The 57671-nt window shown below is 57.1% G+C and carries 46 protein-coding genes and 1 tRNA gene (2 of these 47 only partly in view); 13 read left to right on the top strand and 34 right to left on the bottom strand.

Features of this window, described 5'->3' with window-relative positions:
* From Poly21_RS11490 to Poly21_RS11440, 11 genes are all read right to left on the bottom strand, one after another.
* Positions 1–745: the 5' portion of a lipid-binding SYLF domain-containing protein gene (locus Poly21_RS11490; RefSeq protein WP_146407188.1), read on the bottom strand. The gene continues 365 nt to the left of window position 1, outside the view; 745 of the gene's 1110 nt are visible here — the first part of the coding sequence; it begins with the start codon at positions 743–745; its stop codon lies beyond the left edge, outside the window.
* A 93-nt stretch (positions 746–838) separates the two neighbouring features.
* Positions 839–1486, bottom strand: coding sequence for a PH domain-containing protein (locus tag Poly21_RS11485; protein ID WP_146407187.1), 648 nt, complete (start codon positions 1484–1486; stop codon positions 839–841).
* Between the two features lie 46 nt (positions 1487–1532).
* Entirely contained in the window at positions 1533–2057 is a 525-nt protein-coding gene (locus Poly21_RS11480) for a hypothetical protein (RefSeq protein ID WP_146407186.1), read from the bottom strand.
* 241 nt (positions 2058–2298) lie between these two features.
* Complete coding sequence (locus Poly21_RS11475; protein ID WP_302118701.1) at positions 2299–3021, bottom strand: hypothetical protein; 723 nt, start codon at positions 3019–3021, stop codon at positions 2299–2301.
* Positions 3022–3148: 127 nt separating this feature from the next.
* On the bottom strand, positions 3149–5203 hold the full coding sequence (locus tag Poly21_RS11470) for a hypothetical protein (protein WP_146407185.1): 2055 nt from the start codon (positions 5201–5203) through the stop codon (positions 3149–3151).
* A 139-nt stretch (positions 5204–5342) separates the two neighbouring features.
* Entirely contained in the window at positions 5343–6941 is a 1599-nt protein-coding gene (locus Poly21_RS11465; protein WP_146407184.1) for a BamA/OMP85 family outer membrane protein, read from the bottom strand.
* On the bottom strand, positions 6938–8449 hold the full coding sequence (locus Poly21_RS11460) for a BamA/OMP85 family outer membrane protein (protein ID WP_146407183.1): 1512 nt from the start codon (positions 8447–8449) through the stop codon (positions 6938–6940). Before Poly21_RS11460 ends, Poly21_RS11465 begins: the two co-directional genes overlap by 4 nt.
* Before the next feature lie 281 nt (positions 8450–8730).
* On the bottom strand, positions 8731–10068 hold the full coding sequence (locus tag Poly21_RS11455) for a Gfo/Idh/MocA family protein (RefSeq protein WP_302118698.1): 1338 nt from the start codon (positions 10066–10068) through the stop codon (positions 8731–8733).
* A 188-nt stretch (positions 10069–10256) separates the two neighbouring features.
* Positions 10257–11384, bottom strand: coding sequence for an extracellular solute-binding protein (locus Poly21_RS11450; RefSeq protein ID WP_146407182.1), 1128 nt, complete (start codon positions 11382–11384; stop codon positions 10257–10259).
* Positions 11381–12163 (bottom strand): enoyl-CoA hydratase/isomerase family protein, encoded by a 783-nt coding sequence (locus Poly21_RS11445; protein WP_146407181.1) that lies wholly within the window; start codon positions 12161–12163, stop codon positions 11381–11383. The genes Poly21_RS11450 and Poly21_RS11445 overlap by 4 nt, the downstream gene beginning before the upstream one ends.
* Positions 12164–12198: 35 nt before the next feature.
* Entirely contained in the window at positions 12199–13977 is a 1779-nt protein-coding gene (locus Poly21_RS11440) for an alkaline phosphatase (protein WP_146407180.1), read from the bottom strand.
* Positions 13978–14456: 479 nt separating this feature from the next.
* Here Poly21_RS11440 and Poly21_RS11435 point away from each other — a divergent pair, with 479 nt between their 5' ends.
* The 4 genes from Poly21_RS11435 to Poly21_RS11420 all read left to right on the top strand — a co-directional run bounded on the left by Poly21_RS11435 (position 14457) and on the right by Poly21_RS11420 (position 17542).
* Positions 14457–15062: a hypothetical protein gene (locus Poly21_RS11435; RefSeq protein WP_146407179.1), complete on the top strand. Its 606-nt coding sequence runs from the start codon at positions 14457–14459 to the stop codon at positions 15060–15062.
* A gap of 36 nt (positions 15063–15098) precedes the next feature.
* A complete protein-coding gene (locus Poly21_RS11430) occupies positions 15099–15590 on the top strand; it encodes a response regulator (protein WP_146408616.1) in 492 nt (163 codons plus the stop codon).
* Positions 15591–15669: 79 nt separating this feature from the next.
* Positions 15670–16341, top strand: a complete 672-nt coding sequence (locus Poly21_RS11425) for a methionine-R-sulfoxide reductase (protein WP_302118695.1) — start codon at positions 15670–15672, stop codon at positions 16339–16341.
* A 208-nt stretch (positions 16342–16549) separates the two neighbouring features.
* Positions 16550–17542, top strand: coding sequence for a DUF3500 domain-containing protein (locus Poly21_RS11420; RefSeq protein WP_146407178.1), 993 nt, complete (start codon positions 16550–16552; stop codon positions 17540–17542).
* A 179-nt stretch (positions 17543–17721) separates the two neighbouring features.
* Here Poly21_RS11420 and Poly21_RS11415 read toward each other — a convergent pair whose 3' ends face one another.
* The 8 genes from Poly21_RS11415 to Poly21_RS11385 all read right to left on the bottom strand — a co-directional run bounded on the left by Poly21_RS11415 (position 17722) and on the right by Poly21_RS11385 (position 25928).
* Positions 17722–18249, bottom strand: coding sequence for a hypothetical protein (locus tag Poly21_RS11415; RefSeq protein ID WP_146407177.1), 528 nt, complete (start codon positions 18247–18249; stop codon positions 17722–17724).
* Between the two features lie 23 nt (positions 18250–18272).
* Positions 18273–19304, bottom strand: coding sequence for an FAD:protein FMN transferase (locus Poly21_RS11410; RefSeq protein WP_302118693.1), 1032 nt, complete (start codon positions 19302–19304; stop codon positions 18273–18275).
* 390 nt (positions 19305–19694) lie between these two features.
* A complete protein-coding gene (locus tag Poly21_RS11405; protein WP_146408614.1) occupies positions 19695–21131 on the bottom strand; it encodes a TIGR03000 domain-containing protein in 1437 nt (478 codons plus the stop codon).
* 119 nt (positions 21132–21250) lie between these two features.
* Positions 21251–22624, bottom strand: coding sequence for a protein-L-isoaspartate(D-aspartate) O-methyltransferase (locus tag Poly21_RS11400; RefSeq protein WP_146407175.1), 1374 nt, complete (start codon positions 22622–22624; stop codon positions 21251–21253).
* Positions 22621–24243: a Ppx/GppA phosphatase family protein gene (locus Poly21_RS11395; RefSeq protein WP_146407174.1), complete on the bottom strand. Its 1623-nt coding sequence runs from the start codon at positions 24241–24243 to the stop codon at positions 22621–22623. Before Poly21_RS11395 ends, Poly21_RS11400 begins: the two co-directional genes overlap by 4 nt.
* Positions 24244–24317: 74 nt before the next feature.
* Positions 24318–24389, bottom strand: a tRNA-Asp gene (locus Poly21_RS27445).
* 144 nt (positions 24390–24533) lie between these two features.
* Positions 24534–25187, bottom strand: coding sequence for an ATP-dependent Clp endopeptidase proteolytic subunit ClpP (gene clpP / locus Poly21_RS11390; protein WP_302119750.1), 654 nt, complete (start codon positions 25185–25187; stop codon positions 24534–24536).
* 72 nt (positions 25188–25259) lie between these two features.
* On the bottom strand, positions 25260–25928 hold the full coding sequence (locus tag Poly21_RS11385) for a ClpP family protease (protein WP_146407172.1): 669 nt from the start codon (positions 25926–25928) through the stop codon (positions 25260–25262).
* Between the two features lie 127 nt (positions 25929–26055).
* Between Poly21_RS11385 and rlmN the strand changes: the two genes are divergently transcribed.
* A complete protein-coding gene (gene rlmN / locus Poly21_RS11380) occupies positions 26056–27135 on the top strand; it encodes a 23S rRNA (adenine(2503)-C(2))-methyltransferase RlmN (RefSeq protein WP_146407171.1) in 1080 nt (359 codons plus the stop codon).
* A 27-nt stretch (positions 27136–27162) separates the two neighbouring features.
* Positions 27163–28140 carry a PP2C family protein-serine/threonine phosphatase gene (locus Poly21_RS11375; RefSeq protein ID WP_146407170.1) on the top strand — a complete coding sequence of 326 codons (978 nt, stop codon included), beginning with the start codon at positions 27163–27165 and terminating at the stop codon, positions 28138–28140.
* Between the two features lie 13 nt (positions 28141–28153).
* Here Poly21_RS11375 and Poly21_RS11370 read toward each other — a convergent pair whose 3' ends face one another.
* The 6 genes from Poly21_RS11370 to Poly21_RS11345 form a co-directional block, all read right to left on the bottom strand.
* Positions 28154–28477, bottom strand: coding sequence for a 2Fe-2S iron-sulfur cluster-binding protein (locus tag Poly21_RS11370; RefSeq protein ID WP_302118690.1), 324 nt, complete (start codon positions 28475–28477; stop codon positions 28154–28156).
* A gap of 429 nt (positions 28478–28906) precedes the next feature.
* A complete protein-coding gene (locus tag Poly21_RS11365) occupies positions 28907–29209 on the bottom strand; it encodes a hypothetical protein (protein ID WP_302118687.1) in 303 nt (100 codons plus the stop codon).
* Positions 29209–30294 (bottom strand): DUF1559 domain-containing protein, encoded by a 1086-nt coding sequence (locus Poly21_RS11360; RefSeq protein WP_146407168.1) that lies wholly within the window; start codon positions 30292–30294, stop codon positions 29209–29211. Before Poly21_RS11360 ends, Poly21_RS11365 begins: the two co-directional genes overlap by 1 nt.
* Before the next feature lie 410 nt (positions 30295–30704).
* Positions 30705–31715 carry a glycosyltransferase family 4 protein gene (locus tag Poly21_RS11355; RefSeq protein WP_146407167.1) on the bottom strand — a complete coding sequence of 337 codons (1011 nt, stop codon included), beginning with the start codon at positions 31713–31715 and terminating at the stop codon, positions 30705–30707.
* 1 nt (position 31716) lies between these two features.
* Positions 31717–33390 (bottom strand): alpha-amylase family glycosyl hydrolase, encoded by a 1674-nt coding sequence (locus tag Poly21_RS11350; protein WP_146407166.1) that lies wholly within the window; start codon positions 33388–33390, stop codon positions 31717–31719.
* A gap of 260 nt (positions 33391–33650) precedes the next feature.
* Positions 33651–33854: a hypothetical protein gene (locus tag Poly21_RS11345; protein WP_146407165.1), complete on the bottom strand. Its 204-nt coding sequence runs from the start codon at positions 33852–33854 to the stop codon at positions 33651–33653.
* Between the two features lie 366 nt (positions 33855–34220).
* On the opposite strand from Poly21_RS11345, the gene fliN reads away from it, so the two are divergent.
* Entirely contained in the window at positions 34221–34640 is a 420-nt protein-coding gene (gene fliN / locus Poly21_RS11340; protein ID WP_146407164.1) for a flagellar motor switch protein FliN, read from the top strand.
* Positions 34637–35422, top strand: a complete 786-nt coding sequence (locus Poly21_RS11335; protein WP_302118685.1) for a FliO/MopB family protein — start codon at positions 34637–34639, stop codon at positions 35420–35422. The genes fliN and Poly21_RS11335 overlap by 4 nt, the downstream gene beginning before the upstream one ends.
* A 104-nt stretch (positions 35423–35526) precedes the next feature.
* Here Poly21_RS11335 and Poly21_RS11330 read toward each other — a convergent pair whose 3' ends face one another.
* Positions 35527–36132: a lysophospholipid acyltransferase family protein gene (locus Poly21_RS11330; RefSeq protein WP_146390241.1), complete on the bottom strand. Its 606-nt coding sequence runs from the start codon at positions 36130–36132 to the stop codon at positions 35527–35529.
* 306 nt (positions 36133–36438) lie between these two features.
* Between Poly21_RS11330 and Poly21_RS11325 the strand changes: the two genes are divergently transcribed.
* A complete protein-coding gene (locus tag Poly21_RS11325) occupies positions 36439–40035 on the top strand; it encodes an efflux RND transporter permease subunit (protein WP_146407163.1) in 3597 nt (1198 codons plus the stop codon).
* Positions 40036–40143: 108 nt separating this feature from the next.
* Here Poly21_RS11325 and Poly21_RS11320 read toward each other — a convergent pair whose 3' ends face one another.
* From Poly21_RS11320 to Poly21_RS11310, 3 genes are all read right to left on the bottom strand, one after another.
* Positions 40144–41655, bottom strand: coding sequence for a DUF1501 domain-containing protein (locus tag Poly21_RS11320; protein ID WP_146407162.1), 1512 nt, complete (start codon positions 41653–41655; stop codon positions 40144–40146).
* 1 nt (position 41656) lies between these two features.
* Positions 41657–44581, bottom strand: coding sequence for a DUF1553 domain-containing protein (locus tag Poly21_RS11315; RefSeq protein WP_146408611.1), 2925 nt, complete (start codon positions 44579–44581; stop codon positions 41657–41659).
* Between the two features lie 179 nt (positions 44582–44760).
* Complete coding sequence (locus Poly21_RS11310) at positions 44761–45720, bottom strand: PEP-CTERM sorting domain-containing protein (protein WP_302118682.1); 960 nt, start codon at positions 45718–45720, stop codon at positions 44761–44763.
* A gap of 221 nt (positions 45721–45941) precedes the next feature.
* Between Poly21_RS11310 and Poly21_RS11305 the strand changes: the two genes are divergently transcribed.
* From Poly21_RS11305 to Poly21_RS11295, 3 genes are all read left to right on the top strand, one after another.
* A complete protein-coding gene (locus tag Poly21_RS11305) occupies positions 45942–47249 on the top strand; it encodes a glycosyltransferase (protein ID WP_302118681.1) in 1308 nt (435 codons plus the stop codon).
* The gene (locus Poly21_RS11300; protein WP_146407159.1) at positions 47246–48283 is read left to right on the top strand and encodes a glycosyltransferase family 2 protein; all 1038 of its coding nucleotides are present in this window, start codon (positions 47246–47248) and stop codon (positions 48281–48283) included. The genes Poly21_RS11305 and Poly21_RS11300 overlap by 4 nt, the downstream gene beginning before the upstream one ends.
* A 243-nt stretch (positions 48284–48526) precedes the next feature.
* Positions 48527–52525: an efflux RND transporter permease subunit gene (locus Poly21_RS11295; RefSeq protein WP_146407158.1), complete on the top strand. Its 3999-nt coding sequence runs from the start codon at positions 48527–48529 to the stop codon at positions 52523–52525.
* A 231-nt stretch (positions 52526–52756) separates the two neighbouring features.
* Here Poly21_RS11295 and Poly21_RS11290 read toward each other — a convergent pair whose 3' ends face one another.
* The 5 genes from Poly21_RS11290 to Poly21_RS27440 form a co-directional block, all read right to left on the bottom strand.
* On the bottom strand, positions 52757–53731 hold the full coding sequence (locus Poly21_RS11290) for a leucine-rich repeat domain-containing protein (protein WP_146407157.1): 975 nt from the start codon (positions 53729–53731) through the stop codon (positions 52757–52759).
* A gap of 9 nt (positions 53732–53740) precedes the next feature.
* Complete coding sequence (locus Poly21_RS11285; RefSeq protein ID WP_146407156.1) at positions 53741–54229, bottom strand: ATP-dependent zinc protease family protein; 489 nt, start codon at positions 54227–54229, stop codon at positions 53741–53743.
* A gap of 45 nt (positions 54230–54274) precedes the next feature.
* Positions 54275–55696 (bottom strand): dihydrolipoyl dehydrogenase, encoded by a 1422-nt coding sequence (gene lpdA, locus Poly21_RS11280; RefSeq protein ID WP_146407155.1) that lies wholly within the window; start codon positions 55694–55696, stop codon positions 54275–54277.
* Between the two features lie 239 nt (positions 55697–55935).
* Positions 55936–56592 (bottom strand): hypothetical protein, encoded by a 657-nt coding sequence (locus tag Poly21_RS11275; protein ID WP_302118679.1) that lies wholly within the window; start codon positions 56590–56592, stop codon positions 55936–55938.
* Positions 56593–56695: 103 nt separating this feature from the next.
* Positions 56696–56869, bottom strand: a complete 174-nt coding sequence (locus Poly21_RS27440; RefSeq protein WP_302118677.1) for a hypothetical protein — start codon at positions 56867–56869, stop codon at positions 56696–56698.
* On the opposite strand from Poly21_RS27440, the gene Poly21_RS11270 reads away from it, so the two are divergent.
* Positions 56863–57671 carry the start of a sulfatase family protein gene (locus tag Poly21_RS11270; protein WP_146407154.1) on the top strand. The gene runs 856 nt beyond the window's last position, so the window shows 809 of its 1665 coding nt (coding positions 1–809); the start codon lies at positions 56863–56865; its stop codon lies beyond the right edge, outside the window. The genes Poly21_RS27440 and Poly21_RS11270 overlap by 7 nt on opposite strands.

Genomic DNA, 57671 nt, shown 5'->3' with positions numbered 1-57671 from the left:
GCGATTCAATCGCCTCGGGCGAGGGCGTGTTTGAGAGCCTCGTCAGTTCGTTGACCAAAGCGATTGCCGATGGTGGCACGACGCCAGGATTTGTCGGCGTGATCTGATAATATTGCTGTGTCGAAGGTATATCCAACTGCAGACTGCTACCGCCCAGAGATACGCCCGCAAATAGACCTCTGGCACGCGAGTAGGTCAGGATTTCCGCTTGCAGTGACCCATCAGTCGCGGCTCCAGCGGTACGCCCGACGGGCCCAGCGGCGGCAGAGGCATCGACGCCGAGCGTGATTTTGCCTCGCTGAATGTTTTGCAAACTGCGGGCAGAGCGAAATACCAATACGAGATCGGTCGCTTGCACGCCTGCCTGCCAGCCAAAACTTCCGCCAAACATGTTGATGAATTCGGGGGCTCGCCACTGGCGATTTGCATCACGCTGCACCAATACGCCGTGGCCGCCGCTAAAGCCTACGACAAACGCCCCTCGAATGAAGTGAGGCACGATCGCGATCGCCTCGGCAGAGGCCAATAAATGTTTGGGGATTCCCGTTGCGGTCGTGTCGGCGGTCAGCTCCTGCAGAACGACAGCTGCTTCATTGACGACGCCGGCCTCGGTAGACGTCGGGCCGCTCATGAGAGCCTGTTGAGGAATCAACGACGGCGGTGGCTGCTGTGCCGATAGCGTGGCCGTGCAGAAAAATCTCGTCGCCGCAAAGACAACGATAGCAAATGAAATTGGGCGAAACATGGCAATACCGAGTCCTTGGTAAGGTGGGCAAATAGGTCTATGGCGGAGATTCTGTGAACTATAGCGAATCTCGACGACCAAAGCATCGCAGATTTAGTCCTGATTTTCGCGGATCAGATCGACAATTCCCGCTGGGTCGGGCATGGCCACTGCGACGATTTCCAGATCGTCCTGCCCGGAACTCGATATTCCAACGTCGCCGACCCCGACTAATCGCTGCGCAAAATTCTGCTCGACCTGGATATTTCGGACGTCGTCATGTTGGACTTCGGAGGTATCGCGGCTGATGATCCCCTGCCTGAAAATGGTTCGGCTATCGGTGATCGTCAGGGTTGTCGCCACACTGAGGACGTACCAATAGGCAATCACGAATAGAGAGCAGACGATCATCGCGAGCGACACCCACCCCATGGCGCCCGCCTGCTCGCCGCCGCGAGACTGCATGAAAAGGTATCCCGCGGCCACCCACAGAGCGACGATCGCCAATGTCCCCAGTGGTCGACGCCTAAATATGACCGGGTGAGCTTTCAGCAGCGTCTGCTCTCCCTGCTCCGATGCGAAATCACGCGAGATTGTCTCGCGATCGCCATCGACTTCTCGAACTGAGGTGACGCTGACGCGGGGGACCTCCATCTCGAACGGCTTGTGACACGACGGACAGACAATTCGCTCTTCAAGGTGGTCGACGGTGGTTTCGACGGAATGTCCGCAGTAGGGACATTTGGACGCTAGTACCTGCACGTTCAGGACCTCTCTGAGGGGGAATGAAATACTCGATTCACAGCTTTTACTTCGCAACCTCGGTGGCCACTTCCTTCACCTTCACGGCGAACAACTGGTCTTTCTTCTCTTGAACGGTCAGCCGCACGGTATCGCCGACTTTGAAATCGCTGAGGTCGTTGATCTCATCGTCATCAAACTCAGTCGCATCGGTAAATCGCACTTCGTAGTCTGTGCCTTCGCTGGTCAGCACGATCTGGGCCGAGGCTGCGTCGACTCGCTGGATAATGCCATCGTAGGTTTCTAAACCCGTGGCTGTTTTCGCGGTCTCGGTCAGATTGCTCGCGGCATTCATCGTTTCGCCGATATCGTCGCCAACCTCCTGCGCATCAAATACTAGGCCCACTCGATAAGTCCCATCGGTCATGCGGTCGCCACTGATTCCAAACCATCCAGCGAGCAGCCCAAACAGCAGCAACAGCACCGCAAGAACGTTGATAATGAAGACCGCGTAGACGAATTTGGTGAAACCGGCGCTGCCGACCTCCGAGTCACCGCGTTCACGATTTGCGTTAGATCGTGTTGATTTCATGAGTCAATCCGCACTTTGGGGTGGCGTTGGGGGAGCGAACAAGTGGTTGAGGGAGCGAACAAGTGAGCGATCAGCGTGAGCGTATTGGTCGATCAAGTTCAGTTTCGCATAGTGCAGTGCAGATGGCGTGCCAGGGCTACGGTTTCCTGTCCGACTGCATCATAGGCACCGTTCACGGCAGTGCGAGGGAGGGTGGCTCGACTGTCTACCCACGGGATGCAGGCGGGAACCATTTTGACCGCTAATGTTCCTTGGACAGAATCGCGATTGAGAAACCGTAGTACCATGCGTCGTTCGCCCGCCCGTCAGTGGTAATCAAGTATCGCCCGAAACCTGTCAGTCGGGTGCGCGGCGTCCACCAGAAATGAATACCCACCTCAGGATAGATTGCCGATAACGCGCCGTCGAAAGTCTCTCGCTCCTCATGGCGCTCGTCGATTCGGCCGTCGTCGTCATTGTCGATACCATCGTCGGTAGCGGGTTCACTGCCGCTGGATATCCCCGTGAATAATCCAGTCCCGACAAAGGGTGCCAGCCGACTAGGAGTTTGAAACCGCATCCCGATCTCTCCACCAAGAAAGTAGTCTTCGTCGTTAGCTGCGGCGATCAGGCCCGCGCGGCTAGTCATGAAGGAGGCACCATAGCCCGTGTACCCCGCTTCAATACTGCCGAGTGGATTATTCGACTTGCCAATCGCCGTTAAACCAGCGGATAGATAGTAGCCGGAATGGTGATCGACAAAGCGGGCATCGTTGGCTTGTTTTAACTTACCCGCAATATCCGTCTTCGCTGCCCCGTGGGCATATTTCTCCGCATACTCGGGATCGTCCATTGCCCATCGCGACTTCGTCAATCCGCTGGGCAGTTGAGCCTGTGCGGCGGAGGGAACCCAAAACAACACAATCAAGCATCCCCATCCCATGAGGACGGATGCGGTTGTTTGGAACAGAATGGATGTTGTCAAGAAATTGGTCATTCAACAGCTGGCCTTTGAAATCGTCATACGAAATCGAAGACCAGCCATGCAAGCATAGTTTCTGCATTCCCACAGGTTTCAGACGCCCGTGTTGGCAAAAACAGGAGGAAACCTCTTACTTCTTAATTTCGCTGAGCAGATCGAGTGTGAGCGAAGCATCCGCACCGCTCCCGTTGATCCGCCCCAGTCCAACTTGGAAGCCCTCGGGGGCTGCTGCGATCGATGGGGGCAGTTTGACGGGGAGTTCTTGCTTGTTCAGGAGAGTGAACGTCGCATTGGCAGCGTCGCCAGACATTTTCCCGACGACGACCGCACCGTCTCCTCCACGATCGCTCTCGGAACGACTGACCCAGCCTGGGGTGGCTTTGGCAAATGCGATAACCAGAGTGGTGTTGGCGGAAATTTTATTGAGGAGTGGGTTCAGCTTCGCCACCGAATTGCTGTCTACCTCGCCCGCGAGTATCGATAGAGACTCGTAGAGTTTCTCAACACGTTCACCGCGTTGGGGAGCGTCGGCAGCCATGTTTTGAATTTCATCCAACGTACGCGTTAGGGCGGCGATCTCGGCGTCGACGTTCAACGTTGGTGGCTGATCGGCAGCGGTTTCAGGGGCAGCGGGTGTTGGAAAGGAAATTTCGGAGGTGCCACCAAATAAGTCATCGGTGGCGTCGCTGATAGTCAACTCGGGCGAGACCGCAGACGCGTCCAAGCTGTCGCTGCTCGCTTCGGTTGCATCGCGGGGATCGGTGAAGTCGGGTGGGGTGTTTCCGTCAATGTCGTCTGGCAAAATCAAACCAGGATCAAAGGCATCCAGCACATCGCCCTCGGGGTCAGCGCCGCCAAGCATGTCGTCACCAGAGACATCATCCCCAGCTACGTTGTCGCTGGGCGAATCCTCGCTGGGCAGATCGTCACTGGGCAGATCGTCACTGGGCAGATTGTCGCTGGGCAGATTGTCACTGGGCAGATTGTCACCGAGTGTATTCTCGGTGGGCGCACCATCGCCGAAAATATCGTCATCGGGCAAAGTGTTATCGAACAAATTGTCTGGCATAGCGGGGTCTGGAATCGGATCCGCTGAAGCCGCAGTGTCTGGTGGCAGGACGCCTGTTCGTGGGTCGCTCTCAACTTGCCCCTCGTTGGGTGCGATTGCGTTGGGCATGGCGTCGTCCGCAGAAATGTCTTCTTGGAAAATTAATTCCGACCCGGGTGGTGCCGTCGAGTTGTCGGTCAGAGTAGCGGTGTTATTGATCGTGTCGGAGCTCAGTTGGTCGCTGCCGTCTGTGTTCGCTCCGGTGTTCGCGTTGGTTGTCTCATCCGCGATTGCTTGGAGTGCCGCGTCGGCGGGGTCGCGGGGCTCGCCGAACAAGTCAGGATCGGGGAGATCGTCACCGATGGATTTTCCCTCGAGAGGAGTCGGGCTGGAGTCCTCAGCGAGCTGGGGTTGGGAGTAGTCGATGGGCATCGGTGCGCTGGCACGGTTCTGGGTGCGGGCACTCCCACCGCCAGGCAGAATGTCGCTGATGTAGGGCACGTACTGCCCAGTCGCAAAATGCAGAATTATGCCGACAATCGGTAACGCCAGCAGCCCGCCAAGGGCGACACCCAGCATGGTTTTTAGGGGCGAGCTTTTTCTGCTGCGGCGTCGGCTGTGAGAGGAATCAATATCCATCATTGCCGCCGACTTGTCCGTTCCGGATTTGCCTGGCACGCTGATTTTGATAACCCGCTGTGGTGGGTTCACCGGCGACGCGGCGGCCGTTTCTGTGTGATGAACATTCGACTGCTGAAATTCGACCGCCGGATCTTGTTCGACGTGACTGTGGTCTACCGCCAAGGAATCGAGTCCGGAAGCATTGCTTTGGTGAGAAGGATTCTCCGGAGCGTGATCCACCAGTGCGCTTTGGGATCCTTGAAAGCGGCTTGCAGAACTACTAGCGAGGGTACCGCTTCCCAGATTCACATCCGCCAGATTTTGACTACCCGATGCCCACTGCTCGTCGGGGCTCGCGCTCGAACTGAGTACGGATTGCTCGCCCACCAAAATCAGTGGAGGGGGCAGGACTGCTCGTAGTTCGCTGCCGTCGAGTGTTTCCAAGCACCATGGGCACTGGGCCAGTGCGACTGCATCGTGAGAATGGTTACTACCGGTTAGAAGCGTATCGGGCACGCATACAGATTCATGACAACGCGGGCACTGAGAAACCAACATGAGCGTATCCGAACCAGTCGAGAAGAATGAAATTCACCAAGGAATTTGCATTGTAGCCACGCTGTCGAAAGAATTCAGCCCCTTTTTAGGAAGGTTCTTAACGTGCCGCGCTCATGTAGAAGCTAAACACCTGTTCGTCGTCGTATTCTGCGCTCATGACTGGGAATGCAAAATCGAATGCCAAAGGTGCTGGTCCCAACATGGGGATCGCGACTCGGAGTCCCACGCCAGGTGCCACACGGAAGTTATCTTCATGGATGGCAATGTCGGTTTCCACCGTACCAAAGTCTACAAACGTCACCGCCCGAAAGGCATCGTCAGCAGTCAGTGGGAACATATACTCAAGGGAGTTAAGCCATTGGAATCGCCCCCCCACTTGCACCAGACCATTGGCGCTCGGGACGGCGGGCGAGGCTCCACGGAATCGGAAACCGCGAAGGGTGGCGTAACCACCCGCAAAAAAGTTATCGAAGATCGGCGTGTCGCTGCCACTGAAACCAACCTGCGTGATGAATTTCACAATTTGCTGGCCTGACCCGTCAGCTCGTTCCCGCACCTTCCAATACTTGCGATATTCTCCTTCGAATTTACCGTAGTCAAAGTCCCCGAAGGCTTGCTCATAGCTCGCGCTGATGTAGTGTCCCTCGCTAGGTAGCAATGGGCTATTGCGAGTATCGTGAATGAGCGAGAACAAACCGCTGTACATGGCATTGTCACCGAGGACCTCGGCCAATTGTGGCAAGGTAGGGTCACTGGCGTTTGAAATATTAACGTTCTGACCGGAGAGGCCCGCCGAGATCGAGAGGTCAGGCGTGACGCGGTAGCCAAAGGATAGTTTGCCGCCTAAACGCCCTTCGTCCCAATCATCAAATCGTCGGTCGTAGTAGAATCCGCTCACCGACATACTGATAGGGAGATACCCGAGCAGATTGGGATCGGCGAATTGAACGGTGTATCGCTGGTACTGACTGCCGGGGACCGCTTCGAGTCGGAACGTCTGCCCCGCTCCTCGGAAAGCCGTGCCACTGAATAGATCTTGAAAGGAAGTTGGCCACCGCGAGATGTCAAAGTTGCGTTCGTCCACGGTGATTTGCCCAGTGACGCCCGCACTACTGTTGACGGCACCTCCAAACATCACGCGACCGGTGCGCGCCGGGTACCCTTGAATAATCAGATCTGCTTCGCGAACCTCGGGACCCGTCACGAGCGGAGGATAAGGAGCGACCGGCCCGAAAGATGACGGCGGCGATGTGAACTCGGGAGGCAATGCCGGCGGTGGCGTGTACGTATTGCTGCCATAGGCATTGGTATTCATAGGAGGCTGCGTTGTCGGTGCTCCTGAATAGGTTTGGGGTGCGTATCCTGGTCCACTAAGGCTGGGAGGTGTCGACGTGCTGGGGTTGCTATAGCCATTCCCGCCATAGGTTTGATTTGGGTAGGGCTGAGCGTTGGTGGGTTGCCCATTATATGGTTGAGCGCCGTATTGTTGGCCGCTATAGGGTTGTCCACCGTAGGTCGCCGTTGCGGGTGGCGTCGACGAGGGTACGGAATACGCAGAGGGAGGCGAGTACGGCTGTTGAGCAAGGATCGTAGCGGGCGAGAGGAGTTCGCTCGCTAACCCGAGTCCCACGGCAAAGCAGATGGCAGTGCGTTTCACGATGTTTGTCTTAGTGAAGGAGGTCATGTCGTGGATCATCGCAGCAAATCCTCTCGCGGCACAACTTTAATATCTGGTGCTTCTGCGACCGCTGGGTTCGTTTCAAGCAATTGGCTTCGTTCGATCCGGCGACGGCTCATCTCCAACATCCGCCGGTCGATAAAATCACCCTCACGCATATCGACCAGGTTCAGCATGGTGGTTTCACGCATCAGGTGGGGCTCCCCATCAATGTTGACAAGAATACGCCCGATCTTCCAGCGATCACCCTCTGTGATTTCATACACAATATCTGCGACACCGTTCTCGTCGCGCATGATGGTCTTCGGTTTGACTTCTGCGTAAATGAACCCAAGTTCCCCGTAACCGTAGACGAGCTCACCAACATCGCGGCGTAATACCGTGCCGTCAAACATGTCTCCCGCGTGCAACGCCAGACGAGACCGCAAGGACTCTTCGGTGATGTATTGATTGCCAACGATTTGAATGTCACCAATCGTGAAGCGTGGCCCTTCATTGACGACGAATACCAGCGTCATCCACTTTCCAGTTTCGTCGTAGTCAAACCGGCGGCCGACCGTCGCGGTCAAGTATCCAAGTGTGTGGTAGTAGGACGAGAGTTGATCCACGTCGCCGTCAATCTTTTTTAAATCCGCTTGGTTACCGATGTAGGTTAAAAAGCCCAGCATGGGGCCGCGACTCTGAATGATTTTTTTAAGTCTCGCCTCACTGACAATCGTGCTGCCTTCGATCTGGATGTCAGCAATACGTTCGAGTGGACCTTCATTGATGCGGAAGACCACGGTGCCTGGGGGCAGACCATCCATATTGAGGGAGCCGGGGCTGTTGCCTTGTACTTGGGCAATTCCAGCCTCGATCGACGCTTGATTGAATCCCTCTTCCAGGTAGTAATCGATCAGCCGCCGGCGGCCCGATTCGACCGAGAATTCGCTCAGGGGATCTCCAACTGAAACACCCACTCGGCCGTTGAGTGCGCGGTCGTCCAAGCCGTGATTGCCATGAAAGATGACCTTGGTCACCATCGGTCGCTCGTGCACGCGAAACGTCACGATCACGCTCGGCGTTTGGGGAGCCCCCGGGGCTTGCAGTGGCTCTTCGGATTCATCGAGCGGCGTGTCCGGGCCGACGGGTTTGACATCGTATGAAACGTGATCAAAGGATCCCATGTCATTGAGATGCCGAACGTCTGTAAGCACGGTTTCACTGTCGAAGAAGCGCCCTTTGCGAGTCTGCAATTGTTTATAGATGGTCTCGGTGGCAACGTTGCGATTACCGATGATGCGAACGGCTCCGACGATGGAATCGCCGGTTTCGCGACGGAATGTCATCCCGGCTTGAGCATGGATATGCTCGGCCCATTTTGCTTTGGTGGGACCGGCCGGTGCGGGTGCACCGCCGCCTCCACCCATGCCTCCGCCCATTCCGCCGCCCATCTGCCCAACCGCAGTCGAGCTGACGAGACAGAACATGGCTGTCATAAACCATGTACGGTGCAGTGCTGAAGCTGTGGCAACAAGATCGGACATCGCCGAGCGGTTCCTTGTAAGCGGAAAGTAACTTCGCCCAGCCATCCGTTCCCTCCGAAATACAGGGGCGGAATGGCAAAGCCGTTCGTACCTACCAATGCCTGGGCAGCCACCACAAGGGAGAAAGTCAGCTCGGTGGAATTAACATCACCCCACGCTCGGGGAGGAAAGTCGTCAAACTACCCTCCTGAGCGAGAGATCCAACGTTAAATTCGCCGGATCGAGCTGCTGTAAAGGTCAAGCTACGATGGAACCGCGTGCCTTTGGAGTCGCGATCAAGCTCACCCGACGGATTCGAGCGCACGGACTTCCCAGCCCGCACGATACTCTTTGCTGAGCAACGCGGTCGCCTGTTCGTTGCCCGTCACACGCAGGTTTTTCGCATCCCACTGGATCGGTCGACCTGAACGGAACGCGACGTTTCCAAGCAGTACCGCTTCAGTCAATGGCCCTGCGTAGTCAAAATTGCAGGTCGTAGGCTCACCCGATTTACAGGCGCGGATCCATTCAGCATGATGACCAATCGAAGTTGGAATCGATTTGGGGGGCGGGGTGAAGGACGCGTATTTCTCTTCAGGGTAAAGTTTGTACCCTCCGTAGTCGGCGAACATCTTGCCTTCGCTACCGACAAACATCACCCCAGAGCCGGGGACTTTGATATCGCTGACGGTTCGCGGTGTTAAATTTCCGTCGTACCATGTCAACTTCACCGGACCGCGACCGTCGACTGCGGGGAAATCATAGTTCACCTTGAGCCCCAGCGGGCAGGCTTCGGCATCGACCGGTGGGCCTGCCGCTGCGACGCGGGTCGGAGATGTCAGCCCCAATGCCCAAAAGGGCAGATCCATGTAATGGCACGCCATGTCGCCCAATGTCCCCTGTCCAAACGCCCACCAGCGGCGCCACTGGGCGGGGTGATACTGGCCGTCTAGGAACGGTCGCTGCGGAGCGGGGCCGAGCCATAGATCCCAATCCAAGTATTCGGGGGGCGTGTCGCTGCCAGCCGGTAAGCCTTCAGCGCCCCAGCCCTTGCCGACCCAAACATGAACCTCGTTGACATCACCGATGGCGCCGCTGCGGATCACCTCGACGACCCGGCGATAGTTGTCCGTGGCGTGGATCTGCGTTCCCATTTGGGTCGCCACTCCAGCAGCCCGTGCAGCCTCGGTAACAATCCGGGCTTCCTCCACGGTGTGTGTCAGCGGTTTTTCGCAGTACACGTGCATTTGATTTTCGATCGCACGGATCGTCGCGGGAGCGTGATGATGATCGGTCAGGCCGATCACCACCGCATCGACATACCCTTTGTTGCTCTCGAGCATCTCGCGATAGTCCACGTAGGTTTTGGCATCTGGGAACCGCTTGGACTGCACGCCGAGGTAGCGGCTATCGACATCACACAGAGCGACGATGGACTCGCTCGTCACGCCATCGATATCCGCCAGGGCGCGGTTGGCGGTACCGATGCAGGCAATATTCAGCTTTTCGTTCGCGGAATTTGATGCAGCGATCGAGCGACTGCTCCACACTCCTGCTGAGAGAGCAGCAGCGGTTGCAGCGCCAGAAGATTGGAGAAAGTTACGACGTGAAAGACTGTTACGTTGTTGGATAGGCATCATGAGGCGGGTGTTGAAGGTGGGAAAAAAGGTAGGCAACACGAGCACTCATTGTACTCTCACGCTGCGCAGGCTGGGGACAGACCGCTAATTTCCATGGCAGCCTAGGTCGACGAAATCGCCCGCATCTACGGCCAACGCGGATTCGCTTACCGTTCGAAATTAAGTCGCGAAAAGCGGCTCAAATCTACTCAGTTCACTGGCGAGAAAATCGCGTTCACGTCCGCTACCCACTCATCCCAACCTTCGGCGGCTTCCTCGAAATTCACTCGCATCCAACGCACGGCGTGATCGGGCAGCACCGCGGGAGGAAACTTGCTCTGCTTGCTGATCGGCATTTGACTGGTCGGTCCCATTGCCAAGCGATCTTCCATTTCGGGCGTCATCAAGTAGTTCACAAACTGGCTCGCGGCGACAGGATCGGGCGTTCCCTTGAGGATGGCGAGCGTGTTGGGGATGCGGAGTGTGCCTAGCTGCGAGGGCTGCTGGTCAGGGAACACGACGGCTACGGGATATCCCAGTTCCTGTTCGATCATTACGTGGCTGGAGTCGGTCAGCCCCCAGGCAACTTGGCCCGCCGAGACGGCTCGCGCGACCTGCTGGTTGCTCGGTAAAATCAAAGCGTTGCGGGCGATGGTCTCGAGTTGATCGAGCGTGGACGCACTTCCGAGATGTTGGCGTAGCACAGCCCAATGTGTCGCGTTGGAACCCGACAACGGGGACGACATCGCTGCTCGATCTTTCCACTTCGACTCACCCAGTTCCAACACGCTCTGAGGATACTCCGTGGGATCGTTGAGCAGATCCGTGTTCACCAACAATACCCGAGCGTTGGCAGCAAACCCACACCAAGTACCATCGGCAGCGATCAAGTCAGTCGGCCAATCGGCGGGAACCGACCAGTCGTGTGGCTGTAGCAGACCAAGCTTCTGCAGCCTGATTGTCTGCAATATTTCATTATCCCAGAAGACATCGCATTGCGGCGATTTGCGCTCTGCCAAAATCAGTTGGAATAACCCGTCCCTGGGACCGCTGTTTGTATCCGCCGACACTACTGAGTTTTGATCTGCAGAGTTTTGCGATGGGGATCGGGTCGGAGCATAATCGAAGTCGGCCACCACACTGGTTTCATAGTCGACCGAACGCTCGAAGGCATCCAAGATCGGATAGGCATATTCTTCGTCGAGACGGCAGTACACGGCGACTTCGCCTTCGCTCGTTGGTTTGCAGCCACTCAGCGAAGCTACGCCGCATAGGGTTACGCCCCAGACTCCCGCGATCACGGCACACCGCCGCCAGGATTTTCCGATTTGGATCATTCGTTTCTAGATTTTTTCAGGAATGCATCAATGCCTTCACCCGCGGCTTCGGTGGTGCATGCTGTCGCAGAATCGGCAGCGGCGGCAGCGAGTTGAGAGAGCATGGTCTCACCGATGCTCTCATTAATCAACCGCTTGGTCGCCTGAACGGCTTGCGGAAAACCGCGAGCAGTCTGATTGGCCCAGTGGATGGCAACTTCGTCGATTTCGTCGGCCGACACCGGCTGCTGACACAACAGTCCAGCCTGCTCGGCTTGGATCGCTGTCAATGGGCGTCCGGTTAAACTCATGCGTGCTGCCAGTGCCGTGCCGAGCCGAAATGAGAGCAGTGCTGCGGTGATCCCGCCGACCAGGCCGCGTTGGACTGCCCCAGCGGAAAAACTCGCCCGCTCCGAGGCCACGATCAAATCGCAAGCGAGTGTGAGGGCGAATCCTGCTCCAATGGCCGGACCATCGACTGCCGCAATGATTGGCTTGGGAAATCGCAGCAGCATCTCGCAGACCTCCGCGAGCTGCCGCCAGTATTCGAACCACTGCTGTAGCTGTTCCTGCTCCGGCAACTCACGAATTGCTTGCAGCACAGAAAGATCGACCCCACTGCAGAAACTCGAGCCCTCGGAGCAGAGCACGACCGCGCGGATGCGTCGATCCTGATGGACCTCATCGAGTCCATCGCTAATATCCAACATCAATCGTGGGTTCAAGGCAGCGTGCTTGTCGGCGCGTCCCATCACCAACCATGCGATCGTTCCGTCTGTTTTCAATTCAAGATGTTGCATGGCTTATCAAGCAAAAGGCCTACAAATCAAAGGAATCACTCACTGCGAGCGGCATCCGCGATTGCCTGGAGATCTTCGAGCACGAGAAAATGCCCGTGATCGCTGGTGACTAAGACGACGGTATCATCCCAGGCATCGTGTTCCTCGGCCCACTGTGTGATTTTGCTGAAGGCAGCAGCACCACTGAGCACCGCTCCAATGCTGTTGTCGAGGTTATTGGCGTGGTTCGCCCAATCGACGTCTCCCGCTTCAACGAGCAACCAAAACGGCGGAATCGTCTGTTCGTCATCGTTCGGGGGCACGGGTGCTGAGAGTACCTTCAGTGCCACTTCCGTCATGTCGGCGAGCGTGGGGTTTTCAGCTAGATCTTCTCCGGTGTAACGCTCGGTACCTTTGACGTCGAAGGTCGGATTGAAATTGCCGTCGGCCGTTTGAAACGGCAGATGTCCTCCGCGCGTTCCAAAATACCCCAGCAAGCGGTCGCCACTGGCAATGGCGCGTTCCGCTGCTGCCGCGAGTACCCGATGACCATCCTGGCCAGGCGTTCGCTCGGCAACGACGTATTTACGACGGTGAGGATCCGTCTCACCTGGTTTCAACGCAACCGCACGAAGGTCGGACTCATGCAAATATTTATTGCCTTCAAGGAAATCCTCACCCTGGGTGCCGTCCTTGCCGACCCCTTCGCCCCAGCCGCCACCGATGAGCACATCGACGCCCGGCAACGGTTCCTGACGATGTGAAATTGACGGTCGGCCGACGAGATCACGCCCGATGTCTTGGTAGTCCCCGCGATGCACGTTGTTGGCGTAGGCCGAGGCGGGGGTCGCATGACTAACGGGAACGCTCGTCACCACGCCGACGCGAAATCCCTGTTGCTGCAGTTGACGCCCGATTGGCACGCACTGTGAGCCATCGACGGCGACATTGATCGCTGCGTTATAAGTTTTGATGCCTGCCATCAGGCTGGTTGCCGACGCTGCCGAATCCGTCACGGTGTGGGGCTGCTGACGATCTTTGCCGATCGGGTATCCGCTCAGAGATCGTTCTTGCCAGGGCATGGGGCCTGCGAACGTGGGATCGAAACCGCCCGAGACCGGATTCTCACCGCCGTCGACGGTTTGGGCGTTCACGTCGATTTTGCCGCCCTCCAAGCGTGGCGTTGTGCCGACAAACGCGAAGTCGGTCTCCACACCGCGATAGTCCTGAAATGACAATCCACGGCCCCGACCGCTGTCATAGTGGTCGGCGCGGTTGTGGTACGTCGCCGCAGCGCGGGTCGTCGGCCAATCGGTACCGTCGAAGACCATCAAGATGATGTGCTTTTTACCCTCTTCGAACGCCATCTGCTGCAACTCGTAGACATCAATTTGATCGTGATAGGTAGCATTTGGGTTGAGCGTTCCGGCGGGGACAGCACCGAAGTGCTGTTCCATCCGGTCTGCATTTGAATAAAAACTGCCTCGTTCGCGCAACGGCGAGAGTGTCATTCCGAAGGTGTAGAGCGGCACCAAACGGTTGCTGTGATTGGTCCAACTGCTGAACTTGTTCGGCCGATTCCCCCAGCGTCCCCAAGTGGCGGTTTGCTCTTTGATTGCCTGGGACTGCATCTGCCGCATTCTGTCGACGATTTCTAATGACGGGGACTCGTCAGCGGCGGGTTCAATCGTGTCTTTGATCACATCGAGCACGCGATCCACCGTGCTCGGTTGATCCTCTGCAACTGCAGTGGCGGGTAGAGTCATCAGCAGCGCCGCTCCGCAGAGGGCGCGAGCGTGAGTCGAGAAAGCAGAATATCGCGAAGGGATTGGCATAGCAGTCAGGAGGGAAGTAAGGCGGGAGAGCCAACCATGCTGGGTAGCCACTCTGCGACCAGAGCGACAGGGCTCTGACCGCGACAGGGCTCCCAGAGTGGCAGAGAACCGCGAGTGGCAGAAACCAAGGTCAGCGAAAAAGTGTGATTGTTTGCCCGAGCCAAATGCTAGCCGATGAGCTATTTCAGTGCATTGGCTCGGATTGCCGAGCGACACGTATTCTGTTCGCCTATCGCCCCAGTGGGAAGGGCGACGGGGTGAGAATCGGGTTAAAACCCGGTGAGGGTATCGAGTGCACTTGCATAGTATTTTTTATTTGCAGAAGCTGCAGTATTCATCCGGGCCCAGTCCCCCCCGATCAGGCACTTTCTGCAGATTTCCATTGCCACTCCAGGAATTTGCTTGACGACCGTCTCGCTCCGCTTTAGTTTCAAGGTCTCTTCTTTCTCTCGGATGATTGGCAAAGGAGGTCCGCCGCCATGGCTACCGTCTTCACCGGTTCCTCGCCGACTCAAGCGGCTGGGGGTCACGATTCGCAAATTGACCACAACCAAACGATCCATTGGTTCGTCAACGCAGCGTTTTTGCAGGAGATTAAGGACAGTAATCCCCATCTGTGGCACGAGGTCCACCGCTTGCGCACGCTGTGTGAGCCTGAATCCCTTGATTTGGATAAACCGCAAACATCGCTTCGCGAGTTTATTGACTGCCTGGATGGGCTGCGCGACCTAATCGCCCTGCAGTTTGCGTTGGAGGAATCTTATGGATTGATTTCCGCTAATTCAGCCACCGCTCTTAGCACAGCAGCGCAGCAGTCGATCGCCGAGCAAAATGAGGCCGAGCAGGAGCGGCAGCAGATGGTGCGTAATGTGACGGATCAGCATCGCAAGCTGTACTTACAACTGATCGACTTGGTCGAATTAGCCGAAGAACTACAATATCGAGGTTGCGAAGCCCATGGTTTGCGGACGCTCGTTCAATCCGCTGAACGATTTTCCGCCGACCTGACGGCGCACGAAAGATTGGAAGCCGAACTGATTCGGTTGCACGACTCACGTGCCCGTACCGGCAGCACACATGACTGATTGAATGCACGTAAAAACCTGAAGGAGGTTTTTAACATGTTGGGTGATTCACGTACCAAACCAATGGAAATCCTGTTGGTCGAAGATGGCTTGGTTGACGCGCGCATCACCATTCATGCGTTGCGACGCAGTGGAGTCCACCACCGTCTGACGCTGGTTCGAACAGTGCACGAAGCGATATTGTTCATGAAACGCACGGGCATTTTTGCTCGAGCCCCTCGTCTGGATCTGCTGCTTTTGGACATGATTCTGCCCGATGGCACGGGACTCGACGTGCTGGAAGAAATGCTGGAGATCCACCCTGATTCAGCGAGGATCGCCACCGTGGTGCTGACGGCTCTCGAAGATGACACCTACCGGCAGCGCTGTGATGAATTGGGGGTTTGCGATTACATTCAAAAACCGGTCAGCGAAGACGAGTTCTTGCGAGTTGTTCGCGATCACAAAAAATTGATGATCCATCTTCAACAGGTCGCCGTGGCCGCTGCCGGCCAGCAGAACCAGCCCTCCAGTGCCCCCACGTCGTAGTAGGAGAGAGATTCGCGTGAACGAATTTCGCTGCCGTACGTAGAACCGAAAAAGATGTACCCTTCTTGGAGTTTTTTCGATGCCGTTGCGTGAGTCTACGTTTGTGAAGCATCTGCCCGCGACCGCGTGCAGCGTTCTTGGCCTGATTGCCGCTACCTTGATCGGCAACTCCCTGATGGCTCCCGTCATGGCCGATGACGACTCGACCGCCGCCAGTGATGCCCCGGCCGCTGCGAAGGTCGACAGTAAAGCAGCGGAGCCTGGTGCTGACTCCGCGTCCAGCAAGACCGCTACGGTCGAGAAGGCGGGAGACGACGCCCAGCAGACCATTCGCTATGGGAAGTACAATCCGCTGAATCAATTTGAAAGTTGGGTGATTCTCAATAAGGGTACCGAGCCCGCCGGGCCGGGTGGCTTCACCAACACGAAAAAAGATGGGACCTATATCTGCCGACGCTGCAACGCTCAGCTCTATAAGAGCGGCGACAAGTTTGAAAGCCATTGTGGCTGGCCGAGTTTTGATGACGAGATCGAAGGGGCGGTTCACCGACAACCTGATGCCGACGGCGTGCGCATTGAAATCGTCTGCAGTAACTGCGCCGCCCACCTCGGCCATGTCTTCCTGGGTGAACGGATGACCGAGAAGAACACCCGGCACTGCGTCAATTCGATTTCCATGAAGTTCATTCCTAAGGGCAGAGAGCTGCCAGCGAAGATCAAGCCACTCTCCCAGCGCGGTAAGGATAAGTAGCCGAGTCTGGATAAGTAGCCGAGTGTGGCCGTGACGCGCATGTGATTTTTGTCTCAAGTCCAGCGAGAGTTTCTCTCCGAGACTCGGGCGTGGATCTTGAAGGCGAGCCCTGGAGAGGCTCGCATTCGCAGTGAAAATTGGTTGACAATCGGCCTCCGCAAGATGTTAGACTGTGGTTTCCCACCTCAACATCCCCGGAAGGTTAATCATGCCCCCAATCAACCGTCGCGAACTTCTGCAGACTGGATCGCTTCTCGGAGCAGCCTCCCTCGCTCCCGCTCTTTTGGCCGGGACAAATGGACCCAGCACTACGTCGGCCGAGTCGCTCACGCAGCATCTCTACGAATCGCTGAGCCCCCAGCAGCGAAAGGAGATCTGCTTCGATTGGAATCACCAAGACCCTCAGCGTGGATTGCTGCGAACTCACGTTGCCAATAATTGGAATATCACGCGGCCGAGTATTAACGACGATTTCTATACAGCCGACCAGCAGCAGGTCATGCGTGAAATCTTCGAAGCCATCATTAACCCCGAATGGCACGAACGTTACGACCAGCAGCTCGAAGATGACATGGGCGGGTTCGGCTACGAGCAATCGATCGCGATTTTTGGCACGCCAAACGATGGTAAATTTGAGTTAGTTCTGACAGGTCGTCACATGACACTGCGATGCGATGGCAACTCGACCGATCACGTCGCATTCGGTGGTCCGATTTTCTACGGCCATGCACCGGATGACCAGGAAGACGCAGCACACACAGGCAATGTGTTCTGGTCGCAAGCCGTTGCCGCCAACGGCATGTACAAAATGCTCGATGGGCGTCAGCAAGCAGCTGCCCAGGTCCAAAAGACTCCTCGCGAGCAGTTGGTTGGCTTCCGCGACCAAGCCGATCTGCCAGGGCTTCCTGTCAGTGATATGTCGTCTGACCAACGCGAGCATCTGCAAGGCGTCTTGAAAACACTGATCGAACCCTATCGGCATAGCGACCAGGATGAGGTCGTGGCATGTTTGAAAGCTCAAGGCGGACTCGATGCTTGCCGCTTGATGTACTTTACTGACCATGACATCGGTAAGGATGGCGTCTGGGATAATTGGCGACTGGAAGGCCCTAGCTTTGTGTGGCACTACCGGGGTGCGCCCCACGTCCATGTGTGGGTCAATGTTGCCGATGATCCGAAAGTGAAATTGAACGCTTCTTGATCAACGGCACTGGTTTCCTGCGGTGTCAGTTTGGTGAGCTTGACAGACCGGGGGGTTGCGAATGAGATCTTTCGCCCCGCGCGCCCTCGCACAGCGATTTTCGTGAGTAGTGTGTGCGGGGGCGCAAGTAGCCAGAAACCCTGCTGACGCGGCGAGACCGAAGCACTGATCCGCAGGCGTTAGTAGTGGAATTCCGTGACGCCGCGAGCGCCCGAGGGCAGTTTCCCCATGACGGTAACTTCGTCGATCCGGAAATTTCCCGGCACCCAACGCTGGCTGGTCCGGTTTACAAATTCACTCTGCGGGAGAACTCGTTTCTCGCCGACTGCGAGTGGTTGATCGGGGTACATGAAGAACTGTCCATTGAGGTCAACATACAGCTTGGGAATGACAAAGTCAGCATCGTTCTGAATGATGATTACGTCTTGGAGCGCTGGGGGTTGGCCTGGGGATGTCGGCACGGCCAGGCGATCAATCGTAACGCTAACCGGCAGTTTACGCTCGGTCGCTTTGCCAAATAGGACTGCGTAGGTGCTTAAAATCGTCAGCGGAATCAAGCACACCAGGGCGAGGGCGATGAAGAAACCTCGCGTCGAAAGCTGCGGTGCGGGACCAATTGAACGTACCGGATCAAAGGCCGTCGTATCGGTCGTTGTGGGGGACGATGTCGTGTGGTCGTCGCTCGATGGCAGGGGAGTTTCACTCATACTGCCATGATACTCAGGCGACGCTACTGTTGAGTACCCTGGGGTGGATCAACCCAGTCGAAGTGACCGACGGTCTGCACGTCAACGGAATCCTGTCGCGTGCCGGCAACGACCATGACCAAGGGAATGGGGCCATTCGCTTCGCCGAAGGCTCGCGCCGCGTCGCATCCGTTGACAAACAGTCCCGTGGCAAGCGCATCGGCATCGACCGCTTGGGGCGTGATGACGCTCAGTGAGAGCATGTCGCCAGCGGGTTCTCCCGTGCGAGGGTCAATGACATGCCCGTACCGTTTGCCCCGATGGTGGAAAAACTGCTTGCCACTGCCGCTCGTTGCCAGGGCTGCGTCATGGAGCCAGATGCCTGCGATCCGCCGGTTGGGTTTCGTGGGGTGCGCGATACCCACTTTCCACCCCCGCGGCGGCTCCTGCTGTTGGGCGTCATTGTGGGGTGCGGAATTCTCGCTCAACTCGATCTCTGCCCGATCAAACTGATCCCCGCAGGCTAAAACGCTGCTCTGGCCCGCGTGGATGAGAAAGTCCTGGATGCCTGCGGATTTCAATTGGTCCGCCAAGCAATCGATCGCATCGCCCTTGCCAATCGCGCCTAAGTTGATCCGCATGGATGGCTCGAGCAACTCAACCGCTCGCTGTTCAGAATTAAGCCGCAAGCGGTCCATGCCGACGAGGGCTCGAGCCGAAGCGATCTCTTCCAGTGTTGGTTTACGGCCCTGCCGGAGAGTAAAACCCCAGGCGTCGATCAGTGGACCAGCCGTGATATCAAAGGCGCCGCTGGTCAACTGGCTCAAACGCACTGCATGCTGTAGGACGGCAAAGGTCTCTATCGAGACGGAGACGGGCCCCTTGCCCGCCGCCCGATTGATCTGCGAAACTTCGCTCTGCGGATCGTAAACGGTCAGTCGTTGCTCCATGGCATCGACCGATTCGAGCGCATCAAGGACCACATCGGCGACCGCTCGGTGTCCGATCCGCTGGTCGGCATCGCGGACCAGCACTACGAAGTCGCACGCCATCGCACGATGAGAAAATTCAAGCAAACCAGCATCCTCCAGTAAGACGCTAGATTAAACCTATCGCCTCACCCGAACAATCTGGGCGAATCTTGAAAGCATATTGAGGCCTGGCTCACCGCCTGTTCTCGAATGCCAAACGCTATGTGGGCCTGCCTGCCTTCGATCAGTTCGCTTCGCCACGCAAGCCACTGATCGAGACCGATCGGGGAAGTGCGTGACCGCGTTAGTTGCCTGCCGTTACTCGACTACCGAGTGGCTTGGCGATTGAGGAAGAATCCAGTTTGCTAGAGAATGAAACTCCCGCATTTCATTTATCTCCAGACTGCGATGGCGCCCCAGCGTTGTTGCAAATAAAAAACCGTACTCAAGTTCGACCTGAGCACGGTTTTCGATAGAGATCGATTTGAACGGATCTTAACGCATCGCGAGTTGACCGGCGGCCACATCGAATTCGAGTTCGACAGTGCTACCAGCGGCGACATTGATGGTTCGCTCTTGGCGAATGGTACGTCCGTTCACAGTTGCACTGACCGCAACGGTGTAATCGGTCCAGCTTTGGCCAGCGGCGAGTTGGGTGGTGCGGAAAGTTCGCACACGACCGAAGCCCTCGGTTTCGTTACCGGCCAGAGTCACCACCGCATTGGCAGGCACATGGAGTTGCACAACCGTTTCTGTCGTGTCGGCTGGCTCGGACGAATTAACTTCGGCTTCATTGAGTTCCGTCTCAAGCATCTCGCCAGCCGGCGAAACTTCTTCGGCAGTCGCTGCGGCGTCCTGTTGGAACACCAATCGCTCGGCATCACCGGGATGCAGTTTGATCGTCTTTGATTCCGTTTGTTCCTGACCATTGACGTCATACTTGACCACGACTTCGTAGGCATAGACGTAGCCTGGTTTGAGCCCCCGCGACATGAACTGACGCACGGTACCACTGCTGGTTGTTTCGCGGCCATTGACGGTGACTTGAGCCGAGCTGACTGGTACGGCAACCGTCAAGAGTGCTGTATCGTCGTCCAAGCTTGGTTTCCGGGCGTCGTAGCGAGCGCTGCTGTCGATGACAGAGTCACCGCTGGCACCGGCATCGTTTTTGGAGCCCGAGTTAGTCTTGGATTTCGAATCGCCAGCTGGGGCCGACCCGCTATCCGTGGGTTCGCTGAGCATGGAGTCGCTCTCGACCGGGTAGTCATACCCTTCGGCAGGTACAAAGTTATCCGATGGATAGGACTCCACTGGATAACCGTCCATGGGGTAACCATCGATGGGATAGTTCGACTGAATCATCGGAGCGGAGTAAACTGCGGAGGCGGAGTAACCACCACTGCTGCCATACGACACTCCCGAAGAGTAGTAACCGCCGCTGCTGCCACCACTACTGGCTCCACCGCTGGAATAGGCTGTTGCATATCCGCCCGAGGAGTAACCGCCCGACGAGTAGTTGCTGGCATAGTATCCGCTGCGGGCAGCGCGTCTGGCGGCGTGTCGTTCCCGCTTGGCTTCGATATGGGCCCGCAAGCGGCTGAACAAACCACCGCCGGTGTATCCACCGGACGATCCGCCTGATGAGGCGTAACTGGCTACGTAAGTGCCACCGGACGATCCACCACTGCTGCCGCCCGACGATGCGCCGTAGCTGCCGCCCGACGATCCACTTGGTTTAGCAGCCATGTGAGCATGCATCCGCGAGAGCAAGCCACCGCCGTAGCTGCCATAACTGCCTCCACTGCTGCCATAGGAGGCACCGCCAGAACTGCCGCCATAACTACCGTAGCTCCCGTAGGAGCCGCCCGCCTCCGCCGTCACACTGAGTGCCAGTGCTAAGGCGAGGCAACTCAATAGGTGAAAACACCTCATGTCCTTCATCCTCGATATTCTAATTGTGAACTCTTCGGCAGCGCAGACTGGTATTGCCGACTTTGCTAGTTAAACAGAATAGCCAGAATAGGTAGAGGTTCAAGCAGACTGGGTAAAATTTAACGGCCTATTTTCTCAACAACGACGTCATCGAAGTCAACTCGCCCGGTGGCTCCGAACAGCCCAATGCGTACGATGGCTTCCTTGGCAGTCGGTGGAACGCGTAGCACGCGACCGTCGGTATGCCAATCTTGAGTTCCTCGGTAGGGACCGAGGGTGGTCATTCCCAGATCACGGCGGCTGGCATCGTAGAAGCTGATCGCGAGCATGGGCCAGGCGTCTGTGTCGGGACCTTTGACAATCCCGTGCGTGCGAATTCGTGCGGACAAGCGGATGGTCGATACGAGGCTGCCGTCGATTGCGATCCCTTGCAGGAGGTGTGATCCCAACCCGGGCGTTTCGTTTTCAAATCGAGCCATGGCGTTGCCATGCTCCACGACGCGACGGACTTGGCGGCCGTAATACCAACCGGCCACGAATTCAGACTCGACAGCCAGATCAGCTTGGTCGGTCTGGGATGGTGCACCGGAGGACTCGACGCTGGTTGCTGTTGCCGTTTCAAAATTGCCGTTAACGAGGGTGGGATGTTCTGGATCAGGCAGTGTATGGCGTCCTTCTTCCGCTGTTCCCGTCATGGGGACGAAGAGCGTCGGCCGCAAGGGTTGGCGGACCAGTTCCCCATCTTTCTTGATCATCCGGTAGAGCGTCTGTTGGTAGCGTTCGCCAACAGGAATGATCATCGAACCGCCCTCGCGGAGTTGTTCAACCAGTGGCACAGGTACCGATTCAGGGCTGCAAGTGACGATGATTTTATCGAACGGGGCTTTCTCAGGCCAACCTTTGAACCCGTCGCCGATCTTCGTGAATACGTTGTCGTAGCCGAGGCGATCGAGCACCGCGCGAGCGGTCAAGCCAAGCGGTTCGACAATCTCGATCGAGTACACCTCATCAACCAGTGGACTGAGCACGGCGGCTTGGTACCCACTGCCGGTACCGATTTCGAGCACCCGGTCGGTATCCTGCGGGTCGAGAGTCTCGGTCATCGACGCGACAATAAAGGGGCTGCTGATTGTTTGGGCCGACCCAATCGGCAGCGCCATGTCGAAATAGGCTTGGTTGCGAACCACCGCAGGAACGAACTCATGACGTGGGGTTTGCTCGATGGCGTCGAGGACGCGTTGGTTGGTCACCCCTGCGGAGCGGATGCGGGTGTCGACCAAACGCTGGCGCGCCTCCGCATAAGGATCAAATGGGTCGCCCACGCGGGGGCCACGAGGGCTGGTTTGGGCGAGGATGATACGCGAGGGTTCGGGCACGATTGTCGGCCATCGGGAGGACGGAAGGTGGGCGGGGATCTGCTGCGCCGTGGCGAAAGTGCAATCCAACGCGGCGAACAAGACCAGAAAGATACCTACGAGCTTCATCGAATTCATTCACCTGCTCTCAGCAACACGGGGACGCCAAAAATGTCTCGAAACAGCGAACTGTTCGTTCGCATGGCTAACTGTTCGAGGGAGACGTCGTCGACCCCAGGGGCAACGATGACCATCTGTTTTTCCTCGATCACGCAGCGAATCTCGCGAATGCGTCCGCTGCGAGTGTCATCGAGCGCAATCGCCAGTCGCAACAATGCCGCCATCTTGGTCACCGCCACACGATCTTTCCGGTCCAGCGAGTCGTAACCTTCGTGGGCTGCCTGCGGTGAGGCCCGGCGATGATAGCGTGCCACCATTGCGACCAAGTGCAATTCGTGCTGGCTGAGCCCGAATAGCTCACTGCTTCGAATCAGGTAGTATGCATGCTTATGATTGCTATGTAAATTTACATATAAACCGACTTCATGCAGCAGTGCGGCGACGTACAACAGGACTTCGTGCCGCGTGTCGAGACGGTGTTCCGTTGCCAGTTGATCGAACAGTCCACGGGCCAGATCAGCGACCGCTCGGGCGTGAGCGGCGTCCACGGCATACCGTCCACCGAGCGATACGGCGGAGCGGATGATTTGCTGACGAAACTCGCTCGTCCAGTTACCCCCTTGTTGCATGTCGGCGAGCAACCCATCTCGCAAGTTGGCACCGCTGACAAACAGGTGGGGTAGTTCGAAGTGCTTGGCGAACAACGTGTAGGCCAGCAATGACACGCTGAGCGTTTCCGCTTCTACAAAGGTCGCTCCAAACCGTTTGACGACCTCATCCTCGTTCATCGAGAGAACTTGGGTTGATAGTTTCTCGAGTTTGGCGGTGGGGAGTTTCGCCAGCGAGTGTTCGTCCCAGTCTTCGAGCAAACGATGCGCAGCGAAGCGAATATCCCCACCCATCACGACCAGTTGCAAGGATGCGTCGGCTTCGAGTTCGTGGGCGATACGATTGACAAACCGGCGGACATGCGTTTCGAGTAGATGGCGTAGCTTCGCGCCTCGCAGACCGGAGGCATCGAGTTCCTGGATCAGTCGCAAGGACCCCAGACGGAACGAATCGGAGTGCAGCACATTCCCACTTCGAATCATCAACAGCTCAGTACTTCCACTACCGACTTCGACGACGACGGATTTCGCTTCGGCAGTTTCCTGGCGGGCCATCAACATCGGCGTGATGCCCATGTACGTGATCCGATTGACCTCGGCTTCATCGATCGGTTCAACGTCGAGACCGGTGGCAACATAGACCCGGTCGATAAATGCGATCCGGTTGATTGCTTCCCGTACGGCGCTGGTGGCGACAACACGGATGTCATTTGTATCCGTCACACCATACTCACTTAGCACGCGGCGAAATTTTCGCAGCACGGTCGCGGCACGCTCGATTCCTTTGCGGCTGAGGCGGCGGGTATCGAATGCCTCACGCCCCAAATCCACCGGTTGCAGGAGTGATTCGAGCGTTCGAATGTGACCATCGGCATGAATTTCTGCGACAGCCATGCGGATGCTAATCGCACCAATGTCGATTACCGCCACGGTTCGAGGCGGTGTTAGATTTGCATGAGTGGATGACATCATCGACACCGCTGCTGCCTCGGGGTGCGAGCTGGTCGATGTTGGTGTGGATGGTGTCATAGTTCACAGTGGCGTGGATGGTTCGATACGGCAACCCGCTTCCATCATAGCCAAACTGGCACGACTCCGCCAAACACCCCCTGCCCGATTCGAACGAGCGTTTCCGGCTGGATGAGCCGACGTCCTGGGCCACTAGACGAAGGGGGAAGGAATCCCAACAAAAACTTGTTGGGTGAGTGCAGAGCCGAACCGCACCAACGGCCCGCCCTGCGACGTTGTCCGGTGCTGCGCGTCAACTCGTCGGCGCAAGGATCGCACCGACGAGCATGGCGTATCCGGCTCACAACGAGTTATTTGGACTCAGCTTCGCTGACTTTACTGACGACTTTGTCGATTAATCCGTATTGGCAGGCTTCATCAGCCGACATGAATCGGTCGCGGTCGGTGTCCTCTTCGATTTTCTCGAGCGAGTGACCGGTGTGCTCGATCATGATTTCATTCATTTTCTGCTTGATGCGCCGCAATTCGCCGACGTGAATCTCGACTTCACGGGCGGTACCCTGCATGCCGGCGAGCGGTTGGTGAATCATGATGCGAGCGTTGGGCAGCGAATACCGCTTCCCTTTGGCTCCGGCAGTCAACAAGACCGCGCCCATCGATGCGGCTTGGCCCATGCAGTAGGTCGCCACGTCGCAGCTGACGAATTGCATGGTGTCATAGATCGCCATGCCCGCCGTGATGCTGCCGCCAGGCGAGTTGATGTACATGTGAATGTCTGCCTTCGGATCGTCTGACTGCAAGAACAGCATCTGCGCGACGAGCGCGTTGCTGATCTGGTCGTCGACCTGTTGGCCCAGGAAAATGATTCGGTCTTTGAGCAACCGGCTGTAAATATCGTAGGTGCGTTCTTCGCGGCCGTTGCTTTCGACCACGTAAGGGATGACTGGCATATCAGATTCTTTGGCGTAGGTAGTTGAATTGTATTGATTGGGAAGAGCGACGATGCCCGACGCCCCGAGAGTGTTCGTGAATGGGGTTCACGCGGAGTTCAATCACCGGGAGGGGAGGCTGGAGGCTCAGTCTTCGTCATCGGCAGGAATTTCTTCCTTTTTCAGCAGATCGTCGACCAAGCCGTATGCTTTGGCTTCCTCTGCAGAGAGAAAAAAGTCACGATCGGTGTCTTTGGCGATCTGCTCGACCGATTTCCCACTGTGCTCGCTGATGATCTGGTTGAGTTTATCGCGATAGCGGAACATTTCCGACGCCTGAATCTCAATATCGCTGACCTGGCCCGAGACTCCGCCCATCGGTTGGTGCATCATCACGCGGCTATTGGGCAAGCAGAATCGTTTCCCTTTGGCACCACCGACGAGTAAAACGGCCGCCCCACTGCATGCTTCGCCCACACAGTACGTCGCTACGGGACAAGACACCATCTGCATTGTGTCGTAAATTGCCAAGGTGGCCGTCACGCTGCCGCCGGGAGAATTGATGTAGAAGTGGATGTCCTTGCGGCGATTCTCGCTCTGCAAGTACAACAGTTTCATAACGATTTCGTTCGCATTGGCGTAGTGAATCTCGCCCTGCATGAACACAATGCGGTTTTCCAAGAGCAGATCGCCGAGCGTCATCTGACGCTGACGCTGATAGCCCTGACTGGCATGGCTGCCCGCCAAGCGATGATCGGAGATCGAGTCGACGCCACCGGCGAGCTGTGGCGAAAAAGAACCAAACGGATCGGACATTCGAAAATTACCTTCAGGGGTACTATGGTGAGTTTCTCAGCCGTCAGTGTTCGCGATTCGCTTACAGGTGGCAAGACCGGTATCGTCAAGAAAGCCTCCTTACTTCCTTCCAGGGATCCTCCTCAACGTGTCCGATCCGATCTCCATTTTTGACTCGCAGGCACTTGACGAGCTTCGACGTGAGCAGCGTTTTGATCCTCAGCATCTACGTGCCCTCCGTAATCAGTTGTTCAAACAGTTCTGTCCCGATGCTGTGGCGCTCGCCGGTTTTCCAGGTCGCGACCGCGTCAGTTGCCACGCACTTGAATTGCACCGCCGATTTGATTCCACAGTCGATGGCGCCACAAAACTGCTTTTTCGCACCGCTTCAGGGATGCTGATCGAGGCGGTGGCCCTACGCATCGCGACGGGGCGGACGACACTCTGCGTTTCCAGCCAGGTCGGATGCGCAGCAGCCTGCGAGTTTTGTGCAACGGGTAAAATGGGCATCGCACGCAACCTCGCGACTCCCGAAATCCTGGACCAAGTGCTGCAGGTCGGGCAATTGCTTGCCGCCGAGCAGGGGCGGCTCGATAATATCGTGTTCATGGGGATGGGCGAACCGTTTCATAACGAAGCGAATTTGATGTCTACATTGGCTGCCCTGACCGCTCGCGACCAATTCAATCGTTCTCCCGCCAGCATTCTTGTGTCCACCGTGGGCGTGCCTGACGCCATGCTGCGGCTTGCCGAGGGGTTCCCCAAGGTGAATTTGGCTCTGAGCCTGCATAGCGCCGATCAACTCATTCGAGAAAAAATCATGCCGCTGGCACGACGATACCCGCTCACCGAACTTCGCCGCGTCCTGGGTGAGTGCCAGCGAATCCAGCGGCGCGAGGTGATGATCGAATACCTGATGTTGGATTCGCTCAATGATTCCACCGAGGATGCCGTGGCGTTATTGGCGTGGCTGGGAGATTTGCGAGTCCACGTCAACTTGATCCCTTACAACCCCATCGACGATGCGCCGGACCTCAATGCCTCCCCACCCGAGAAAATTGCTGAATTCGCCGCCCGGCTCAAGTCGGCGGGCGTGAAAACGACCGTGCGATACTCGCTCGGCCGCGATATCGACGCGGCCTGTGGCCAGTTGGTCCGAATGGAGAATCGGAATCATTATCACTCTCGCATCTCGCGATTTGGTACACTCACAGGCGATCTGTCTTGATCCGCCCGTCTGTCGTGAGTCTGTACGATGAGTCATCCCTCCCCCGAGCCCTGCCGTAATCATTCCTGCGGGCTAACCGATGTGGGGCGTCGGCGCACCGAGAACCAAGATCAGTTCCTGGTGGCAGAACTGCGAAAATCGATGGTGGTCAGGACGACGAGTTTGCCGATCGAGAAAAACACGACTCTGTTCGGACGTGTCCGGGGTGAATTATTGATCGTCGCCGACGGGATGGGCGGGCAAGCGGCCGGCCAGCGTGCGAGCAGCGTCGCACTGGATCACTTGATCGCCCAACTGCTCAACCGGATGCACTGTTTCTTTCATCTCTCGGACGGTCGAGACGACGCCTTCGTCGCCGCGCTCAAAGATCTCCTGCAGCAGACCCACGCACGCATACTCGCCGAAGCTGCTACCAATGACGCCGAACGCGGGATGGGCACGACCCTGACAATGGCCTACATCGTCTGGCCGCGAATGTATGTGGTCCACGTTGGTGACAGTCGCTGCTATCTCATTCGCAAGGGCCGGTGCGAACAACTGACTACGGATCACACACTTGCGAGAAAACTCGTGGATGCGGGGGGGATGAGGCCCGAAGATGAGGCGCATAGCCGCTGGACCAACGTGCTCTGGAATGTGCTTGGGGGTAAAGGAGAACACGAATTGGTCGCCGAAGTCCGCCGCACCGAACTGGTCGAGGGCGACACCGTACTGCTTTGTAGTGACGGGTTGAGCCGCTACCTCTCGACCGAGACCCTTGCGGAAGTCGTCTTGGAGGGAGGCGATGAAATCCAAAGTATTTGCCATCGACTCGTCGGTTTAGCAAATGCAGCGGGCGGTGAGGACAATATCACCGTGATCGTCTCCCAACCTCGCAGCCGAAAACCTTATGACGATGAGTTGCCGTCCGGTGAGACATGCAGCTCCCAGACCGAATCGCCCCCCGCCGACCAGCGCTCCACCGTTAAGGAGTTCGCGGACGAAGACACGCTGCCCGGTACCTAACCGTCGAGCGCTCTTAAACATCACCTAACACACGAAAAACCATTCCGTCGATCAGTTCGTCTGTCATGATCTGGCAGGCCAAGCGACTGGTGGCAGCAGTATTTGTCAGCTTCCCAAGGGTCATGACTTCGTCGCGATGCTTGTCTTCGGTGAGGCGTCCCGACGTGATCTCGACGTGACAAGTTCCGCACCATGCGTGTCCTTTGCAATCACCAATATTTTCGTACAGCTCGTTGACAATTAACTCCATCAAGTTGTTGTAGGCGTGTCGACGGAACTCAACTTGGTGTGATTGTCCATCGAGCAAGATGATGGTGACGTGATAGAACGAATCCATGGGAGGGTGGTTGGGCACAGAGCGATGGGAGCGACGGGGTAATTCGTGATTTCGCCAAAGGCTAACCGAAAACGCATTGCAACCGAATGCCCTTCGCGCCTGGGTTCGAGTTGCCGGCGTCGCACGTGCACTCGTCAAAGATAGTTTCTAGGCGGTATGCGAATATTGATCCGGCAGCACAACGAATTTGACTTCAACTGACAACGCAGTGAGCCGAATGCCGTAACGCACCGGGTAACATCGCCCGCCCGGCCGTACACGCGTCTCGGCTCACGACGTCCACGCTATTCGAAACCTGACGCCGTTTCTCCCGGCCCTGCGACTCTACGGTCAGTAGAATTCACACAGTCATCATCATTGGACTCTCAAGTTGTCCTTCGAAAACCTCCCGTGCCTGTTTTCGTCGGAGGAGCCTGTTTCAGCTCCTTGTTACCGGACAATCTGATCGTCCAATACACGGCGACATGCCTTCGCAGCGGTCTGCCAGTCGCCTGCCTTGGCAGTGGCGATGATGGGGGCTAAGGGTGACTCATCGCCCGCATCGTGCGCCGCCTTGTCAGCGACCAGCAATGCCTCCACTTGCGCGAGTCCTTCGTTGCTCGATTGATTGCAGACCCGGTACAGTGCCATCGCGATATCATATTCCGACGGACTTAATGTTACTTTCTGCGGCCAGAACCACCACAGCGATAGCATCGCAATTGCCACCAAAACAATGAGTGTCGCTTTCATCACAATTGCTCCATCTCAATCACTTCACCCTCATTCATGCTGGACATTTCCGCCCACAAGATTAAGTCAACGAAGTTACTGACATACCGTACCGAGCCATCACCCATACCCACAAAGCCACCGCCGAGATGTTCGGAGTACATCTGACCCACGTGATAGGTTGGAAAGTTCACCGGATGAATGATCGGGCTGCCAGTAATATCGAGCTCGCCACCGGACGGCCCGGCGTGGACGAGCGTCAATGTCGCAGCCGCGTCGGGACCATTCTCGGGCGAGTGAAAACGCGGATGCGTGAATGCGCCGGGGACTACGCCAGCCCAACTCTTGTCGCTCAGGGCAGAACTGTGCTCGCCGAAGAAGATGGTCTGACTGGTGCCGTCAACAACATCTCGGAATCGCGTGCGTGAATTGCGGAAGAAGGGACCATCGGCAACCTGACCTGCATCACCGTCGATCCTCACAATCGTCGTTTCGGAGGTGTAGATATTGGTAAAGATCTCGCCAGTTGCCGCAGAACCGCACTCACCCCAACAGCTCTCCTGTCCATGGCTGGCGACATAGTGGCTGCGGCCCAGTTGGATGGTATTGCCGTTAACTACAAGCGGCTGCCCTGCTGAATCAAGAACCTCGAAAGGTTTGTCTCCACCGGTCGCACTGGGGCACAAAAACATCGGCAGCGTTGCTGCGATCGTCAGCTGATTTGCAGGATCCCAAATCGGTCGATCCAGCCGGAGTTCGGCGACCAGCGCAGTCCCCTCCGCGAATGGCAATAGCGCGGCAGCCCAGCCCCATCCAGGCCCCGCGTCCCAAGTCACCGAGTCCATCTGGACCGCCGCAGGCGCCGAGCCGTTGCGTGTTGCGAAGGATCGGTAGCCTGAGGGAAACTGATTGAACGCGGAGTGATAATTCTGGTTGGCCAGTCCCACCTGCCTCAATCGGTTGCTGCAGGACATTCGGCGTGCTGCCTCACGGGCGGCTTGCACGGCAGGCAACAACAGCCCGACCAGCACTCCGATGATCGCAATGACGACCAATAATTCGACCAACGTGAATCCGTGGCGTAGCAGACGTCTCTCGCTCAACATGGTGATGATCCCACTTTCAAACTATGTTCGCAATATTAGCCGAGGCTAACTTGCGAGGCGTGAAAAAGGCTCGGGCCGAAACTTAGCTCGAGCTAACTTCAGGAGATTGTTCCTCGTTGCGGCCGGCCGGTCAAGTGTGCAGTGACCAGCTTGGTCGATTTTTCGGGAAACCCGCGAGCGGAACTTTCCCAGAGCCATTCGCCAATACCTCCCAGCGCGGGTGCCATTGAGCTTCATGTGTCGGTTGTCGTCGAACGTTCTGGAACGCGCCGCCGGTGGCGCCGGAGTTGCATGCTGTTTTGCCGCGCAGTCGCAGTCGATCGATCAGGCGTCGCCGCTGGTTACAGGAATAACATCGTTGGCGAACTCTGCGTGTCCGGTTCAAATCCTGATGCTGATGTCAGTTGACGTTAGACGCCGACAATGCGCTGATACAGATTCAGATAGGCATCCGCCATCCGGTCGATCCCGAATCGGTTAGCGACGGTGCGGCGGACGGTAGTTCGGTCAATCTCGTCAATTCGCTCGATCGCTTGATTTGCCTCAGCGAGACTGTCGACAAGAAAGCCAGTGACACCATGCTCAATCAGCTCAGGCATCGAGCCCCGGCGCGAGGCGATGACGGGTGTGCCGCACGCCATGGACTCGATGACCGACAGTCCGAATGGTTCTTCAAAATTGATAAGATGCAACAGCGCCCGCGCGTCGCCAAGCGCGGTTAGCCGTCGCATCCCGCCGACAGCGCCGTGATAGGTTACCGTCGTCCCATCGGCGGTCGGCAAAACCTCCCGCTGATAATAGTCCGCGTCCTGCACGATCCCGTACATGTGCAGATGGCGCCCACTTGCGCGGGCCACGGCGATCGCCTCTGCAGCGCCTTTGTCGGGATGGATGCGACCGAAGAACAGCAGAGCATCACTCCCGATCGGATTGAATGGGAAATCGTCAATAGGAATGCCATGGTGGATTGTCGCAGCGTACCGCAGGTCGGGGCAGCGATCAGCGTCGCTGATGGCGACGTAATGCACCACGTCTTGGTATTCCGCATACATCGGCAGAATTCGCTTGGACGAAAAACCATGGATCGTCGTCACGATCGGCGTGTCGGTCAGACGCGAGAATGCGTGAGCCGGGAAGTCCGCCTGATTGTGAATCAGGTCAAATCGATGGGCCTGTTCGAAGAGATGGGCTAAGTGGCGAAACTCCCAGACTTTGGCGTCGATTGATGAATCGTCGCCATATGGTGCTGGTACAACGCCAGCGAGCGTTCCTCTCGTAATGCTATCGAGCGTGGCGAATAGCGTCACGTCCACTCCTCGCTCGACGAGCGCCTCGGTCAGCATGCTCGTGACGAGCTCCCAGGGGCCGTAGCTTCTCGGCGGCGTGCGCCATGCAATCGGAGCCAACATCGCGATACGCATATCAGTTTTTCTCTTTCAGCCGTAGTACGAGACCTTCGTCAGGGGCGAGGAGCCCCTCCATCTGATGAAGTACCCAATGGGTTGGCTTCGCGATGGATGGCGGCAGTGTCGAAGCGAGAACTTCGATGACCTCGGTATGATTCGGCAGCGTTAGGGCCTGCAATTCGTGAGTCAGGTTCAGCACGACCAACAGTCCGTCACCAGCATACCGCCGCTGGTAGACGAGCACTTCGTCGGCGGCGCCGACAAGTGTCATATCGCCGATCGCGAGCGCTTCGCAAGAACGCCGCAGAGTTAGCAGGCGACGGTAGAGCGTCAGTAGCGAGTCAGTGTCTTCAGCTTGCGCCGCGATATTACGTTCCCGCCAATCTTCGTTGAGTGGCAGCCAGGGATCGACCGTGCTAAACCCACCATAGGCGGTTGCATCCCACGGGATGGGGGTACGCGATCGATCGCGACCAATCCCCAAGTTGGGCTGACGCAGATCCTGCGGGTCACGTACCCGGTCGGGCGGAATGACGACCTCGCCGATGCCAATTTCGTCCCCCTGATACAGCGTGGGGGTACCTCGAAGAGTCAGCAACAGCATTGCTGCAACGCGTGCCTGGGCGTCGCCGAGCCGGGCCGCGATCCTTGCTGCGTCGTGGCTTCCCATTACCCAGTTAGGCCAACCGAATTCCGGCAATGAAGTTTCGTAGTTGGCAATCTTCAGCCTGAGCACAGCGGCATCCCATTCACTTTCGATGAGTTGAAAATTAAATGGCAGATGCACCTGAGGTTGTGCCGGCGTACCGTACCAACGAGCGAGGCGATCATTAGGCAAAGCGATCTCACCGATCAGCACCCGGTCTTGGTAACTGTCCGCGAGGGCGCGGAACTCGGCCGAGATCGCGTGCGCTTCCGGTTGATCAGTCGAATGGAGTTGGATCAGCTGGTCACGCTGGGTGCGACAGGGGTCCCAATCCGCATTGATCGGATTATCGGGCAGCGTTTCGGCCTTAATGATGTGCCATAGCACGTCGATCCGAAATCCGTCCACGCCGCGATCAAACCAAAATTTCAGCACCGACATCATCGCTTCGCGAACCTCAGACGAACGCCAGTTAAGGTCGGGTTGCGACTTCAGGAAAGCGTGCAGGTAATATTGGCCGGTGGTTTCGTCCCACTGCCATGACGAGCCTCCGAAGTCACTGATCCAATTGTTCGGAGGCCCTCCGCCGGGGGCCGGATCTCGCCAGATGTACCAATCCCTTTTAGCGTTCTCTCGCGATGTTCGACTTTCGACAAACCATGGATGTTGGTCAGACGAATGGTTGGGGACGAAGTCAAGCAGAAGCTTTAGCCCGTGCTTGTGGACCGCTAAAAGCAGCCGATCGAACCCAGCGAGATCACCGAATATGGGGTCGACGTCACAGTAGTCGGCAACGTCGTATCCGAAATCCGCCATGGGGGAGGGGAAGATAGGCGACAACCAGATCGCATCGACTCCGAGACTAGCTAGATAATCCAGTCGCGACTCGATGCCAGCGAGATCACCGATGCCGTCCGCATTACTGTCCTGAAACGACCGGGGGTACACCTGATAAATCACCCCGCGTTCCCACCACGGCACTCGCCACCGATCTGCGGGAACTCTTTCGACGAATCCCGACTCGTCGGAACTACGAAACGTCATCAAGACTGCGACCGACAGGAACTCGCACGCTCATTGCCACAGCACCAGTATAGGTCAATCGACAAATTGTTGGCCTCCGAACATTTTCGACATTTCCATGGCTCTAGAGTTAAACGATGTTGCTTTACTAATCTGACGCGCCAACGAGGCAGTCCATCTCGTCCCTCGCTTGCGCACCGGGTCAGTATTAGTGCATTTGGACAGCGAAAGCGACTAACTCAACAGGCTGTTTAACGACGTTGCCTGTCCTCTGCAGGTTTCTACGTGGCCTCCTCGCCATCAGCCACCCCGACATCCCCCATGACAAGTCCCGTGTGGAAACTACCCCACCCAATCGTCATGGAGGTAGCGGTATCGTCACCGCAAACAAACGCCGTGATTCCATCTGCCGCAAGTCGAATACGAATCGTTTCGGCTGGGAAGTGATTGGCGCAGCGGAAGTTTTCAGTCAGCTGGTTCGTCATTGATATGCACTCAAAAAAATTGCGGAGCATTCGCGATTGGAGCGATGACGAATAAAACGAGCTCGATGTGAGAGTGTCCTATCCATCGAAGTCACATTCGGGAGCGACCGGACTCCTACCCATATCGAACCAGCAGTTCGAAGAGTGCCTCTATTCCTGCTGAGACGGGATGCGCCATTGTGAATTGAATGTTATAGCAGTTTTGGGCGGCAAAGTCATGGTAGAAATCCACCTCCGCAAACCCGGTCATGCACTCGGATTCGCTCCAACGGTAGATTGGGGTTGCATTTTTGGCGGAGTTTAGCGATAGCCGAGCATGTGAAGACACCGCACAATCGAGTTATCAACAGCCCTTAGGACGTTGCCGTGAGCACGACGGAAAGCGACACGCAGGACCAGCTCAATATGGACGATCTCGAAGCCTTGCTCGACGAGGCTTCGCAGTCGCTCTGTGCCGCGACGGGTGAAGATGTCCCTGAGCCGGCGGAGTTGCTGCGGCCGTTTGCATTGGGCGAACTCTCGCCTTCGGATGTCGACCAAGTCGAAAATCCAATGGAGATGCTCGATGAAGTCGAATTGGATCTGCGGGTCGAACTCGGACGAACCCTGATGCGTCTCGAGGAGGTGTTGCGGCTACGCCGCGGCAGTGTGGTGATGCTCAGTAAACTCGCGGGCGACCCTGTCGATATTTTCGCCAACGAACGACTGATCGCCCGGGGTGAGGTGCTCGTCATGAATGATCAGTTTTGCGTCCGCGTCACCGAATTGTTGGGAGCCGTCGAGTGAACAGCTTATCCAATCAGCGTTACGCAACCAGCCATTTCGTCACGGGCTCGATATCGCTGTTCCTGGCCGTTGTGGTGGCGTTTTCAGTTGCCGACCAATCCGTTTTCGCTGACGATTCCACGGGCCGTGGTAGCGATGTATCCGTTGTCGCACGCAGTGGTGGTTTCCCGACTCTCGCACCTCGTGCGCAGGAGTCTCGTAACCGTGCATTGTCGTCCGCGACGGAGTCGCCGTCCTACCGAGTGGTGGATGCCTCCGCGAGTCGTGTAGATGGTAGCGGCTCGCGTTTTGATGAGTTTACCGATGACAGCGTCACCGAGGAACTGGCGTTGCTGCCGACACCGGAGTCATCGCGCTCGAAGATGATGGCGCCGCTCGTTACAGTCGCGTCGAGTCTCGCTATCGTGCTCGCACTGTTCAGTGGCCTGGTGTGGGCGGGCAGAAAGTTCGGTGGTCGAGCCAGTGCGGCCAAGCCATTGCCCGCTGGGGCGTTGACTCCACTGGGACATGTGATGCTGGACCCACGGACCAAGCTACTGCTCGTCAAATGTGGCCGGCGAATCCTCGTGCTCAGTCAAACGGCCACAGGGATTACTCCCATCACCGAAGTCACTCATCCCGAGGAAGTCCACGAGCTGATCGCGAGCTGTTCCGCAGATGCCCGCGAGGCGTTTCAACGAACGCTACGCGAGGTCGAACGTGAGCCGGCCCGCCCGTCAGCCGACCCGGTACCGCAAGTCCCATCGGCGCGGCAGTCAGGCCGATTGTTTGCAACGGTGTAACGTTGCTGGCGGAGGTCGTTGGCAAACATGTTTAGAGTGGCTTGATATCAAGCGAGAGAAGTTGTGTCACGCGAAAGTACACGCCAGGCAACTACTCAAGCGGTTTATCGATCTTTGAGCTGCAGCACTGATTGACGAGCGCGACGAAGGAAGTCCGTCTTGGGCTCGCCCGCTTCTAAGAAGATCGGTGGTCCGATGGTGATGCAGGATAGCAGCGGAACGGGCAGGATCTCGCCACGCGGCAAGATGCGGTTGAGGTTTTCCATGTAGACTGGGACGAGTTCCAGATCCGGTCGTTTTTTGCCCAGATAGTACAAGCCGCTTTTGAAACTGCTCATTTCTTCCCCTCCGCTGCGACCACCTTCGGGAAACAAGATCAGCGAGTAGATATCGCCCATTTGCCGAATCATGCTGTCGATCGGGCTCTTGTGAACCTTAATTTCCTGGCGATCGATCAGCAGGGCATTGAAGCTCTGTGCGATATGTGGCTTGAACCAACCGCCACTCCAATAATCTTTCGCCGCTACAGGCCGTGTCAGCGCCCGGATCTCCCGCGGTAGCGCCGACCATAGCACCACCGCATCGAGGTGACTGGTATGATTGGCGAAATAAATCCGCTGGCAGGTGTCTGGCTGGCAATCGATCCAGCGGACGGTGAATCCACTGAACAGCTTCGCCAACAGCACGATCGCATGGCTGGTGAGGGTCATGGGAAAGAGTCTAGCGACCGGAGGCCTGCCCGCACAATCCGCGGTACCGTGAGTTGCTGCCGAGATCGATGTTCGCGTCAATTCGACGCGATTCGGCGAGGTAGTTACAATTGCCGCATCTCGGTTTGTTCGTCGAGTCTCGAAAAGGACACCGTGCCGAAGCGTCATCCGGTGATGTCAGCACGAGCGAACTTGCTCACGCAAGCGTCGTCACGAGCTGAGCGAACGGGATTGAACTCGCAGGCAGCTCTCACTGATCTCTCTGCTCACTCTGTTCACTGAACCTCCCGGCACCCCCATCATTCTATGCATCCTATCGAAGCCTGCCTGCGCAACCCCGTCAAAGTTGCCGTCGGTGCGATTTTGTTGATTCTGTTCGGCGCGATTGCGCTGCTGCGGATGCCGATGCAATTGATTCCGGAGGTTCAGACGCCGACGTTGAGTATCGAAACGCGTTGGCCCGGGGCGAGTCCTCAGGAGATTGAGCGGGAGATCGTTCAGGAGCAGGAGGAGCAGCTCAAAAGCGTCGAGGGCGTGACGAAGATGACCAGCGAATCGCTCGACTCGTCCGCTCGGATCACGATGGAATTTCTCGTCGGCACCAACATGGAAGAGGCGTTGTTGAAGGTCAACAGCCGTTTACAGCAGGTGCCGCAGTACCCCGAGGAAGCTGACCAGCCAGTCATTTCGACTAGCAATTCATCGGACCGGCCCATCGCGTGGTTGATTCTCTCGGCTGTCCAGCCCGAACTTGAAGAACTCACCGCCTTTGCCGAGTCGCATCCGGACCTTCGTGAGCCGCTCCGCCCGGTCATCGAAACCAAGAACACGGGTCTGCGGTTAATGCGTCTGAAGGAGGCCGCGGAACAGCACCCGGGCTTGCAAGTCCTGCTACCGCCCAACGTCAACGTTCCCGAGATGCGGCGATTTGCGGAAGATTTTATCGAGGCTCGACTTGAACGCGTTGGCGGCGTGTCAGATGCGAACGTGCTCGGCGGGCTCGAAGAGGAAATGCAGGTCGTCATCGACCCCCAACAGCTCGCCGCACGGCAGCTCACCATCGACGATGTCCGCCGTGTCCTGCGAAATCAGAACCAGGACACCTCGGCGGGTGATTACTGGGAAGGCAAAAGACGCTATGTCGTCCGTACGATCAACCAATTTCGCAGCCCCGAGGAAGTCGCCGCCCAGGTTTTAACGATGGATGGCGGCTCTCCCGTTTTTGTGAGTGATGTCGCCGACGTCAAGCTGGGCTTTAAAAAACCCGATGGGCTGGTTCGCCGATTTGGTGAAAACGCCATCGCCATCAACGCGTTGCGGCAAACGGGGGCCAACGTGCTCGAGGTCATGGAGGGGATCCGGGCCGCGGTCGATGAACTCAACGACGAAGTGCTGCCCGCGAGGGAACTGCAATTAACTCAAGTCTACGACGAAACTGAGTATATCGACGCATCCGTTGGACTGGTCAATCAAAACATTCTGGTCGGCGGTACACTGACCATGGTGGTGCTGATGTTATTTTTGCACATGAGTGTTCGCACCCTGGTATTTGTGCCTGCCATCGCAGCGTCGGCCATTGCTGCTACCTTTTTGAATCCATGGTTGTTCGTCGTCACACTGGGTTTGATCTTGATCGCGGGATTCTGGTTCGCTCGAGGAGCTTTGGTGGTGGGATTGGCGATCCCGATTAGTATCGTCGGCACGTTCCTACTGCTCAATCTGTGGGGGCGATCACTCAACGTGATCAGTTTGGCCGGGATGGCGTTCGCCGTGGGGATGCTCGTCGATAACGCGGTGGTCGTGTTGGAAAATATTTTCCGTCATTATCAAAATGGCGATCGACCGATGACCGCAGCGTTTCGCGGTACGAAGGAGGTCTATGGTGCCGTATTGGCGTCGACTCTGACGACGCTCGCGGTCTTCTTGCCTGTGCTGTTTGTCGAAGAAGAGGCCGGGCAATTGTTCCGTGACATCGCGTTGGCTATCAGCGCGGCGGTGGGATTGTCGCTGATCATCAGTCTGACAGTCATCCCAACCGCCACCGCTCGTCTGCTGCGCGATCACGCCTGGGGTGACGATGAAGCACCGGCGCGGGACGAGATCGAGCAGATGACATCAGCTGACACGCAGCCTGTGGCAAACGCCGCCACGACGCGGCCGTCATTGGGCGAGCGACTGGTTGCGCCGATTAACTCGGTCGCTGGTTCATTTGTCAACGGAGTCGTCGGGCTGAATCAATTCGTACAGCGGACCCTGTTTCGACGGCTCGCGCTCGTGGTCGGTCTGCTCGCCGCGACCATTGCGATCAGCTACGCGGCTTGGCCGAAAGTCGAGTATCTGCCCACCGGGAACCGGAATCTCGTGTTCGGGATTATTCTGCCGCCGCCGGGCTACAACCTGGATGAACTCACGTCGCTGGGGTCGATCGTCGAACAACACCTCCAGCCATATTGGGACGTTGATCCGGATAGTCCCGAGGCGGCTGCATTGCCGTATCCCGCAATTTATGATTTCTTCTACGTCGCTCGCGGTCGGCAGGTGTTCTTGGGTGTCCGGGCCGTCGACCCAACTCGCTCGGCCGAGCTGATTCCGCTGATCTCTGCAGTCAAATCGAAACTTCCCGGCACGATGGTGATCGCCAAGCAATCCAGTCTGTTCGAGCAGGGACTGACGGCAGGACGCACGATTGATATTGAAATCACAGGTCCAGATTTGGAAACGCTCGTGGCGTTGGGGGGCCAAGTGATTGGCCAAGTCATGGGAGCTCCTGACCGGCAGGGCAATCCACGGGATCCGGTGGTGGCGAACGCGCAGGCTCGTCCCGTACCCAGTCTCGATTTGAGCAATCCCGAAGTCCATGTCAAACCGCGATTGATCCAGAGCGAACAGATGGGCTTCAATGCGTCGAGTCTCGGCTATGCCGTCAACGCCCTCGTCGATGGCGCCTTTGCAGCCGACTATTTCATCGGGGGAGACAAGATCGATTTGACTGTGATTGGCAATCCTGACGTAGCGAGTCGATTGCAAGATCTCGACTCGTTACCCATCGCGACGTCGTGGGGCGGCCTGGTGCCATTGTCTTCTCTGGCGACGATTGAACCCGCCAGTGGTCCAGAGCAGATCAATCATCGCGAACGGCAGCGGGCTGTGACGATCGAGGTGTCACCGCCCCCAGAACTCGCCTTGGAAGATGCGTTAGAGCGGATCGAAGCTGAAATCGTGGGACCGCTACGCGTCTCAGGGCAGCTCGATGGCGGATATAGAATCGCGTTGACGGGCACCGCTGACAAACTTCGCGCCACCTGGGAGTCATTGCGTTGGAACGTGCTGTTGGCGTTATTGATCACATATCTGTTGATGGCGGCGTTGTTTGAAAGCTGGATTTATCCATTGGTGATTATTCTCAGTGTCCCGCTCGGCGCCGTGGGCGGTATTCTCGGCCTACGTGCCCTCGGTGTTTATTTGCAGTGGCAGGGGCTCACCCCGCAACCGCTCGACGTGCTGACCATGCTCGGCTTTGTGATCTTGATCGGTACGGTGGTCAACAATGCTATTTTGATCGTGCACCAATCGCTCAATCTGATGCGAGAAGAATCGACGCCCGCCCGCGATGCGATCATCGAAAGTGTCCGGACCCGCGTGCGTCCGATCCTCATGACAACTGCCACGACGGTGCTCGGTCTCTGTCCCCTCGTTTTGTTTCCAGGATCAGGCAGCGAACTATACCGCGGTCTTGGCAGCGTGCTATTAGGCGGATTGTTGGTCTCGACAATCTTCACGCTAGTATTCGTCCCAACCGTATTCCGCTTGTTCATGGACATCAAGGCTGGCATCAGTGGCCATGCGATATCGGTCAATCCAGCCGATTCCTGGCAGCGTGAGCAGGTGGGGAAAGTTGCTTGAGAACTTGGCGAAGTCTGGAGAGAGCATCTCCCCATAGTCGTCATCGAGGCGAAGCGAGCCAGCAGTGGAGCCCCGCTCGATCCCCGAACGTCAGCTACCACTTTCCACTCAAGCGTTATCGCTAAGTATCTCTTTGACCAACCGGGTGGGTTTTACTCCGGTGAGTTTTTGATCGAGCCCTTTGAATGGGTATGACAGCTGTTGGTAGTCGAAACCGAGCAGGTGCAGCAGCGTGGCGTGAAGATCTCGTAGCTGGACGGGATTGGTCGTCGCGGTATAGCCAACCGGGTCGGTTTCACCGTAGGTAAATCCCGGTTTAATGCCAGCGCCTGCCATCCAAATGGTGAACGCGTCAGGGCTATGATCACGGCCCATGAACGCCATCGTGCCGCCACCGCGATTTTCACGCATCGGGGTCCGTCCAAATTCACCGCCCCAAACTACCAACGTGTCTTCGAGCAGACCACGTTGACGCAGATCATTCAACAATGCCGCAACGGGCTGGTCAGTCTGCTGACACTTATCCCGGAAACCGTGATTGAGCGACTCGCTCTTGCTGGATCCATGGGTGTCCCATCCCCAGTCAAATAATTGAACGAACCGCACTCCCTGCTCGACCAGTCGCCGAGCCAGCAGACAGTTATTGGCAAACGATTCTTTGCCTGGTTCGGCACCATAAGCTGATAAGGTGTCGGCCGACTCCTTGGTGATATCCATGACTTCCGGTGCAGCGACTTGCATACGAAATGCCATTTCGTACTGGGCGATGCGCGTGAGCGTTTCGGGGTCGCCGAATTGCTCATAGGATTGCTGGTTGAGTACGTCGAGGGCGTCGAGTTGCCGCCGTCGCTTGGATCGAGAAACGCCGGGCGGATTGGACACGTTGAGAACGGGATCGCCTTGCGAACGGCATTGCACGCCTTGATAGACTGACGGTAAGAAACCGGAACTCCACAATGCTTTGCCCACCCGTGGCAGCCGGCCACCTGACAACAGCACAATGAACCCCGGCAGGTCAGCGTTCTCTGTGCCGAGTCCCCAGGTAACCCACGACCCAATGGAGGGTGACCCCATCACGGTCGCTCCCGTATGGCAGAGCAATTGAGCCGGACCGTGATTGAATTGGTCCGTTTGCATCGTCTTGATAAAGCAAAGTTGATCAACACACTGAGCCGTGTGCGGCATCATTTCGGAGACCCATGCGCCGCAATCTCCGTACCGATCAAATTTGTACTGATGACCCAGCATGCGGGGCGTACCATTGATAAAAGCAAACCGTTTGCCCTCGAGAAATGACTGAGGGCATTCCTTGCCATCGAGGGCGTTGAGGTCGGGTTTGAAGTCGAACAGTTCCAATTGGCTGGGGGCACCTACCATGTGAAGGTAAATGACTCGCTTCACTTTGGCAGGCCGCGGTGGAGCCAGTGAACTCAGCGGATCGGTGGCAGCATGCTGGGGCTGATACCCTGCCTGAACGGTCCCTGCCATCTGAGACGCTAGCCACAAGCCTCCGACGCCTGCCGTCATGCCCGAGGCGCATTGGTTCAAAAAGTTCCGTCGGGTCGTATTTTCAAGCGATTGGCGAACGACGGATTGCTGGAGTGATTCTCTTTTGGACATTTTATTTGCTCATGATTTCGTCGAGGTTCAAGAGGACTGCCGAGACTGCCTGCATGGCGTCAACAGGCGTGTCGTCGTCGTCGAGACAAGATTGGTAAAGCGACTTCAACGCTGCGAGCTCCGTGCTGTTTGGTTGGCGTGAGGTCACCGTGATGAATCCAAATTTCAGTTGATCATCGATGTCTTTGTGTTCGGCTAACATGCGTGTCGCCAAGGCGTTTGCACACTCGACGAACGTGGTGTCGTTGAAGGTGGTCAAGGCCTGCAAGGGCGTATTGCTGCGCAATCGACGGGGCGTGCAAAATTCACGCGAAGGTGCGTCGAAGGCGGCGAACATCGGATAGGGGATGCTGCGTTTGATATAGGTGTAAATCGACCGCCGGTATCGATCCGGGTCGTCGGTCCCCGGAGTCTTCCAAGGATCACCGGCGAATGGTTTCCAGATACCATCAGGAATCGGCGGTTGGACCGGCGGTCCATGCAATTTGTCCGATAACAGTCCCGAAGCGGCCAGAGCCGCATCTCGGACCATCTCGGCGGGCAAGCGGAATCGGGGGCCGCGGGCGAGCAAGCGATTTTCGGGGTCGCTTGAACTCACTTTGGGCCGGTTCGCTGAATCTTGCCGATAGGTGCTCGAGAGCACAATCGAGCGTAGCAGTGCCTTCTGGCTCCAAGCTTGATCACCCTGGAATCGAGTTGCCAGATGATCAAGCAATGCTGGATCGGAAGGTCGCTCGCCACTGGATCCGAAGTCTTCCTCAGTTGCTACGATGCCGATCCCGAATAGGCGTGCCCACACACGGTTCACAGCCACACGAGCGGTAAAGGGGTTCTCGTCGCTGGCGATCCAGTTTGCCAAGCTCAGTCGGGTCGGATCCGAGTGGTCTGGGGCGGCATCCGGTTTCGCTAAGGGGGGCATCGAGGCTGGAACTCCCGGCGAGACCTGATCTCCCTTGGTCAAGAACAGACCGCGAATGAACACGTGGGTTGGTCGACTCAGCGAGGCGGGACGTTCGCGCATGATCGGTACCTTGGTGCTCGCAATCTTTCCCCGCTGCCTGCTGACTTCGGCGAGGTGCTCGCGATCGGCGACCAACTCGTCAGCATTGAGCTGAGCCTGCAAATTTGCCGCCCCGGAGACTGCGAGATGTCCCCGACGAGATACCAAGGCAAAGGCACCAAGCGCGTTCACCCCGTGCTGAAGTTCCAGTTTCAGCTCGATAGGCTCGTTTTCGGTCTCCGAAGCCGGAATCGAGAGAGGCGTAGCTAGCACGAGCACTGCGGTGCGTGGATAGTGAATACGCGTGTAGGCAGCGAAGCCGTCGCGCGATTTTTCGTTCAGGCTCTGATCGGGATCCTTGAACGGATGCGGTTCATCTCCGATCACTCGAGCCAGTTTGAGCTCCACGGTATCCTGGCCGGGCACCTGCAGACTCGCCCGGATTTGGGATAGCACGAACCCCCATTCCGAATCGGCTTTTGCTGTCTCGAGATTCCGTGGTGACAATGTCAGGCGGATCGCCGAGAGGGTATCGACGTCGGACGGCATGTGGGCAGTCAGGGTGATCGTTGTGCCGTTGGACAGCGTGTCGGTGGTATAAAACTCAGTAATCCCATCGCGGACTTCCACATCAATGTCCGTTTCCTTATCCGCCTGGGCGACGAGTTCGGTGATCGGCTGCCAGTCGGCGTTGTCAGCTGAGAAAATATCGGTTTCCCGCTCCCACAGGGACTCTTCGAGCTGGCGGATTTCCCGATCCAACCGTGCGGCCTTCTCGTTGTTGTCACTGTCTAGCGGGACGGGGAGGACGGGGAACTCTTCGCCCAAATCGCTGTCGGCGGTGTTGTTGAAGAACGCCACGGATTGGTAAAACTCCTCGTGGGAGATGGGGTCGTAGGGGTGGCTATGGCATTGCACGCAACCGATCGTAATGCCTTGCCAGGTTTGCCACACGGTGCTGACACGATCGAGCACCGCAGCAACCCGGAACTCTTCATCGTCGGTGCCGCCCTCATCATTGGACTGCGTCAAACGATTGGCTGCAGTTGCTACGAGGTCTTCGATAGTAGGGTCATCAAGCAGATCACCGGCAAGCTGCCGGATCGTGAATTCGTCGAACGGCATATCGTTGTTGTATGCGTCGATGACCCAGTCGCGGTACTTCCAAATCTCGCGGCGACCATCGAGTCCGAGTCCTTTGGAGTCGGCGTAGCGAATTTGGTCTAGCCATACCGATGCCCAACGCTCGCCATATTGAGGTGACCCCAGCAAACGTTCGACCGTCGAAGTGTAGACCTTCTCATGCTTCGCTTCATCGCTACCAGCTAACTCAAGGTCAGCGATGAAACGAGTCACGTCGACCGCAGCGGGAGGCAGTCCCGTCAGGTCGAACGTCACCCGGCGTAACCACTCCGTCGGCTCGGCGGGCGGTGCCGGCGAGAGGCCCTCCCCTTCCAACCGCGCTAGCACAAAATGGTCCAGCGGGCTCTGGCACCAGTTGTCCTGGTCAGTCGGGGGAATTGCAGGTGCCGTGGGTTTTTCGTAGGACCATGGTTGTTGCCACTGGGCACCTTCAGCAATCCAGCGTCTCAACGTCGCCACGTTCTCCGCGGAAAGTGCCGCGCCATGCTCGGCGGGAGGCATGATTTCATATTCGTCATCCGAGGTGATCCGGTCGATCAGCAGCGAGTCTTCCGGGGCACCCGGTTCGATTACCGCCAGGGCCGCATCTCGGTGAATGAACGACAGATCAGCAGCCTGTTTCACTCCTCCGTGGCAGGCTACGCAGTGCTCGTTGAATATCGGTCGAATTTGGGTCTCAAACTCGACCGCTTCCGTAGGCAGTGTTCGATCGGCGGCGAAACTAGAATTCGAAAATACCAGTCCTAGGCAAACGCAAATATTGCGCGGGTGAAATAGTCGCATTTGAAATACAGTAAACGGTTTCATCGAAAGCATGAATGATGCGTCGGAGTCAGCGGATAGATACCAATACTAGCTGATGCGCCGCAGGAATGCTCGGAATGAGTGACTCGGCGGCTAAACCCGCGACTCTCCGAGGGCTCAAGGAGATGGAGCCCATCTCGCTGAACTCAATTGCTTTCTTACTCACGTTTCCGCATGACCAAAGCAGTGCGTTGCTTGACCACTATCACCGCCAGGACAACGACAAGCCCCATCAACCCGGTTGACCCGGGCTCCGGGACCGCGACAACGTTGATTTGGTAGCCGTCCAGAGCAACAACTGCTTGGATTTGTTCCAGATAGGGCACCACATAATTATCGATGCTGTAGAAATCACCGGTGTTGCTGTCGGTACCGATCCCCATATGGGTGCCCACGACGACATATTGGCCGTTGATCTGTGTTACCGAGGCGCGACCGGAATCACCACCAGAAAAACGTAACTCGTCCGAAGCGGGCAATCCCGGTGGATTGTCGTAGCGATAGGCCACCCCATCAGTGATGGCTCCCGTGTTGAGTTCAATCTGTTGAACGAAATTCGCTGTGTCGCTGCCCGCTCGGTTGCTTTGTACAAATAAATTGACATCGCGTCCCACAATCGACGAGAGGCTACCGCCAAAGAGTGCCATTGGGGCGATCCCGTCGTCCGCAGATATAGGACTGGCCAAGCGGACCAATGATAGGTCACTCGCGTGCACACTGCCTGCTGGCAAGACAGTGCCGTTGCTCAGCGTCAAATCTGACGTCAACGTCGTCTGCAGGACCGTTCGTGACAGGGCTCCGTAGGTGTGGCGGACGCCATCGGCTGATACAAAGGTGGGGTCGAATACCCCAACATGAGTGGCGGTCAGGAAATGCTGTGGCGTGACCAACACCGCCGCCGATAGGCCCACCCCAGTAATTTTGGTGTGGTCGAGCAAAAAAGTCGGATTGAGGGGGTCGGGGTCGGCCGGATCCCCTACTAGAAAACGTTCGTGCCGGGCGGGCGAGAAATTGGCGAACACCGCCGCCGATAGCGTGCCGGCATCGAGCAAGAGAGATAGGACTCCTGCACTCAGCGCTAAAAATACATTGAGTTTCCGGCGCCTCCCTCGCTGCATCTCAACCATTGCACCTACGCCCACTGAATGAAATAATTCTGGTCATCGACGTCGACGGAACAACTCGGCGACTCTTGTAGGATAGCCAGAGAAAACACTCTGGGAGACGCGATTCCAACAACATCGATAGTTTTTTGCCACGCTGGGAAAATAGTTGTCATGAGTCGGTGCTAAACCCGGGCGCCACACCTGCGTATACTGGGCAGATGGATCCACATACCGTGCCCCCCACTGAAGCCCGCCAACGGATTGCGATTGTCTTTCACGAGACCTATTTGGGTTGTGCGCCAAGCTTGATCAATGCCGCGCGCCTGTTCGATGAGCATGGTTGGGACGTCGACATTGTGATGCGTGACACCGATGCCGACTTTGCGCAACCACCGGACCTGGGGGCTCACGTCGAGTTGCTGCGGATCGCCGATGGTCAACCCGCCCGCCACGGCGCTCAGTCCGCGACGCCAACCTCGTGCGATACCAGAACCTGGAGGTCGCGAGTCAAACATGCTCTGCCAGCGCGACTCGCGTCATCATTGGAAGCGGCGCGAGATCGTATTCATGCCATCACGGCCGGTCTGGCGCCGCGTACGTGGACGACTCGACATCGCTTTGTGAAGGGGGTGGCCCTCGCCACGCAGGGGCGAGACTACGACGCTGTGATTGGTGTGGATATGCTGGGTTTGGCCGCGGCTCGACCACTCGCAGTTGCACGCCACGTACCGCTGGTGTACTGGTCGCTGGAGATCATGTTTCTGCGTGATTTTTGGGCCCCGGCCTGGCGTCGGGCGAAGCGGCGTGAGCGGGCCGATCACCGTGCAGCCAATGTGCTCGTGATCCAGGATACCGAGCGACAACAGGCGCTTTGCGAAGAAAATAGAGCCGGGAGCGTTCCGGCCCTGTTGATCCCCAATTCTCCGCGTGGTGAAGCGTCTGCCGACCTCTCGCGTCAGCGTTTCCATTCACAATTTGAATTGAAAGACGCGACGCGGGTGATCTTGCACGCCGGTTCGATCTGCGAGGGAATGCGGTCAAGTGATCTCGCCGCCGTAGCCGCGATGTGGCCAAGAGATCGCGTGTTGGTCTTTCACAGTCACACTCCCATTGATTTGCAAACTCACTACTATCGGGACATCGTGGCCAGTGGAGAGGGACGCGTGCTGATTTCGACCAAACCGGTGCCCTACGACGAGCTCGACGAGTTGATCGCGTCCGCGGACATCGGGGTGGTGATCTACGACAGCACCCTGGGACCCAACTTTCAATTACTCGCGGGTGCGTCGGGCAAGCTTTCTCACTACTTGCGGTGTGGTGTGCCCGTGATCAGTGTCGACAATCCAAGTATCGCTCGCGTGCTGACGGAGAATCAATGTGGTATCGGTGTCGATCGTGTTGAAGAGGTCGCTGATGCCGTCCAAACAATCTTAGCGGATCATGCGAACTATCGAGATCGAGCTGAGAAAGCCTATCTCGAACAATTTGAATTCGAGCGGCATTTCCAATCTTTGCTGACCTTTCTCGAGGGTGCATCGTGAAGTCTCTGATTCCCGCGCCGCTGCACAATCGCTGTGGCTGGCCATGGGACGCCGCCGAGGTGCAAGTCGCCAGCACGTCGCAGCCGACATGGCCACGAATCACTGTGGTCACCCCCAGTTTCAATCAAGGTGCGTTTCTGGAGGAAACGATTCGCTCGGTACTGCTACAGAACTATCCAAACTTGGAATACATCGTTGTCGATGGGGGCAGTACCGATGGCAGCGGCGAGGTTCTCGATCACTATGCTGATCACATCTCACAGGTGATCCGCGAGCCTGACGACGGGCAGTCTGACGCCATTTGCAAGGGGCTCGACCGGGCGACCGGCGAACTGTTCAATTGGATCAACTCCGATGATCGGCTCGCACCGGGAACACTTTGCGAGTTGGCCCAGCGATTTGATGGCTCATACGATTTGTATGCGTTCAATGTCGCCGTGGAGGACGCTCAAGGACAACCGCCTACCAACGGTGATGCCACAATGGTGAACCGGAACCTCTCAGCCATCGCGATGCTCCGCTGCGATCGGTATTCGTTCAGCCAACCGGGGTTATGGTTTCGCATGAGTATGCTTCGGGGGTGCGGCGGCATCGACCGTTCGCTCAATTATGGATTTGATTGGGACCTGATCGTGCGGTATCTCAGCGAGCATTCGCGGGTGCAGTACACGCCTTCGGTGGGCGCCATGTTTCGTTTGCACGACCAGTCCAAGACGATGGTCGAGACCTCGAAAGCGAACGCTGCAGAAAATCGTTTTCAGCAGGAAAATGAACGCATCCGCGATAAGCTAGAGCGGAGGTTGCCGCCGCGTCTGGCCGCCGCTTCGAAACTCGGGCGGCGACGAGAACCCTGGAATCAATATCTCATCGACGTGCTCGATGATTTCGAGCGTTCTCCCATGGCGGCGGCTTGTGAAATTGTGCGGGAGATCGTAGCGGACCCGCGGACCCGCGCGTCGCAACGTGCGTTCGGGTCGGTGGCGAGACTGCTGTCACGATACGTACGCCGGATGCCGCAGCGGACAGCTCTGTAGGGATTCACTATGCAGGGTCTGGATCCAGCGGTGGGCGAGTGCTGCGCCCGAAGCTGAACTGCGCAGTTTGCCTAATCGGGCTGATTTTCCCTGATCGGCTTGACCGATCGATGATGAGACCGATTTCAGGATCGTTGGGAGAGATGCCAATGGTTTTGCAAGCGGTTTCGCGGTAGCCTGTGTTGTTTGTCGATCCATCAGTCGGTTGCTCCGCAATTCCATTTTACCGCTGCACTGCCGCGTATGAACTCGAATTCTCCCTCGCGTTCCCTGTTAGAACGCCCCGGCCCTTGGGGCACCAGCGTCGCTTTGCTGGTGCTGATGGCATTTTTCTTCATTTTGCCGTCAGCCTTTCGTGCTGCACGCATGGGGCTGCAAAACAAAGAAAATGACATCAAGGATTGGTTACCGAGTGACTTTCCGGAAACGGCGGAACTCGATTGGTTCGCGGAGCACTTTGCCGGCGAGAGCTTTGTCTTGGCGACCTGGCCGGGTTGCACGGTGGGTGACCAGCGGCTGCATTTACTGGAAAACAAGCTGCTCTATGAGTCCGCCGATTTTCGCTCCAAGATGCTGGACGAAGATGCTGGCGAAGCCACTGGGTTGCCCTTGGCGGAGCGTCGGGCTCGCGTGCGGGCCCGAGAACTTGGTGAGGAGCTGGAACTGCTGCCGCCAGGAAAGAGTCTCGATAATTGGGGCGGACGCGACGAGAAATGGCTGGCCTCTGCCGACGGAACTTGGTTCTTTATCACCCCCGATGGTCGTTTGTACCGCTGGGAAGAGGCCAACAATGGCCCGGCCGGCCTATTCCGCTCAATCAAAAAATCACTTGGATTGTACGAGCTGAAGGGGCAGTTGGTTACCGCCTTTGGCGAGCCCTCAACACCGCACAAAACCAACGCGTTCTACAATGATCCCTCGCTATTGTGCGCTCCTCTCTTTGAAACCGTGCAAACCGGTGCCACGATCGTTGCTGAGTTGTCCGCCGAAGGTGGCGCGCTATGGCCGGTCGACACCACCGCGCCTGAGTTGCGGGCTCGGGTGGCTCGACGCCGTGCGATGGAACGACTCACGGGCAGCCTCTTCGCCCCCGCCGTGCCGCCTGGATTTGACTGGACGGCCGAAAGTTTTGCGGCAGCGTTGCCAGTCGAGCGGCGTGATCAATTACCTGATGGGTACGAAGCGATTGTTCCGCGTACGCTCCAGGAATTTGCCGACGACCGACTCGAGGGTAGTGTGGACCGCATCAGCACGTCGATCACAGCCATCCAAACTGAGGCGTGGTACGCGGTATTCGATGCCATGGAGGTTGAGCCACCACCGAGACTGACGTGCTTGCTCGTCACGCTAACGCATCTCGCCAAAGACAACCTGGCCTATGCGATTGGTCGCGGTACGCTCGGTAGCCCGCAGGGACGACTGCTGACGTTGGCAGAGCAAAGCGGAGTTCATCCACCGTCGCCACCCTCCACGGCTCCGCCACCATTCAACCGTGAGCCACCTGTGACCGTCGGCGGAATGCCACCGCTGCGGATGGGCGGACCTCCCGTGGACAATGTTGCCATCGACGAGGAAGGCACTGTCACGTTGGTGCGGCTGATTGGATATTGCATTCTGATCGGCATCGCACTCTCTTATTTCTGTTTCCGCAGTATCAAAGTTACTGCGATGCTGTTCGTTGTCGGTGGCTCCGCCGCAATGCTGGCGATGGCGATGGTCGGTTGGACCGGCGGACATGTTGATGCCATTTTGCTAAGCATGCCCGCGCTGGTTTACGTCCTTGGGCTTTCCGGCGCGATCCATGTGATCAACTATTACCGCGACGAGGTTCGCGTCGGCGGCCAGCGTGGTGCTGCCGATCGCGCCCTACGTCACGCGCTGCTGCCCTGTACGCTCGCAGCGGTCACCACAGCGATTGGGTTGGGCTCGCTATACACGAGCAATTTGAAACCGATCAGCAACTTCGGTTTGTATTCCGCCATCGGGGTGGTCGCCACCCTGGGGATCTTGTTCACCTATCTGCCTGCTGCCCTTGAGGTTTTTGCCCCTAAGTTCACCGATGAGAAGCGGAGAGATACGTCAAATTCAAAGTCGAAGCCCGCCGCTGACTCCGGGGCTACTGGTCCCGACCCTAACGCTGCATTCCCAGTGACCGCTCAGTTGGAGCTGGCGGCGTGGTGGGCGGCTTTTGGCCGATTCATCTCCAGCAATTATCGTGTGGTGGCATTGACGTGTATCACCGTGATGATCGTCGCGTCGTTTGGTCTGCTGAATATCCGCACCTCGGTGCAGTTACTCAAACTATTCGACTCGAACGCGCGCATCCTTCGGGACTACGCCTGGTTGGAGGAGAACTTTGGGAAACTCGTGCCGATGGAGATCGTCGTGAGGATGCCAGTTGAACTGCAGCGTGAAGGCAAGAGCACGACGTTGTCAGTGAACTCTGGAGAAGCGAACCACAGCCGCAATGGCGGCTTATCGAGTGAAGCCAGTCGCGAGGATCGCGTGGACCCGATTTCGCTGGACCTATTGGAGCGAATCGAAGCGGTTAGCCGAATTCGCGTGGCGGTCACCCGGACGCTCGGAGAAGAGGGGAGCGGTGAAGTGGGCCAAGCATCGAGCATGGACACCTTCCTGCCACCGCTGCCGGTTGTCAACAATGGGTACAGTGTCGTCCGCAGCCAGATGAACCGGAGATTGGCTGAAGCAAAAGACCAGCTCCTCGCCAGTGACTATGTCAAGATCGAGGACTATGGACCGCTCGCGGGCAGTGAAATGTGGCGACTGAGTTTGCGTGTGAGCGCGTTGTCGGACAACGACTACGGCTTGTTCATCAACGACCTCCGTGATGTCGTCGCACCAGTACTCGAGGCCTATCGGACGCGTGCGGCGCTACTGGCCGCGTTGAGTGAATCCGAGGGCGGCTTGACTGGGAAGCAGCGTGTGCTCGTCGTTGGCAGCAATTCGGTGAAAAACCTAATCGACGCGGACCTCGTCAATGACGATGGCACCGCGAACGAGTCTGCCATTTTTCTGAGCACCCTGCATGAGTTGCTGGGTAATGAAAACATCAAGACCCCAGTGTGGGGCGATCCCCGAGATCCAGCGCGAGAGATGAAGCCGGGTGATCCTAAATGGGAACGCTACGTCAGCGGATTTGATGCCGTCATCTGGGTAGGTGGAATTGATGCGTCTTTGAGAAGTCGCCGTGATGGCGAAAAACCGCTGCATCTCGGTCCTGCGTCGCAGGCATCAGAGTGGTTGGCCTCCGCCAAGACCATTATCCATGCCGATGAAATCGCCGCCCAACCGATTGGCAAGAGCATCGTCGCAGTTCCGGCAACTCCCCAGGATCATATTAATCCCAATGCCGTTCGCTTTACCCAAGGCGATCGCCAAGTGCCCGTATTCGACGTCGAGCAGGCGATCTCACCTCAGGTCGTCTTCACCGGCGTGGTGCCAGTGGTTTACAAGGCTCAGCGAACTTTGTTGGGGAGTTTAGTCGAGTCGATCATGATGGCGTTCGTATTGATTGCGCTGGTCATGGTGGTGCTGCTCAATCCCGGCAGTTTTCCGTCGCAGTGGCTCCAACCGCGAAACCTCTTCGACGGCGTGATGGCGGGTATGATCTCGATGATCCCAAACCTATTTCCAGTCATCCTGATTTTTGGACTCATGGGGCTCGGTGGGATCGCCGTCGATATTGGCACGATGATGACCGCGTCGGTGGCAATGGGGGTGGCGGTCGATGATACGATTCACTTTTTGAGTTGGTTTCGACAGTTTCTCGAAGAAGGGAAATCTCGCTATGAAGCTGTGATTGAGACCTACCGCAAGGTCGGGCCTGCAATGACCCAAACGACCATCGTGGGGGGGCTCGGACTGTTCGTTTTCGCTCTATCGACGTTCACGCCGACACAGCGTTTCGGAACACTGATGCTGGTGATGTTAGCAGCCGCGCTGATCGGTGACCTGGTCCTCCTGCCTGCGATCTTGGTCAGTCCGTTAGGGAAATTCTTCAAGCCTCGGGTTGGCATGACGCCGCCATCTTCCGGCGAAGGTGTTCACACGAATTTGCACGGAGAACCCGTCACTGCCTGGCAAACCGATGTTGCTGAGAGTGGCGTTTCCGAGGTCACCGCTGACGGCACCGGAACGCTGGTTGCCTCTGAAGACATTCCCGTCCTCAAGGTGCACACGCCGCCGTCCAGAACGACTTCGTCGCAGCCGAAACGGAAGTGATGGATCATCACGACTCACTTCGACGATCCGAAGATCGGATACGGCTTGCGAGCAAGACGTGGAATCTGGGCCGCTCAAGATGTTGGATCGGCGTGTTGTCTGTGGACGAGATCATGTGCACTCACCGCGATGCGATGACAGGCTTTATGCTGTGCCCGCGAATCCTCTGATGGGGACGCGTTGGATGGTGGGAGTGACGCACGCGTTGGATCGGCGGAGCGATTCCCGACTTTACTCAGGAGAGATGTATTCGAGTTGAATCTCGGTATCGGGCAGCGATTTTCGGAGCTCGTCGACGCCTTCCTGAGTGACCTTTGTTCGTGTCACAACTAGTTTCTCTAGATTGACGAGCGCCTTTAATCGCGGCAATCCTTCGTCGGTGATCTGTGTTGAACCAAGATGCAAGAACTTTAGCTTGGTGAGTTTGCCGACCCCGGCCAAGCCTGCGTCGGAAACAGGGGTGGCGTCAAGGTTCAGCCAAGTCAGCGTGGGGCAGTTGGCCAGTGAAATCGCACCGGGATTGCCCACGATCGTGCTGTAGAGGTTCAATTTTTCGAGCTTGGGCAGTTTCGAAAACTCTTCCGCCGCAACATCGTCAATCCACTCGCATTCGCTGACATCAATGTCAATCAGTTCACTCAAATCCACCATCCGACTGGCCGACTCAGCCGAAATTTGAGTGCCAGCCAAACGCAATTTTTTCAGCTTGGGAAAGTTCTTGAGTGCGATCGTCGACTCATCGTCGATGTTCGTGTGTGCTAGATAGAGTTCCTGAAGTTGATCCAGGCTAGCGAGCTGCTGGAGACCGACGCCTGAAATCGGCAGAAAGTCGAGTGCGAGCACCTTGAGCTGAGGCAATTTCCCGACCGGTCCCAGGCCTGCGTCAGTCACGGTGGACTTCCCGTCCTTACCCGATAGTTTAAGCACCTTCAAAAATGGCAGGTTTACCAGCGACTGGAGATCCTCGTCATCCACGCTCGATTGACGCAAATCCAGCTGAACGATATTTCCTTTCGCGTCCGTGACAGTTTGTGCGCCAGGAATAGTTACTGACGCAGGTCCGTCGTCGGGTGCCGATTTCGCAGCATCGCTTGCTGCCAGCGTTGGGACGTTGGGAGCGGGCGATTTCCGGCATGCCGGAATGACCACCAATCCGGACCCTGCAGCGAGCAGAACAACAACGGAGGGAACGAACTTACGTTTCATGCTTTGCAATCAATGGTGTTTTTTTCGGCGGTGCCGGCGGCCGGCCAAGAAAGAGGCGGCGGGATCAACTAGAAAACGTTTGCGAACGGCCTCGCGTCCGACCAACATGCGAAAGCCCATCGCATCACGATTCGCTAGTGTTAAATCGACCATGATACGCCGCTGCAAGATGGCCAGTGGGGTGCGGATCACGATGCGCTCGGCGACGTCACCGTTGCTGCTACGAACGTGTCGCCGCTCCAGGATGGGCACATCCGCATTGACAAACACGTCGTCTCGATTTTGCACCGGGTGAATTGAGAACCGCACGCGTTCGACTTCATTTTCGACGTAAGTCTCCACATCAAACGCGTGGATGGAGCTCGATCGCGCGCCTGTATCAATTTTTGCTTTCACCCGCCCGACTCCGAGTTCGGGTAATCCTACCCACTCCCGCCACCCAATGATGAACATCGGTTCGTCGTTAGGCACGGCGGAATCGTCGTTGCTGGAAGACATGCGTAGGGCGTGGAAAAAAGGGTGAGCGAAAACGATGGGTGATCTTTATGCGGTATGGATCGCTCGATCGTCAACGGCGAGGGCGGCTTCGTGAACTGCTTCAGAGAGTGTGGGGTGAGCGTGGCAGGTGCGAGCGATCTCCTCGCTACTGGCTCCAAATTCCATTGCGGCGGCGGCTTCGGCAATCAGATCACCTGCGCGGGGACCGATGATGTGCACGCCGAGAACGCGATCGGTCTCTTCGTCAGCGAGAATCTTCACACGTCCATCGATATCACCGAGGGTGCGGGCGCGGCCGTTGGCACCGAGAGGGCAGACGCCCTTCTTGTACGCGATCCCAGCCTCTTTGAGTTGTTCTTCGGTCTGCCCCACCATTGCAATTTCGGGGTGCGTGTACACGACCGCAGGAATCACATCGTAATTCATTTCTGCCGCGATACCTGCCATGCGTTCGACGCACACGATGCCTTCTTCCATCGCCTTGTGGGCGAGCATGGCACCACCAATGCAGTCGCCGATCGCATATACCCCTGGTACGCTCGTTTGGAAGTTTTCGTTGACTTCGATGAATCCACGGCGATCCGTTTGCACGCCTGCGGCGGCCAAGCCCAGGTCATCCGTAGCTGGCCAGCGTCCGGTGGCCAGCAATACACGGTCACAGTAAATCGGCTCGCCACCTTGGATCTCGATCGTACAGGGTTTGGACTGGGTGGTATCGACCCGTGCCGATGACACCAAGGTGCTGGTGCGGAACTCGATCCCCTGTTTTTTAAAGGCACGGTGGGCGAGGTTGGCCATCTCGTTGTCCAGTCCGGGTAGCACTCGATCGAGTGCCTCCAGCACGATCACGCGGCTCCCTAGCCGATTCCAAACGCTGCCGAGCTCTAAACCGATGTACCCGCCACCGATGACCACGAGGATTTCGGGAACTTCAGGAAATGACAACGCGGTGGTGCTGTTGCCGATCCGATCACCATCTTCCTCGATCGAGGGCAGACGAGCGGGGATGCTTCCTGGGCAAAGCAAAATTTGGTCGGCTTCGATTATCTTGGGCTGGTCCGGATCGGCGCCCTCGACGGGGGCGATCTCAATTGACTCAGCGCCATGCAGTTTCCCGCGGCCGCGGTAAGCGGTGACGCCCCCTTTCTTGAACAGCATGTCGATCCCGCCGGTCAGCGCGTCAACGATCTTCTCCTTGCGTGACATCATCACATCGAGTTCGAGCTCAACGCCACTGACTTTCACACCGTGATCACGCATGCGGTGTTGAGCCTCTTCATAGACATGGCTGGATTCCAGCAACGCTTTGCTGGGGATGCAGCCCACACGTAGGCAGGTACCACCAAACCGGGGATTTTCGTCAATGCAGGCGACGTCGATACCGAGCTGGGCGGCGCGGATGGCGGCGACATAACCGGCGGGACCGCCGCCCAAGACGACGAGTTCGTGGCGAGCCGTATTTGTCATGCGAGAAATTCTGGGATAGGAAATGCGGATATGAATCCCTGCTATTGTTCCCAATAGCCATCGCGTTGTCGACTACACGACCGGCATTCTCGCTCGAAACAATCGCACCGGTTGGCCACAGATTTCGTGCGACCCGATCGACACCGGCGTGCGTGTCATGCTGAATCTGCGGAACTTGCTAGTTCTTGGCTCCCGCGTTCTCGTGAACGTCACTGTGGGGGGGATCGCTCCGCGGGTGTTTACTGGCTCGCCAACGATGCGTCGAGGGCTACGGTATCAGCGAAATCGTAGGAATGGAACGTGCGCCCAATCTTCTTGGCTAGCATGCTGAGAAACAGTTTGCGGAACTTGGTTTCCGTGGTTTCGCTCGTGTACTGACCGGCTTGAGTCGGATAGGTGAACTCGTCAATTTCCTTACGGAAGACGACTTTTTCGGCGGCGATGTCGTACACGGTCAACACAATTGCCGCGCGGCCACGGTACAGGGTCGCCCCATCACGCAATCGCATGTCTGTCATTTCGATGGAGAGCAGCTTCTCGGCCTTGATATCCTTCCCCATCTCTAAATAGTCAATGGTTTCCCAACCGTGCGTATCACGCCACTGCTGGATGGCTTCGTCATGGACCAAAGCCATCTCCTTGACCTCCATCGACAGAATGTCGCTGACTTTGCGAGTCAACAATCGTGCGGCGACATCGTCACTATATTGACTCTGGTCGGTCATCGTCACGATTGCGACTTTGGACTTTTCGAATCCATCGTATTCTGGGGGAATGCGGTCGGCACCGACGGCATGCATGAAATTGCTGAGCAACCCAAGACAGCCAGTCTGAGTCAGTAAAACGCAGCCCGTCAGTAGCAGGAATGCTAGCAGGTGGAACGAGGTCGATTTCATACGGCAAACAGTCAAAAGCGGCACTGCGGCGGTGCCGCAGAGAGCAGTGGAGAACGATTGCCCCCCTGGTACGCATTTTCTCGGTTTGTTCGCCACCCCAGTATTACAATTGCCGCTGCTCATCCGCCGAGATTTGCGGAGCGTCGGTCTGGGGGGCGATCGTAAATCCGCTATGCTCGGATACGGAGCCAGCCCAAACGATCTGGATTCCACTCGCAGGCTCGACTTTCGCATCCATCCATTCATCCCACGCAGCTCCCCATGAAATTGATGTCATCGCACGCACCGCCTGGCTGGACTGACACCGTCGGCGGGCGGTCGAGCCTCTCACAAAAATCGACTGTCCCCCAAGTTCCAGTCCCTCAGGTTCCCGTCCCAAATTTCCCACAGTCCGCAGCCCCTCGCGTCCTGTCGAATGAGCGGAGGGCGTGTTTGAGCGGGGCCCTGTTCGCCCTCGCGTTGTTCGCCATTTTCGCGCTGGCTAGTCCTGCGGCGGCCGCAGGCACGGTGGGCGAACAGCGTCCCAATCTCGTTCTGATTATTGCTGACGATATGAACTGGAATGATTGCGGAGCCTACGGTCACCCCGCCATTCGCACACCCCACATCGACAAACTTGCCAGCGAGGGTTTGCTGTTTCATCACGCCTATCTGACGACTAACTCGTGTAGTCCTTCGCGAGCAAGCATTATTACGGGCAAGTATCCTCACAACACCGGTGCGGAGCAGTTGCACTGGCCCATTCCGGCGGGCACCGAGACATTTGTGGGAAAATTAAAAGCATCGGGTTACTACACCGCCGCGGCAGGGAAATGGCACATGGGCGATGCCATCCGCGGCCAATTTGACCGCATTTACGAAGCCTCTACCGCAGGTTTCGTGCTGCCGTCTGGGGAGCAGGGCGAGCCCGTCGAGATGATCGCTGCACAGCCCAGTGGCTGCGAGGACTGGGAGCTCGCTCTGCAGCAGCGCGACCAATCTAAACCATTCTTCATGTGGTTGGCGTCACTCGACCCTCACCGCGAGTATCACGATGGTGCACTCGACCCGCCGCACTCCCACGCCGATGTGATCGTGCC

This window comes from Allorhodopirellula heiligendammensis, assembly GCF_007860105.1.
Classification (GTDB): Bacteria; Planctomycetota; Planctomycetia; order Pirellulales; family Pirellulaceae; genus Rhodopirellula; species Rhodopirellula heiligendammensis.
This window is presented reverse-complemented; position numbering and strand designations above follow the sequence as displayed.

Coding starts and splice junctions, on each gene's coding strand:
- Poly21_RS11345 (WP_146407165.1), bottom strand. CDS start 33,854: ATGACGAACCAGCTGACTGAAAACTTCCGCTGCGCCAATCACTTCCCA.
- Poly21_RS11370 (WP_302118690.1), bottom strand. CDS start 28,477: ATGGATTCGTTCTATCACGTCACCATCATCTTGCTCGATGGACAATCA.
- Poly21_RS11290 (WP_146407157.1), bottom strand. CDS start 53,731: ATGAAACGTAAGTTCGTTCCCTCCGTTGTTGTTCTGCTCGCTGCAGGG.
- Poly21_RS11435 (WP_146407179.1), top strand. CDS start 14,457: ATGGCTACCGTCTTCACCGGTTCCTCGCCGACTCAAGCGGCTGGGGGT.
- Poly21_RS11325 (WP_146407163.1), top strand. CDS start 36,439: ATGCATCCTATCGAAGCCTGCCTGCGCAACCCCGTCAAAGTTGCCGTC.
- Poly21_RS11315 (WP_146408611.1), bottom strand. CDS start 44,581: ATGCGACTATTTCACCCGCGCAATATTTGCGTTTGCCTAGGACTGGTA.
- Poly21_RS11285 (WP_146407156.1), bottom strand. CDS start 54,229: ATGTCTTCCAGCAACGACGATTCCGCCGTGCCTAACGACGAACCGATG.
- Poly21_RS11385 (WP_146407172.1), bottom strand. CDS start 25,928: ATGTCCGATCCGTTTGGTTCTTTTTCGCCACAGCTCGCCGGTGGCGTC.
- Poly21_RS11455 (WP_302118698.1), bottom strand. CDS start 10,068: ATGATGCCTATCCAACAACGTAACAGTCTTTCACGTCGTAACTTTCTC.
- Poly21_RS11460 (WP_146407183.1), bottom strand. CDS start 8,449: ATGTCCGATCTTGTTGCCACAGCTTCAGCACTGCACCGTACATGGTTT.
- Poly21_RS11415 (WP_146407177.1), bottom strand. CDS start 18,249: ATGAGTGAAACTCCCCTGCCATCGAGCGACGACCACACGACATCGTCC.
- lpdA (WP_146407155.1), bottom strand. CDS start 55,696: ATGACAAATACGGCTCGCCACGAACTCGTCGTCTTGGGCGGCGGTCCC.
- Poly21_RS11310 (WP_302118682.1), bottom strand. CDS start 45,720: ATGCAGCGAGGGAGGCGCCGGAAACTCAATGTATTTTTAGCGCTGAGT.
- Poly21_RS11275 (WP_302118679.1), bottom strand. CDS start 56,592: ATGAAATCGACCTCGTTCCACCTGCTAGCATTCCTGCTACTGACGGGC.
- Poly21_RS27440 (WP_302118677.1), bottom strand. CDS start 56,869: ATGACATCAATTTCATGGGGAGCTGCGTGGGATGAATGGATGGATGCG.
- Poly21_RS11430 (WP_146408616.1), top strand. CDS start 15,099: ATGTTGGGTGATTCACGTACCAAACCAATGGAAATCCTGTTGGTCGAA.
- Poly21_RS11445 (WP_146407181.1), bottom strand. CDS start 12,163: ATGCAACATCTTGAATTGAAAACAGACGGAACGATCGCATGGTTGGTG.
- Poly21_RS11375 (WP_146407170.1), top strand. CDS start 27,163: ATGAGTCATCCCTCCCCCGAGCCCTGCCGTAATCATTCCTGCGGGCTA.
- Poly21_RS11295 (WP_146407158.1), top strand. CDS start 48,527: ATGAACTCGAATTCTCCCTCGCGTTCCCTGTTAGAACGCCCCGGCCCT.
- Poly21_RS11440 (WP_146407180.1), bottom strand. CDS start 13,977: ATGCCAATCCCTTCGCGATATTCTGCTTTCTCGACTCACGCTCGCGCC.
- Poly21_RS11450 (WP_146407182.1), bottom strand. CDS start 11,384: ATGATCCAAATCGGAAAATCCTGGCGGCGGTGTGCCGTGATCGCGGGA.
- Poly21_RS11395 (WP_146407174.1), bottom strand. CDS start 24,243: ATGACACCATCCACACCAACATCGACCAGCTCGCACCCCGAGGCAGCA.
- Poly21_RS11425 (WP_302118695.1), top strand. CDS start 15,670: ATGCCGTTGCGTGAGTCTACGTTTGTGAAGCATCTGCCCGCGACCGCG.
- Poly21_RS11365 (WP_302118687.1), bottom strand. CDS start 29,209: ATGAAAGCGACACTCATTGTTTTGGTGGCAATTGCGATGCTATCGCTG.
- Poly21_RS11355 (WP_146407167.1), bottom strand. CDS start 31,715: ATGCGTATCGCGATGTTGGCTCCGATTGCATGGCGCACGCCGCCGAGA.
- Poly21_RS11465 (WP_146407184.1), bottom strand. CDS start 6,941: ATGATCCACGACATGACCTCCTTCACTAAGACAAACATCGTGAAACGC.
- Poly21_RS11405 (WP_146408614.1), bottom strand. CDS start 21,131: ATGAGGTGTTTTCACCTATTGAGTTGCCTCGCCTTAGCACTGGCACTC.
- Poly21_RS11320 (WP_146407162.1), bottom strand. CDS start 41,655: ATGTCCAAAAGAGAATCACTCCAGCAATCCGTCGTTCGCCAATCGCTT.
- Poly21_RS11400 (WP_146407175.1), bottom strand. CDS start 22,624: ATGAATTCGATGAAGCTCGTAGGTATCTTTCTGGTCTTGTTCGCCGCG.
- Poly21_RS11360 (WP_146407168.1), bottom strand. CDS start 30,294: ATGTTGAGCGAGAGACGTCTGCTACGCCACGGATTCACGTTGGTCGAA.
- Poly21_RS11420 (WP_146407178.1), top strand. CDS start 16,550: ATGCCCCCAATCAACCGTCGCGAACTTCTGCAGACTGGATCGCTTCTC.
- Poly21_RS11350 (WP_146407166.1), bottom strand. CDS start 33,390: ATGACGTTTCGTAGTTCCGACGAGTCGGGATTCGTCGAAAGAGTTCCC.
- Poly21_RS11480 (WP_146407186.1), bottom strand. CDS start 2,057: ATGAAATCAACACGATCTAACGCAAATCGTGAACGCGGTGACTCGGAG.
- Poly21_RS11330 (WP_146390241.1), bottom strand. CDS start 36,132: ATGACCCTCACCAGCCATGCGATCGTGCTGTTGGCGAAGCTGTTCAGT.